Source organism: Pedobacter antarcticus (genome assembly GCF_900112985.1).
GTDB lineage: Bacteria > Bacteroidota > Bacteroidia > Sphingobacteriales > Sphingobacteriaceae > Pedobacter > Pedobacter antarcticus.
Genome location: NZ_FONS01000006.1, coordinates 115,343 through 173,013 on the forward strand (window position 1 = coordinate 115,343; position 57,671 = coordinate 173,013).

Here is a 57,671-nt window from a genome sequence, read left to right on the forward strand (position 1 = left end):
CTAAAATAGCCCACAGCAACTTTTGTACATAACATTTCCTCAAGCGCTGGTATGTCACTTTTAAGGCGGATATCTTTGATTGTCATGGATAAAAATTCGCCTCGGGTATACCCGTAATGACTGATTGCAGCCTCATTCACGTCCAGGAACTGCAAATTATCGAAATCATATACCCATTGCGGCACCGGGCTGAGGTTAAATAAATCACGATATTTCCTCCGTTCATCCTGAAGCGTTTCCAAAGACTTTTTATTCGCTGTGATATCTTTGAAATAAACTGACAGTCCATTTCCTGATGGGAAAGCAGCAACTTCCACCCAAATTCCCCGGGGCGGAAAATACTCCTCAAACCTCACGGAAACATTCTCATCCACTGCTTTATGATATTCGGTAAAGAACTTCAATGGTACAGCGTCAGCATAAACATCCCATAAATTTTTTCCTATGACTTCTGACCGGGGCATGAGCATTAGCCGCTCTGCCTCTTTATTCCAGTAAGTTACTTTCCATTCTCTATCCACTTCGAAAAATGCATCTGTAAAACTTTCTAGAATATTGGAAATTCTCTTTCGATACTGAGACAATTGATACTCAAAATCTACTGTATCTCTGAATAACTCAGGGTTTCTTTGATTTTGATGGTCTGCCATAATAAAAAACGTAAATACAATTAAACTAAAGAATCTACGTTAATAACGCCCCTTACATGGGATAGTTTTTAGAAAAGGAGGATCTTTTTCCTTAATAAGTGATTTCTGCGAATTTTATTAAAGAAACTCAGCGGCTGATCGCACCGCAAATTAGGTTTATTAATCTATTAAAGAACTCTAATGAAATCAGCTTTTAAAGCGATATCACACAAGCGAAATAATACCGCCATACTGCTGATAATTAGTATATTAGATTAAATAAACTAACTCTCTCATGAAAATTACAACAAGTGTTTTTTGCCTATGTACTTTTATAAGTACATATTCTGCGATAGCGCAGGTCTCTGAACCGGTATTTTCTGCCATAATTGGCCTTGGCGCCGGGACAATGATTAATAATACCTACTTAGATCCCAAGATCAGTAAATTAAATAACGTAGTCATTATAGAACGATCTGATAAGATGCGATATAATGCAACCCTTGGCTTTTCATGGACTCCATATAAATACTGGGTAGATAAGATGGATGCAGCTGGAGAAGTAGTTTCGCATGATTTGGTTACTAAAGGGCCAACTTTTGCGGTATTTGTCAATCCGGTAAGTTTGTCAACAATTAGTGAAACTAATAAACCTTTTGATTGGGGAGTGGGAGCAGGTTGGCGGTTCAGAGCCGTCTCATTGCTTGCTACAATTGAATTTCTAAATGTAAGGCAACCTCGGGATTACTTCCTCGCCCAGTTTGAGGGTAAAAACCTACCGCTCATAGTGAATGGAAATATTCAATCGGAAATATCCACGTCCGATGATACCTTATTTAAAAATCGTGGCGTAGCAGCAATAGGACTTAAATTGGTCATTCCTATTGATTTACTAAATTTCGGCAAGAACAGTGGAACAAACGGCAATACAACATCTGGTAAATGACAATAACCAGATGTTGATAGTATTTGATTATTTCCGGTTCATATTACCATCACCGGATTTAATCCATTGAATAGCAACATTAAACGGATCCGGCGATTTCGAGAATGAGGTGTTATGCCCTAATTCTGGAAATAACCGGTATTCATAAGGCTTACCTTTCGCTTTAAGCGCGTCGAGGTGTTCAATGGACAAATTAACCGGAATTTGCACATCTTTGCCTCCAAAAAGCCAAAGCCCCCGAATCGGGAGTGCAGCGAGTGCATCGCGTGGATCTGTGGCAGCAAACTGATAGCGATCTGCATCACTGCGTATATGTTCGCGTACCTCAGCTTCTGTGTGCGTTTCCCAAAAGCCAGGTTTTCCTTCTGTATAAAATTGAAATCGCAGCTGTTCGAGCGTTGTGACAACTGGTCCGCTAAATAATATCATAAAATTCACATTACGATTTTCTTTCGCAGCCAAAGGGATGATCCAGCCGGCCTGGCTAAACCCTATGAAGCCCAACGGCCCATGATTTGCAGGTAAATGCGCAATCAAAGCGTTAGTGGCGGCACTTGCATCTAGTGCCAATAAATTGAGATTTGAAACATCAATGTTATTAGTTCCGGCTTCCGGTCCAACGTATACTCCCCCCGATTTTCCCACTCCGCGTTTGTCATATGTTAATACCGCGATACCATTTTCTGCCAGAAGAGACGCCATTTTCAGCATCCTTGTTTCCTGACCAGAGCCATGGATAAGAATTACCGCCCCATATGGATGTTTAGGTTTAAATATAGTACCAGCCAGAGTGATACCGGCACTATTGAACTCAACATCATCGGTAATGAAGTCCGTCCGGTGACCGGGGTCAGGTATCGTTTGTCCAAATGAACTAAAACTAAGGCAGCAGAGAAGAAGAAGTAAATACGATTTCATTGTTTTAAGTTTAAAGAGGTCTAATACCCCCGGTTATTAGATTATAACATAAAACAATAATAGGCAGCCCGGAATCCTGAATTTAATAAATGTGATAGAACAGTGGGAAAATGTGACGAAAGGCAGTTCTACGGTAGAATAAAATACTTGATGAATGACAGTAGCATTATTTCAATTTGACGACTACTTTTCCTTTTGCTCGCCCGCTCTCCACATATTCCAGAGCCTCAGCAGTCTGCTCAAACGGAAACGCCTTATCTACCACAGGTCGAATCGCACCCTCTTCGATAAGTTTGGAAATTTGCTGTAATTGCTGCCCATCGGCTCTCATGAAAAGGAATGAATAGTCAACACCCAGTTTCCTGGCTTTTCTTCGGATGCCGGAGCTTATCAGTGACAATACAATCTTTACGAACCAAGGGGCGCCGATTGATTTGGCAAAATCTGGCGTAGGCGGCCCGGAGATTGAAATCGCCTTTCCTCCCGGTTTTAAAATCCTTAATGATTTGTCTAAAGTCTTTGCATCCTGGCTATTTAGCACAACATCATAATCTTTCAGTACAAGTTCAAAATCTTCCTTTTTGTAATCAATCAGCACATCAGCTCCAAGGTCTTTTAACATTGGAAAGCTCTTTTCACTTGCAGTTGTGGCAACGGTTGCACCTAAATATTTCGCCAGTTGTATTGCAATAGTTCCTACTCCACCGGAACCGGCCTGAATAAACACTTTCTGCCCTTTTTTGAGACGCGCGTTTTCTACCAGGGCTTGCCATGCAGTAAGGGCAACCAACGGAATAGACGCAGCTTCTTCCATAGAAAGACTCTTTGGCTTTAAGGCTACATCTTTTTCACTAATTGCAATAAACTCTGCAAATGTACCGATATGAAAATCTGAAGGGCGCGCATAAACCTCATCCCCCTGCTTAAACTGTTTTACATTTTTTCCAACCTGGGTAATTACGCCTGCGACATCATGTCCTAAAATAAGTGGCAATTTGTAGGGTAGGATCAATTTGAATTCACCAGACTTGATTTTAGAATCCAGCAGATTGAGGCCAGCAGCATAAACTTCCACCATCACTTCATTTTCCTCTAAGACTGGAAGCGGCATCTCGGCTAACTTAAGCGCCTCCTTTTTACCATATTTTTCTACTATAAATACTTTCATATCTTTATCTGTTACCGGAGGCTGTTGTATATTTTTTTAGGGTTTACCAGGTTAAATGCCATCTTGGGGGAAAATCTGCTTATTAAATATAATAATTTTGTATCTCCGACACGAATGGTGAACTGATCTCTTTTAATCCCTGAGATAAGCGCTTTTACCAAATCATATGTAGTCATCTTCTTATCTTTTCTTTTGGCGGTCATCTCTGTTGATACTAGCGGTGGCAGCAACTCAAATATTTTCAGATCACTCCCGAGTATTTCCAGATCTTTTCTCAACAACTTTGTATAAAAGCCCAAAGCAACTTTAGTTGCAGAATAAGTTGGCTCTTCTAACCCGGGAACGAGACTAAGTAGCGAAGTAGTAATGATAATTGCACTGTCAGCTCTAGATTTCAACATGTGCATAAACAAGTTATTCAATCTTATGACTCCGAAATAGTTTACGTTCATCTCGTACTCTGCATTCTTCAGGATCTGTTCATTTCCTGTGCCCAGATTAAGCGCCGGACTTCCAACGCCTGCATTATGATACAAGATATCTATACCGCCCAATGTACTAATCTGCCTAAAGAGGGAAAGCGCATCGTCTTCCTTTTCAACATCACTCCTGATAACGGTTACCGCAGGTATGTCTTGTTTCACCGCATCTAGCTTGTTTTGATTTCTACCGGTAATGATCACTTTAGCGCCGATTTCCAAAAATTGCTTTGCTGCTTCCAGCCCTATTCCTGATGCTCCACCCGTTATCAGGATTGTTTTACCTTTTACATTCATTGTTCTTTGAAATTATACAGATTTATCAATTATTAACCTGCTCGGTGATGGCATCAACCAAAGCGTGTATTTTTTTTGCATCCCCGACAGGAATTTCAAACTGGTTTTTCTCCAAAGCAGCAAACAGTTCATCGGCTACCTCTGATGGCGCAATACCGTTTACCCCGCCAATCTCTGCTGAAAACTCGGTATTTACCAAAGGCGGATATATTTCATAAACATTCAACTTTTCGTTAGTGGCAAATGTATCTCTCAGACCTTGCGTGTAACTGTGGAGTGCAGCCTTGCTAGCGGAATAAGTAGGCAAATATTTGTTGGACCTAAATACAGCTATTGAAGAAACGTTTACGATTGCCGCCTCTTCCTGTTTCAAAAGTAATGGTAAAGTCAGTGTGGTAAAATCAATCACACTGATATAATTAGTATTTATTTCCTGATAAGCTTTTTCTGCAGCATTATTTTTAATATCGCTTAAATCATTCATAAATGCCGCTCCAGCATTATTAATGATAATATTCACATTTGGATAATTCGCTTTGAGCTCTCCTGCAATGCGAGTTCTATCAGCAGCTATCGATAAATCTCCCTGAATGGCAACTGCATTATCAAGCTCTTTCAATGCGCTTTGAAGACGTTCTTCACTGCGGCCGTTGATGATAATCTTGTTTCCTGCCTCACTTAATTTTTTGGCGATCGCTAGACCTATTCCGGCACTTCCACCACTTATGAATATTGTATTTCCTGTCGTTTTCATTATTCTATATTTAATTTTAAAACCTATTTGCTGGTATCCAGTGTAGGATAATCTGTATATCCTTTTTCACCAGGCGTGTAAAAAGTAGTTTGATCTGGTTGATTAAGAATTGCCTGCGTTCTGAAACGCGCTACTAGATCGGGATTAGCAATAAATGGAACACCAAAGGACACCAGATTAGCATCTCCATCATTTAATACTTGATTAGCGGTTTCCCGGGTAAAAGCCCTGTTAATAATAATGGTGCCTTTGTAAATCTTCCGGAAATGTTTGGCTACTTCCTGGATCGCATCAGGAATTGCAGAAACATCGGTAAACGGCTCAATCAGATGGATGTAAGCAAGGCCATAATCATTCAGCTTGTTTACAACATAATTATATAAAGACTTGGTTTCATCATCTACAAGAATGCCCATTATCCCATTTAAAGAGGGATTTAAACGAACAGCAACTTTTTTAATATCAACTACCTGCTCCAATTCATCTAAAATGTCGAATAAAATTCTTGCACGGTTTTCTACAGAGCCACCATATTCGTCTGTCCGGTGATTGCTGTTTTTGCTAAAGAACTGTTGCAGCAGATAGCCATTTGCCCCATGTAGTTCCACACCATCAAAACCAGCTTCGAATGCATTGATGGCGGCTTGCTTGAAATCATTAACTGTTCTTTTAATATCTTCGGTATTCATTGGTTCTGGTGCTTGAGACGGCTGAAATCCCTTTGCTGTAAATATTTGCTGCTCAGGATTTACAGCCGAGGGGGCCAATGGCTTTCTACCAGCATGCAGATCCGGATGAGAATATGCTCCGGTATGCCAAAGCTGCGCAAATATTTTTCCGCCTTCGCCATGTACTGCATCAGTAGTTAATTTCCAGCCCTGTATCTGTTCTTTGCTATAAATACCAGGTACGTTCACTACGCCAACCGCATCTTCACTGATAAATGTTCCTTCGGTAATGATCAGTCCAGCAGTGGCACGTTGTTTATAATATAGCGCAGTAAGGGTCGTAGCGACATTCCCAGGGTTTGCAGAGCGGCTTCTGGTCATTGGTGCCATCACTATTCGGTTGTTTAAGGCCAGTCCATTTAGGCTATAAGGTTCAAAAATTAATCCTGTTTCCATTGTATCTATAATTTAATTACGTAAATTCGCTTGCGTTTTGCAAGTGCAAATATAGAAACAACTTTTAATTTGCAAGTGATTTTATAAATATTTTATGATGGAAATAAAAAAGAGGTCTGATTGCCCTATTAGCAGCTCCTTGGATATATGGGGAGACAAATGGTCATTACTTATTGTCAGGGATCTTATGTTCAAGAAACAATGCACGTATGGAGACTTCCTGAAATCGGATGAAAAAATAGCAACTAATATCCTCGCTTCCCGGTTACAAATGCTGGAAACAAATGGGGTAATTATCAAACTAGACCATCCGGAAAGCAAAGCCAAAGTTTTATATAAACTAACCCAAAAAGGGGTTGATTTGCTTCCCTTAATGATCGAAATAAACTTATGGGCTGATAAATATTTCACATTGCCAATAGAAATAAAATCAATGTTGAAAGAAGTAAAAAAAGATAAAGATGCTTTTATAAAGCACAAAAAGATTGAGCTGTTATAAGATTCGAGTTCTTTAAATGGATCACCTTCACCAGATTATAATTGGTTTTTGCGACCATCAGTCTATATTATTATGGCCTGATGACGAAACATAATAAATGTCATTTTGTAGTACATTCACGACCTGATTCTTATAGAGGCTCTTTAATATAGATATAAAGAATAAAACTAGAGAATTCCTTTAACTGATTAGTTATTATACCATAAATGTATATGAAAGAATTATTAAAAGACAAAAAATTGACGCTAAACTATGTCCCTGATCATGGGGCATGGACCTATAATATCATTATCCCAGATTCTAAGGATATTAAAGGCAAATGGGGATATATTAAGGTCTCCGGCACAATCGACGGTTACGAATTTAAGAATATGAATTTAGCACCACGCAAGGGGTTGGATATGTATATGTCAGTCAATGCTGGTATCAGGAAAGCAATCAATAAAAAAGGTGGTGATTCAGTTATTGTTAACATGTACAAGGATTCTGATAATAAGCTTACGGATGAAGATGATATCTTGGCGTGTTTTAGGGATGCTGATATCCTTACAGAATTCAGAGCCCTAAATGAAGAGGAAGGAACTATCATCATCAAAGATATCCTCTCACAAGCTGACGAGAACAGTCAGGAAAAAAAGATACTCTTAGAGATAAAAAAACTTAGCAGCAAAACCGGGCGGTAGACATTAATTTGAGATAAATATGCTAAAAAAAATGACCTTCGACTTTCTTAAAGGACTGAAGAAAAATAATAGCAAAGAATGGTTTGATAAAAACCGCGATGATTATAGAGAAGTCTATGAAAATTTCGAGGGGTTCACACAAGATCTTATTGATTCTATCAGCAAGTTTGACCCCTCAATCGCATCTTCTCATTTGCTAGCCAAAGACTGTATCCCACGTTTAAATAGAGACCTCAGGTTTTCTAAAGATAAATCCCCTTATAAAACCTATCTATATGCTTTCATCAGCAGTGGAGGTCGAAAAAGTGGAAATGCAGTATATTACGTTATGTTGGATCCAGATAAATGCTGCTTTGGTGCAGGCAGTTTCCAGCCAGATCCAGATAAACTTAAAAAATTGCGTCAGGAAATAGATTACAATTTTGAGGAATGGATAAAAATAGCAGAGAATTCTACACTTAAGACAGCTTTCCCTGACGGCATCATTGCGCAAGAAAGTTTACAAAAAGTCCCAAACGGTTTTGATGCTTCTAGCCCGGCAGCTGCGTTTCTTAAGATGAAGAGCTTCTTTGTAAGACAATATTATGCCGATTCCTTCTTCCTTAAGGAAGACAATTTTGATGGTATAATCAAGCGGCTTAAAACCTGCGTTGAGCTCAACAAATTTGTGAACAGGGTCTAGTGAGTGGTATTGGCATAGCAAGCCCATTTGAAATTAAAAAACCGGAATTGATTTCTCAATTCCGGTTGTACCCGAGAGCAGATTCGAACTGCCACGCCGTTGCCAGCACCAGCCCCTCAAGCTGGCGCGTCTACCAATTTCGCCACCCGGGTTTGTACTGTGCTGCAAAGATATATTTATTACCAATAGTTTAAAGAGATATTTTAAAAAACTAGACAATAATCTGCAGCCCGTCGTAAGCAAGCTGAACACCAGCGGGTAATTCAGATGAAATATCTGCATGTTTACCCAAATTATGACTTACGTGGGTTAGATAAGTAGTCTCCGCTCCTATTTCGGCAGCAAAATCCAGGGCTTCATCTAACGTAAAATGAGAAATATGAGGCTCCTTTTGGAGGGCGTTGATTACCAATACTTTTGTTCCTTTTACCTTTTCCCTGGTCTCGGCTGAGATAGTTTTGGCATCCGTGATATAACTAAAATCTCCAATACGGTATCCCAGAATCGGCAGTTTATAATGCATCACAGGCAGTGGAATTATTTCCGTTTGTCCGATCAAAAAAGATTCGTCAATTACAGTATGCATATCTATCTGCGGCAGTCCCGGATAGAAATGTTCAGTAAAAATATAAGAGAATTCTCTTTTTAGGGCATCCTGAACACGTGGAGTTGCATAGATATCTATGTTCTTTTGCAGTAGATAATTAAATGGGCGGATATCATCCAGGCCGGCAATATGATCTTTATGTTCATGCGTATAAATGATAGCATCCAGATCTTTCACACCCGCACGAAGCATCTGATACCTGAAATCCGGGCCACTATCAATTACGATGGTCCTGTCTGCCGTTTCTACCAGAACAGAAACACGCAGGCGTTTATCTCTGTCATCCTCAGAGCGGCATACTTCACAATTGCAGCAAATCACAGGAATACCTTGTGAAGTGCCCGTACCCAGAAATGTTATCTTCAATGGCAAAATTTAAATTATATTATCTCAAATCCACTACTTCTACACCAGGATATTTTTTAGCATCAAAACTATAGGTGCTCTCCGGAACTTTTACGTTCGGTGCGAAAGATTTGACTGTATATGTGTATTTATTCCCATTTTTATCAAAGATCAGCACACTGGCAATCTGCTTTGCCACTTTATCAATCCCCAGTGTAATCTTAGCATAAGATTTCTTAGAATCGGCAGGTGTCAAATCAACAAACTGCTGTACTTTGCCGCCCACTTTACGTTCGCCGGTATAAGCATATTTAAATCCCTTTTCATACAAGGTAAAGATTTTGGCGGGGTTAATATCTCCGTCTTCATTGTTTACATTTGCAACCTGTACCTCCTTATCTTTCTTCAGGTAGGTCCAAAGCGTTTTACCATCACTAATCATATCCTGATCGGTCATGACTACCCGGTACCTGTTAGCCTTCGCCTGAACGGTGAGAGTCCCCTGCTGGGTTTCTTTAGCCTTGTTTTGCGGGCTTTCCAGTGTGAAGATAAAATCTGCCTTTACAGCATCGTAAGACTTATATTTTTTGCTGACTCCAGCAAGTATTGTTGTAGCCTGTGCCTGTTGCTGGGCAAAGCCGGTATATCCAGTTCCTGTAAGTAGAAGGAACGCCAAAAAAAGTTGTTTCATCGGTGTGTGTGTTATTTATGGTTTCTTCAGATTGTCCAAGAACTGTTCCAAAGCATATTCATCAGGCAATAAAACCTCTCTGGCTTTACTCCCCTCAAAAGGCCCGACCACACCCGTAGCTTCCAGCTGATCAATAATTCTACCTGCCCGGTTATATCCAAGTTTAAGCTTACGCTGAATTAGTGAAGTTGAACCCTGCTGGTGCATAACAATCAGTCTTGCTGCTTCTTCGAACATAGAATCCCGGTCATCCAGATTAAAATCTGCCTTGGCCGATTCCGCAGCCTCATCCAGATATTCAGGCAACTGATATGCCTCAGGATAACCACGCTGATTACCAATGAATTCAGAAATACGATCAACTTCAGGTGTATCTACAAAAGCACACTGTAAACGAATCAGGTCATTTCCTGTAGATAAAAGCATATCTCCCCGCCCGATCAGCTGATCGGCACCACCACTATCCAGAATAGTTCTCGAGTCAATTTTTGATAATACCCTGAACGCAAGCCTTGCCGGGAAGTTCGCTTTAATCGTACCCGTAATAATATTTACCGATGGACGCTGCGTAGCCAGTACCAGGTGAATACCTACCGCACGCGCCAGCTGTGCAAGACGCGCAATCGGGGTTTCAACCTCTTTACCAGCGGTCATCATCAAATCTGCAAACTCATCCACAATCAGTACAATATATGGAAGAAAACGATGCGAATTCTCAGGATTAAGCTTCCTTTTGATAAACTTATCATTGTATTCTTTCAAATTTCTGACCTGTGCGTCCTTTAACAAATCATAACGCTGATCCATTTCGATACATAGTGAATTCAGTGTATGAATTACCTTTTTTGTATCCGTAATAATTGCGTCTGCTTCACCAGGAAGCTTAGCCAGGAAATGCCGTTCAATTTTATTGAATAGAGTCAGCTCGACCTTTTTAGGATCGACCAATACGAACTTCAATTGAGATGGATGCTTTTTATAGAGCAGCGATACCAGAAGAGCATTAATACCAACAGATTTACCCTGCCCTGTCGCACCTGCAACCAGTAAATGGGGCATTTTCGCCAGATCAGCAATATAAACTTCGTTGGAAATCGTCTTACCCAAAGCAATAGGGAGCTCCATATCCGTTTTCTGGAACTTTTCAGTAGCCAGTATACTCCGCATAGAAACCATCTCCGGATGCATATTAGGTACCTCAATACCAATAGTTCCTTTACCGGGCATTGGCGCAATAATACGGATTCCCAGAGCAGCAAGACTTAAAGCGATGTCGTCTTCCAGATTCTTGATTTTGGAAATCCGGATACCTGGGGCAGGTATAATTTCATAAAGCGTAACCGTCGGACCGATGGTTGCTTTAATCTTATCAATTTCGATATTATAGTGATTCAGCGTTTCTACAATCTTATTCTTGTTGGCTTCGAGCTCATCAGCATTTACTGAAATTTTATTCGAACCATAATCTTCCAATAGATCCAGATGTGGATATTGATAGCTGGACAGATCCAATTTAGGATCATAATTTCCAAACTGCTCAACAAGCTGTTCAGATTTCTTTTCTTCCTCAGATTTTGCTACAGTCAGAACTGGCTCCGCCTTAACTGATATTGGTTCAGATTGAGGAACGATCACTTCTTCCAATGGAATAGAGGCAACCCGAACCGGGGCTGGCGGCGCAACTGCAGGACTGAGAATAATAGCTTCATTCATCACATTAACTGCAGGCCTTGAAGGCGTTACAACCTCCTCTTCTATCGGCTCCTGCACTTCAAATCTGCTGGACGGAACAATAGCACCCTGACTTTGCTTACGCTGACCTCCCAAACGTTCATTGAGTGTAAACTCAACCTCTCCCGATTTTTTATCGTTTTCCTGTACTGGTCTCGCGGCAGATTTTTCCGTTAGAGCGCTACTTTCTGCGGTTTTTGGTGTAAAGGCATTTCCGTTACTATATTCTGGCTCCAGGTCTGTATCCTCTTCGACAAGCACCTTTTTACGTTCAGGAAGCTTAAAATCAATATTGTAAGCGATTACTAAAATCGTCAGTGCTAAAAATGCAAGTAATACTCCTACACCAGTTACACCGATCTGGGCGACCAGTACTTTATTGGACCAGTAGCCAATTTCACCTTCGAGATAATGCGGCGCATCCAGAAAAAAGGAATGGAAAAACCCAAAGGTCAGACTCAGAAAAAGTAAAAAGAACAAACTGTAGCCCAGCGTTTTTTCCATAGAAAATATCTTCACTTTAAACAGCAGACGATAGCCGATTACAAAGAAGACAAATACGAAAAGAAAAGAGGCGACACCAAACCACTCGTAAATAAACTGGTGGGAAAGTAAAGCACCGAATTTGCCCAGCCAGTTCTGGACCATTATTGGAATATTATTTTGCTGCAGTTCCTCAACCGTTTTGAAAAGGTTGCTCCAGCCACCGTTGGCGTCTATAACATAGCTGTAATCCTCCTGCCATGTAAACACGTAGGAAGTAAATGCAACCAGAAAATATATAGAAAGAATCAAAAAGAAAAGCCCGGCTATTTTCAGTATTCTTTCATCCTGAAAATTCAGTGAGGGCATCCGCTCAAATGTCGACCGGGTATCCCTGGAACTGGTCCTGGAACCCTGTTTGTCCCTGCTATCGTTTTTGAATGAATTAGATTTAAATTGGTTTCCCCTTACCGACATGTTGCGTTTACTGAATTTAATAAGCAGCAAATATAAAATATTTATATCTGACCACCCTATGATATTATAGTCTACCGATCCCAGATCCGCATTCTGATCCGTTTAACATAATGGCGTACATCTAGTACAACAACAGCCATCATATAAAAGATAATAGGAAAGCCTACAGCCAGAAAAGAAGAATAAATGAAGAAAAGCCTGATCTTGCTGATGGACATATTCAGCTTATCTGCCAGATAAGTGCAGACACCAAAACTTTGTTTTTCAAAATAAGTAACGATACTCTGGAACATAATGCTGATTAAAATGTAAATCCGTATCTATTTCCCAACCGGGAGACTAAATTTAACGAATAATTACGGAATGCAAAAATCATTCCCCATTAAAAAACGAAATACAAGCTTACATATTTTACAGCAGTCCGGCTTCTGTTAGAATTGATTCCATTTCCTGCTGTAACTTTAGAGCTTCGGCCCGTGCTTTCTCTGCAAAATCCGTTCCTTTACCAGCGTAGATTATTCCTCGAGAAGAGTTCACAAGGAGTCCACAATGGTCATTCAAGCCAAATTCACACACATCTTTAAGACTTCCGCCTTGCGCACCGACTCCAGGGACCAAAAGAAAATGATCAGGAGCAAGCCTTCTGATATTGGCAAATTCCGAGCCCCTGGTTGCACCAACAACATACATCAGCTGTTCGCTATCAGCCCAACCAGATGAACTACGGATTACTTCTTCATACAATTTACCATTTTCAGATTCGGTCAGCTGAAAATCACTGTGTCCAGCATTAGAGGTCAGGGCAAGCAGAATTACCCATTTATCTGCATAATTCAGAAAAGGACTGACAGAATCTTTACCCATATAAGGTGCAACTGTTACCGCATCAAAACCTAATCCGCTTTGCTCCTCCTTAAAAAATGCATCAGCGTACATAGCAGAAGTATTGCCGATATCTCCTCTTTTCGCATCTGCGATCGTAAAAATATCTTTAGGAATATAAGCCCAGGTTTGCTCAAGACTTTTCCAGCCTTTTAAACCTCTTGATTCATAAAAAGCAGTATTTGGTTTATAGGCAACACAAAGATCCTGTGTTGCATCAATAAGTTGTTTGTTAAATTCAAATACCGGATCTTCCAGATCCAGCAAGTGTTCAGGGAGGTTTTCCAGTACCGGATCCAGACCTACACACAAAAATGATTTTTTAACTCTGATTTGTTCAAATAACTGCTTCTTATTCATTTGGGCTTAGATTATGCGCAAATATGCCATTTTTTTTCAAAGGATACCAACCCCCGAATGTTCATTAGCAGGTAAATTATTACCATTAATTTTAAAAAATACTTGGAGATTAGGTTTCAAATACATACAATTGCAACATAATTCTCAAGTTCTATCTGATCATTCCAGAAAATCTCATTAAAATTTGTTGTCAATCCAAATCGTTATTGCATTTTTTTGCTGTGATCTACAGATAAATACGTTTATAAAATTTTCTCCACACCCACATAATGTTTAGTAAAACAGAATTAAATGAAAAACTCACTGCAGAACTGCGGGAGTTAGCAAAATCACAGGGTATTCTAAATGCTGATGAACTGCGCAAACCAGAATTGATAGAAGTTATTCATCAATTGAGCGAACAGACCAATCAGTCCGGGCAACCAGCTGAAATTGCTGCTGAAGCCGGAGTAACTGCACCCGCAGAAGAAAAACAGCTGAAGGAAAAACCAGCAAAAAATAAAATAGTTAAAGCTGCTCCGGCAGAAAAAACTGTCAGAAAAAGAACAAGGATACCAAAAGAGGAGGCTGAAGCGCCACAACCGTCTAACGGTACTTTTAACAGGGCTGCGTTATTTGATGCACCTGCGGTAGAAGAACAAGTTGTAAATGTTCAGGAAACTATACCCGCACCAGTGCAGCCGGTAGCAGAAGAGACAAACACTCCAGTACAACAGGCTCCTGTACAAAGAAAACAAGAGACGCAGCCTTCAACTCAAAATAACGGTAATCAGGCGGACAATAAAAAAGTTAAAACTCCAAGAGAAGATAACAACCGTCAGAAAAACAACAATAATCAAAAACAAAACGAGAACAGCTACTCGAATCTGGATTTCGATAATACAATTACTAATGAAGGTGTATTGGAAATTATGCCGGACGGTTATGGTTTCCTAAGATCAGCAGATTACAATTACCTGTCCTCGCCCGATGATATTTACGTTTCCCAGTCACAGATTAAATTATTCGGCCTGAAGACCGGTGACACTGTAAAAGGAAGCATCAGACCACCAAAAGAAGGAGAGAAATATTTTCCGCTGGTTCGTGTGGAAACCATTAACGGAAGACTTCCGGCAGATGTCAGAGATCGCGTTCCATTCGACTACCTGACCCCTTTGTTCCCGACAGAAAGATTAAATCTGTTTACAGAAACGAATAATTATTCAACCCGTATCATTGACCTTTTTACCCCAATTGGTAAAGGACAGCGTGGTTTGATCGTAGCACAACCTAAAACAGGTAAAACTAATTTACTAAAAGAAGTTGCGAATGCGATTGCTAAAAATCACCCTGAAGTATATCTGATTATCCTGTTGATCGACGAGCGTCCGGAAGAGGTGACAGATATGGCCAGAAGTGTAAGAGCAGAAGTAATTGCCTCCACATTTGATGAGCCTGCAGAACGTCATGTAAAGATTGCCAATATTGTATTAGAGAAAGCGAAAAGACTGGTAGAATGCGGTCACGATGTAGTGATCCTGCTGGATTCTATTACGCGTCTTGCGCGTGCTTACAACACCACAGCACCAGCTTCCGGTAAAATACTTTCCGGTGGTGTAGACGCAAATGCTTTACATAAACCTAAACGTTTCTTCGGTGCGGCCCGTAATATTGAAAAAGGTGGTTCATTAACTATTTTGGCTACTGCCCTTACTGATACAGGCTCTAAAATGGACGAAGTTATCTTTGAAGAATTTAAAGGTACCGGTAATATGGAACTGCAACTGGATCGTAAACTGTCCAACAAACGTATCTTCCCTGCTATCGATATCACTGCATCAAGCACAAGAAGAGACGATCTGTTACATGACAGAGACACCTTACAACGCGTATGGATCTTACGTAATCACCTTGCAGATATGAATGCACAGGAAGCCATGGAGTTTGTACAGGCTCAGATCAGAAACACTAAAACTAATGAGGAGTTCTTAATCTCCATGAACAGCTAGAAACTGATGATAAAAAAACATATTCCAAATGCGTTAACCTGTGCCAATCTCCTCTCCGGATGTATTGGTGTGGTTTACGCATTTCAGGGAGATCTCAAAGCCTGCGCATGGGCAGTTTTAATATCTGGTATTTTTGATTTTTTCGATGGAATGGCCGCGCGTGCACTCCATGTTAAATCTGATATCGGTAAAGAACTCGACTCACTGGCAGATATGGTCAGCTTTGGCTTTCTTCCAGGTGTGGTGCTCTTCCAGTTACTGGGTATTGCAGCTCCGGATGTTAAATATCTGCCTTACCTGGGTTTTATGGTCACTATATTTTCGGCATTGAGATTAGCTAAGTTTAATATCGATACCCGCCAGACGGAAGATTTCATCGGGCTAAATACACCAATGAATACACTTTTCATCGTGTCACTACCTTTCATTGCTGACCAGTTTCCAAACTTGGTTTACTCCGTACCTTTGTTAATCATCTTAACTATTGTAATGAGTTTACTACTGGTGAGCGAGATCCGTATTTTCTCGCTTAAGTTCAGTTCACTGGCATGGGGACCAAATAAAATAAAATTTATCTTTCTGCTCATTTCAGCAGTATTGCTTGCATTTTTACAATTCGCAGCTATTCCACTGATCCTGGTTTTATACATCGGCTTATCGCCATTACATTTCAAACAGATCAGTGTGATCACCAAATAACTAAAGAAATATATTTAAAAAGCCGCTGCATATGATATGCAGCGGCTTTTTTTATGTAATAATATCCGTTTACCCACGTGCTTCAAGATCAGCCCTGGCTTCGTCCAGCTGACGATATAAAACCTGAATAAAAGCAAGCAACTCTTTCATCGCTTCAGGGATCTGACCTGTATTACTCCCGTTCCTTAGATTATTCTCCATTTCCTGCAGATGTTCACGCGCATCTTCCCTACCCACATAAGAGAAAGTAGGTTTAATTTTATGGGCAAATCCCGCTGCCTTTTCCCAATCTGAAGCATTCACTGCCTGCTCAAGATCTGCGACATATAAAGGCGTCTGCAGTTTAAACATATCGATCATCTCAATCATAAATTCGGCGCTGTCACCCGACATATCTTTCAGATACGACAAATCTAAGGGAACTGTATTTTTCTGTTGATCTATCATTATAAGACAATTATAATAAAATTAAATAATTTTAGATACATCTGAATTATCCTGTAACAAGGATAATAGAGTTGAAATGTCCTTTCCGGCGACGGGATGGATCAGATCCCCTGCAATTTCAGCCAGCGGCTCCATCACGAATTTCCTCTCCAGCATGAGCGGATGCGGGACCTGCAGCCTTGCCCCGTCACTGATCACATCATTACCGTAAAGAATAATGTCTATATCAATTACCCTTGCACCCCATTTTTCTGCTCTCACCCGCCCCAGAATTTCTTCAATACCCAGCACAGTATCCAAAACTTCATGCGCAGTAAGGCCTGTCTTCACGGCTATTGCCAGGTTTAAAAAATCCGGCTGTTCCTGAAGTCCCCAGGCGGCAGTTTCATACCAGGCCGAACTGGCAATTACCGGCCCTAATTTTGCTGTAATCAATTCGGTCGCCTGTTCCAGTTTAGCTTGTCTGTCCCCCAGATTGCTACCCAGTAACAAATAAACTATTTTGTGCTCTAACTGCATACGTAAGCCTGATCATTTAATATATTTACAAATTAAATATTAAACATTCACATGAGAGAATTTTTCAAATATGTTTTTGCTACAGTTGTCGGAATTATCATTTCAACATTCCTGATTTTCCTGTTTTTTATCGTTATTGTTTTCTCAGTGATCTCCTCACTTGACACGTCGTCCAGTACAACAGTTGCTGCGAACAGTGTCTTGTATCTAAATCTGGACCAGACCATCAAAGAAAGAACACCAAACAAAACATTTGATAACTTACCCGTTATAGGTTCCGGTTCGGGTAAAAGTATAGGATTTAATGACCTGATCATGGCTCTTAAAAAAGCGAAGACAGATGATAACATCAAATGTATTTTTCTCAATGTCAGCTCTCCCAATGCAGGAAAAGCAACATTGAAAGAAGTGAGGGATGCGATCATTGATTTCAGAAAAAGTAAAAAACAAGTTATAGCCTATAGTGAAGTTTATACACAAGATGCCTATTACCTAGCTTCTGCAGCAGACAAAGTCTATTTGAACCCACAGGGAGTCTTAGAATTTAAAGGCTTTAGCTCTCAGTTGACCTTTTTTAAAGGTGCAATGGAGAAGATTGGTGTCGAAGCGCAGATCATCCGCGTAGGAAATTACAAAAGTGCAGTTGAGCCATTTATAAATGATAAAATGAGTGATTATAACCGTACCCAGGTTAGCGCTTATCTGGGAGGCTTATATGATACATTTCTGAATGGAATCGCAGAAACCCGTAAAATACCAGCAGATAGTCTTTACGTTATCGCAGATACTTACAGGATCAAACAACCGCAGGATGCCTTAAATGCCAAAATGATAGACGGCTTAAAATATAAAGACGAAGTTCTTGCTGAATTAAAGAAATTGAGTGGTCTGAGCCCGCGTCAGAAGATCGTCAGCCTAACTATCAATGAATATGCGGCAAACCTGGAGCCGGAGAACAGTAGCAGTAGAGACAGAGTTGCTGTGATCTATGCAAATGGAGATATCACCAGCGGAGAAGGCAACGATGATTCGATTGGATCAGAACGGATCTCCCGTGCCATTCGTAAAGCCAGAGAAGATGATAAAGTAAAAGCTATCGTACTGCGTGTCAACTCCGGCGGAGGTAGCGCACTGGCGTCAGACGTAATTTGGAGAGAAATTGTACTTAGTAAAAAAGTTAAACCAGTCATTGCTTCTTTCGGTGACGTGGCAGCCTCAGGTGGATATTATATTGCCTGTGCAGCCGATTCAATTTTTGTGCAGCCTAATACTATAACCGGCTCAATAGGCGTATTTGGTATCATTCCTAACTTTCAAAACCTGTTAAACAATAAGCTTGGTATTACATTCGACGGGGTTAAAACGGGCCAGTATGCAGATATCATGAGCGTGAACAGACCGTTAACTGCAGGAGAAAGATTAATTATCCAGAACGACGTAAATCATGTATACGCTACTTTTACGAGTCGTGTGGCAGAAGGCCGGAAGAAATCCCAGTCGTATATTGATTCCATAGGTGGCGGCCATGTATGGGTAGGTACAGACGCTGTAAAAATAGGACTGGCAGACCGTTTAGGAAATTTCCAGGATGCCATTACTGCTGCAGCTAAAAAAGCAAAGCTTAAAGAATATAAGCTGGTAGAATATCCACAGAAAACAGACCCTATTAAATCGTTTCTGGAAGACGGTACGGAGAACATTCGTATCTATTACGCCAAGAAAGAATTCGGCGATAATTTCCTGTTATTTCAGCAATTGAAAAAGGCGGTAGTCAACTCTGGAATACAAGCCAGAATGCCCTTCGAAATTAAAGTAAATTAAAATTAGAGTGAACATCACCCTGAATAGATCAGGGTGATGTTTTCCAACCAGGACGGGCTGGTAAATAAATCTGATTCACACTTTTACCAGCAGGGTATATCGTGATCGCCGTACATATTCCGTTAACTATATCAAAAGCGATTCCATCTCCCGGATGATCGTAGATCAGCAGTTCACCGTTACCTTTTTCCTTCTTAAACCGCTGAACAAGCTTCAGATCCGGATAAATTTCCACCAACTGATCCAGTTTCATACCCGTGTGCACACCGCCCTCAGTTTGATTGAACATGGAAGTAACTGAAACCTGCTTTACTTCCCTTACAGACATGGTACTGTCCCTATAGGAAGAAAACACTGTGACGGTATCAATATTACCAGTAGCCTTTGGATTATACCAGACCCCCATTGCACTGCCCATAGCGGCATCGCCATCGGCCGGTTTCCCCAATATTTCAAATATCTTTTGCATATCCTGCCCCAGATGAACCTTGCCGGCCTGTTTTCCGGGTATCAGTAACAGCGTATCAGCAACGTTATCCGGCGCTTTAATTGCGATATTTTGCAAATCAAGTGTATCTTTTTTTAGTCCCTGGTCTTTTTGCTTGTCGCCAGGGCCGCATGCGGAAAGAACTACCAGTCCTGTTCCGATCATGAATAGTAATTTCTTCATACCCTTGTTAAGCCAATAAAATGCCATAAATCAAATAAGCCGGATAAACGTATCTTTTTATTTAATTTAGCGGCAATGGAAAACAAGACCATCGCCCGTAGTTTAAGGCTCCTTTCCCAGTTGATGGAGCTGCATAACGAAAATAGTTTTAAGATTAAAACAATCGCCAATGCTGCCTTTAAGGTAGATAAATTACCTTATGCCATTAGCAGTAAAACGCAGGACGAAATTGCTCAGATTGATGGTCTGGGTAAAAGCACCGCCGCTAAAATCTGGGAATTATTACAAACAGGGATAATAACTGAAATGCAGGATATCCTGGCTGCCACACCAGAAGGCATTGTGGAAATGCTCAGTATCAAAGGTATCGGCCCTAAAAAGATCATGATTATCTGGAAGGATCTGGGGATAGAAAATATAGGTGAACTTTATTATGCCTGTAATGAAAACCGGTTAATCGAAGCCAAAGGGTTTGGACTGAAAACCCAGGATGAAATCCGGAAGGTTATTGAGTTCAAGATGGCCGCTGCCGGTAAATTCCTGTTTGCGCAGGCCGAGAACCTGGTTCATACACTGCAAGCTGAATTGATTATCTGGTTTCAGACCATCAGCAATACTGCAAAACTCGAAGTTGCCGGAGAATTCAGAAGATATTGCGAAATTATTGAAGAAATTGACTTCGTTGCCGGTATCGATAATCCTGAGGATCTGGAAAATCAGATTGGTACTTTTAGCGCACTGGAATTTGAATTAAAACCAGAAGGCTATTTTGAAGCGCAGAGCCCATTCGGACTAAAAATAAGACTACATTATACAACACCTGACCAGTACGCAATTACATTGTTCCGTCTGACAGGTAATGAAACACATGTGACAACTGTTTTGGAAAAAGCAGGTGAAGGCCCCTTCCCTACTGAGCAAGCAATTTATGCTGCTGCGGGAATGGATTATATAGAACCCGAATTACGTGAAGGAGGAAAAGAGATCGCGCTTGCAGCGCAACATCAGCTGCCCGTTCTAATTACACATAACGATCTTAAAGGTAGCTTGCATAATCACTCCACCTGGAGCGACGGGGTACACACGCTTGAACAGATGGCTGTATTCTGCAAAGATCAGCTGGGTCTGGAATATTTCGGTATCTGCGATCACTCAAAGTCTGCCTTTTATGCAAACGGCTTAAATGAGCAGCGCGTATATGCACAGCATCAGGAAATTGAAGCATTAAATGTAAAACTTGCCCCTTTTAAAATTTTCAAAGGCATAGAAAGCGATATTCTGAATGATGGCTCACTGGACTATGCCGATGACATACTGAAACAGTTTGATTTTGTAGTTGCCTCTGTTCACAGTAACCTTAGAATGGATGAAGAAAAAGCTACTGCCCGTCTAATCAAAGCCATAGAGAATCCATATACAACCATTCTAGGGCATCCAACCGGCCGACTGTTGTTAAGTCGTAAAGGATATCCAATTGACTATACCCGTGTCATAGACGCCTGCGCCGCCAATGGGGTGGTTATTGAAATTAATGCAAATCCACTCCGTTTAGATCTGGACTGGCGCTGGCATAATTATGCGCTGGAAAAAGGTGTATTACTTTCGATCAATCCTGATGCACACCGCATGGAAGGATTCAGTGACATGCATTACGGCGTTTATGTTGGAAGAAAAGGCGGATTGGAAGCCAAATCGTGCCTGAATAGCTTCACACTGGCAGAAATTTCAGCGTATTTTAAGAGCCGTAAATAATATACCTTACCTTTGAAGCTATGATGAGCACACTTTGCAACCGCATATTTGAAGAGGTAATCAGAGATTACCATATCCACGATCATATCGACCAGCCCATTGCCAATCCTTATGCTAAAGAAAGTATAGAACATTTACTGTACCTGAAATGCTGGATCGACACTGTGCAGTGGCATATGGAAGATGTCATCCGTAATCCTTCCATCGATCCTGTAAAAGGATTAAGCTGGAAGAGAAGAATTGATGCGTCTAATCAGGAAAGAACAGATGTAGTTGAATTTATTGACAGCTATTTCCTGAACAAATTCGCAGAGGTGCAGGCAGTTGAAAATGCAAAAATAAATTCGGAAAGCCCGGCATGGGTTATTGACAGGTTATCGATTCTGGCATTGAAAGTTTATCATATGCAGGAAGAAACCAAACGCAGTACTGCCGATCCCTTACATATTGCCAGCTGTGAAGCGAAATTAAATATCCTGCTGGATCAGCGTACTGATCTTTCGGGTAGCCTGGATGATTTGCTGGAAGATATTGCTGCTGGAAGGAAATACATGAAAGTCTATAAACAGATGAAAATGTATAACGACCCTGCATTAAATCCTGTACTCTACCAGAAATCATAATGAAACCAGTAAGATCAGGTATCCTGGTATTCCGTTTTTCTGCCATGGGCGATGTGGCGATGACAGCTCCCGTGCTTGCAGCATTTCGTGAGCAGTACCCGGATCTCCCTTTAGGGGTGGTTAGCAGAAATGCGTTTACCCCCTTTTTTGCAGACATACCACGACTCAGTTTCCATTCATTAGAACCAAAAGGCAGACATAAAGGACTGACAGGCATATTTAAATTATTCCTGGAACTTAATGCAACCCGCCCAAAAGCCATCGCCGACCTGCACAATAATCTGCGGAGCCGGATTCTTGGTTTGTTTTTCTTTTTTTGCGGCGTACCGGTAATCCGGGTTGAAAAAGCACGTGAAGAAAAAAAACAACTTACACGTAAAAACAATAAGGTATTACGTCCGCTGCTGGCGATGACAGAAAGGTATGCCAGTGTCTTTCATAAACTAGGTTTTCCAGTCAAACTAAGTCATCAGCTTCCGCCAAAAAATCCGCAGGTCATCCCAGATTCATTAGCGGAAATCTGTGGCGATAAAATGAATACCAAATGGATTGGTGTAAGTCCCTTTGCACAACATCCGCAGAAAGTTTATCCGGCCGAAAAGATGCAGCAGGTAATTCTGCAGCTGGCCGAAAGAGGATACCAGATTTTTATTTTTGGCGGTGGTCCTGCAGAACAAATCATAGGCGCAGAATGGGCAGCCGGACAGCCGCGAATTAAATCAATAATTGGAAAAGCTAATCTGGAGCAGGAACTCGCGTTGATTTCCAACCTGGATCTGATGATTAGTATGGATTCATCAGGTATGCACCTGGCCTCATTGAAAGGTATTCCAGTGGTGTCCATCTGGGGAGCTACACACCCTTTCACAGGTTTTCTGGGTTACGGCCAGTCTTTGCAGGATGTAGTACAGCTTGATCTGTATTGCCGGCCCTGCTCGGTTTACGGAAATAAACCTTGTTACAGAGGCGATTTTGCCTGTATGAACAATTTACCCGAATCCGTTGTTATTCAAACCGTAATCAATAAACTGAACAATGAGTAAACAATTAATACTGGTACGTCACGGCAAATCTGACTGGGCAGTAAATGGTATGGCAGACTTTGATCGCCCTTTAAATCACAGAGGCCATAAAAATGCTCCTGAAATGGCTGAAAGACTTCTTAAGCGGAGACTTCTACCCCAACAGCTCATCAGCAGCCCTGCAAAAAGGGCGCTGAGTACAGCACAGCATTTCGCAGAAAGCTGGGGTCAGAAAAAATCTGAAATTCAAAAACAGGAAAGTATTTATGAAGCCAATCCAGCTGCACTGCTGCGGATTATTAATCAGATGAACAATGATTATCACCGGATTGCCCTATTCGGACACAATCCGGGATTAACAGATCTGGTTAACTACCTCTCAGATGCTCATATTTATAATATTCCCACTGCAGGCGTTGTTGTAATTGACTTTCAACTGGATGACTGGGCAATGGTTAGCCAGCATACAGGAGATTTGTTCCTATTTGATTTCCCAAAAAGTGGGGATAAGATCTAAAAGTGAAGATGCTTTACAGTTAAACCATTATTAATCAATTGTTTCAGCGAGTCAATTCCAATGCGTAAATGCGTTTCCACATAATTGTTGGTTACATTGCTATCGCTTTCTGCAGTTTTGACACCTTCAGGTATCATCGGCTGATCAGATACCAGCAATAAAGCACCTGTAGGAATTTTATTCGCAAATCCGGTGGTAAAAATAGTTGCTGTTTCCATGTCTACAGCCATTGCTCTCAACGTTTTCAGGTATTTTTTAAATTCTTTATCATGTTCCCAAACCCTTCTGTTGGTCGTATAACAGGTACCTGTCCAGTAATCACGGGAATGGTCGCGAATTGTGGTAGAAATAGCTTTCTGTAAGGCGAAGGCAGGTAATGCCGGAACTTCTGCAGGTAAATAATCATTGGAAGTCCCCTCTCCCCTTATCGCTGCGATCGGAAGGATGAGATCACCTAACTGATTTTTCTTCTTTAAACCGCCGCATTTACCTAAAAACAAGACAGCTTTAGGACTTATTGCTGTCAACAGATCCATCATAGTTGCTGCCAGTGGACTTCCCATACCGAAGTTGATAATCGTAATACCATTAGCTGTCACACTTTGCATCGGTTTATCCAGTCCCATAATTGGCGCGTTGTCGTTCCATTCTGAGAACATCTGGACATATCTGCTGAAGTTGGTTAACAGAATATATTGTCCGAATTCTTCCAGCGGTCTGCCGGTATATCTCGGCAACCAGTTTCTAACAATATCCTCTTTAGATTTCAAACCCGATTTAACCGGCGTTTCTACCTCTTTTACTTTTTTTGCTTTTTTGAGAGCATCTCCTTTTTTCACATCTTTCTCTTCGTTCATAACGCTTCTGATTATATATAAATATTCTATTTCACTACTTTTAAATACATAGCGGAAAAACAAGATAAAAAAAAATCCCCGTTAAAAAACGGGGATTTCTGATTAGGCAGCTTTCAATTTCTTAAAGTCTGCTTTCTCGAATTTCTCTTTCGCATATTCCAGCGAAATCACCAGTTTTTTAATGCTTGGGTCAGATGGGATGTCATACATGGCATCCAGCATGATCGCTTCACAAATGGACCTGAGTCCCCTTGCACCAAGTTTATATTCCATGGCCTTATCTACAATAAAGTCAAGCACATCATCTTCAAACACGAGCTCCACGCCTTCGAAGTCAAATAGTTTGACGTACTGACGGAACAACGAGTTCTTAGGTTCAGTTAATATATTTCTGAGTGCAGCTTTATCCAGTGGGTTCAAGTGCGTCAAAACAGGTACGCGTCCAATCAGTTCAGGAATCAGACCGAAAGATTTTAAATCCTGCGGAGTGATATACTTGTACAGATTGTCCAGGTCCAGTTCTTCATCATCATCTTTTTTCACTTTATAACCAACAGCCTGCGTACGCAGTCTGTTTGCAATTTTACGCTCAATTCCATCAAAAGCGCCACCGCAGATGAACAGGATATTGTTCGTGTTTACCGGGATCATTTTCTGATCAGGGTGCTTACGACCACCCTGAGGCGGAACGTTTACAACTGTACCTTCCAGAATTTTAAGCAATGCCTGCTGAACACCTTCACCGGAAACATCCCGGGTAATCGAAGGATTATCACTTTTGCGGGCTACCTTATCCACCTCATCGATATAGACAATACCTCTTTCTGCAGAAGCTACGTCATAATCAGCAGCCTGCAGCAGACGTGTAAGAATACTCTCCACATCTTCGCCAACATAACCCGCTTCTGTCAGTACCGTAGCATCACAGATACAAAAAGGCACATGCAATATCTTAGCAATAGTTTTTGCAAGCAGGGTCTTTCCGGTACCTGTTTCGCCAACCAGCATGATGTTGGATTTTTCAATCTCTACTTCATCTTCCTGATTAATTTTCTGCCCCAGTCGTTTATAGTGGTTATACACTGCAACCGAAAGAACTTTCTTTGCATCATCCTGACCAATTACATATTGGTCAATATGAGCCTTAATTTCCGCGGGTTTAAGCAGGGTTGCAGACGCATCCAGTGATTTAGCTGCCTTGTTACCCAATTCCTGTTGAACCAGCAGCTGTGCCTGGCCGACGCATTTATCACAGATATAAGCATCCAGACCCTCGATAAGCATTAATGTATCCTGCTTACCGGAACCGCAAAACGAGCAACGGGAATCTTTATTTTGTTTAGCCATTATTTATTTTTTATTCGCACCTAATACCTCATCTATCATTCCGAAACTCTTAGCCTCATCAGCTTTCATCCAGTAATCACGGTCAGATGCTTTCTCTACCCATTCGTAGCTCTGGCCGGAATGTACGGAGATGATATCGTATAATTCTTTTTTCAATTTCAGCATTTCTCTCAGATTGATCTCCATGTCTGAAGCAACACCCTGCGCACCGCCTGAAGGTTGGTGAATCATCACCCTGCTGTGTGTTAGTGCTGCACGTTTACCTTTTGCACCGGCAACAAGTAAAACAGCACCCATAGACGCGGCCATGCCTGTACAGATTGTAGCTACATCAGGTGTGATATACTGCATTGTATCATAAATACCCAGACCTGCATAAACAGAGCCGCCTGGTGAGTTGATATAAATCTGAATATCTCTGTTATTATCTGTAGACTGCAGGAAAAGCAATTGTGCCTGGATGATATTGGCATTCCCATCATGTATGGCATCGCCCAGGAAAATAATCCTGTCCATCATCAGTCTGGAAAAGACATCCATTTGTGCCACATTCAGTTGACGCTCCTCAATAATATAAGGTGTCATATTCTCTACTGTTGCACTCGTACGGCCGATATAGCGGTCAACGTTTAATCCGTTAATACGGTGATGCTTAACTGCGTATTTTCTAAATTCGTCTTTATCTATATTCATGAGTATATGTATATTAAATTTTAAATCTCTTGTTTATGTTGCTTAATGTAAGCAAACTAATTTGACAAATTATTTGGTAATTGTAAAATTAAGACCAGCCACACGGACAAAAACAACGCCGGATACAAATAAAGCGGCCTTAAACAAGCCGCCTTATAATCGATTAAAGAAATCACTGTCTGCAGAACAGACTAGTTCATCTCTGCGAATTTTGTATAAGCTATTTCTTCCGGTTTTAAAGTAGCTACCGATTGAATGTAGTCAAAAACTTTGAGCGCTTTAACTTCTTCAAAAATACGGTTACCATTGTCTTTTTCCTGCAGGAAGGTAGTTGTGTATTGTGCTAACTGATCTTCTGGCATTGGAGCCGGACTGTACATTCTGAACTGCGCTTCCAAACGTTGCTTTGCCGTCTTGAACACATCTTCATATTTAATCTCAATGCTGTTATCTTTAATGATTTTGTTTTCAATTAAAGTCCATTTCAGGTTTTTTGCAAAATCTGCATAACCTTCTTCCAATTCAGCATCAGATAGTTTTTCATTGGTTGCTTTTAACCATTTACGTAAGAATGTATCCGGAAGATCCATTGTTACTTTTTCAGTTAATTGCGTGTACATATCATTCTGAAGTTTACGATCAGCATCCTGTTTAAACATGCTTTCAATTTCTTCAGTGATTTTAGCTGTAAAACCAGCTTCGTCAGTAACAACACCTTCACCAAATATTTTGTCAAAGAACTCCTGGTTCAAATCTGCTTCTTCCAGTCTGTTTACGTTTTTAACAGTTACCTGGAATTTGCCTGTTAAAGCAGTTGCCTGCTCTTCCTCGATGCCTAACAATTTAGCGATTACAGCAGCATCTGAACCAAATGCTTTCTGAATATCAATTGTTAATACGTCATCTTTCTTTACGCCTGTTAAAGATTTAAGAATTGCTTTATCTTTAACTGAATCCAGACGGATCGAACCAGTATGCTTTACACCTTCTTCAAAAACTGAACCATCGGCATTTAACTGTGCTAATTCGGCATAAAGTACGTCATCACCTGCCGAAACTTCAGGATTTGTCATTTTGCCATAGCTGCGACGGATATTTTTAATGCGGGATGCCAGTGTTTCTTCGTCAGCTTTAACTATATACTGGGTGAATTTATCTTTAGCTGAAATCTCAAATTTAACTTCAGGAGCAAGTCCTAATTCATAATCAAATTCAAATTCGTCTGTACCGTCCCATTTGAAGTCTTTAGTATCGTCCATTACTGGTAATGGCTGACCCAGAACTTCAACTTTATTGTCGGTCAGGTATTTATTCAGGTTTTCGCTAAGCAGACCATTGATTGTTTCAATCAGAATGCTTTTACCATACATTTTCTTGATATGTGCTGGTGGCACCATTCCTTTACGGAAACCAGGAAGATTAGATTTTTTAGCTTGTTCTTTTATAGTTTTGTCGACCTTTTCAGTGTAATCTTCAGGCGAAATTTTAATTTTTACAACTGCGTTTAAGTCGTCAATTTTTTCCTGTGTAATATTCATCTTTCTGAATCAATGTTTTAAAATGTCTTTATAAAAAAACCCCTCCATATTCCGGAAGATCTTTTTATCCGGTGGAAAGGTTCATCCTTTGCCTCCCGTTCCTCAATAGAGGTGCCAAAAGTATTAATTTTCTTGAAATAGACCTAGTTAAATATCAAATTAGGGCTCATCAGGCGGCCGGACTGACAATATTTCAGTCTGCCGCCTTTTTACAGCCATTTTAATCATTTTAGCCGGGCAAAATTTCAGTCTTAAACTCAGGCACCTGCAGCAGCAATTTTTGATACCTTTTTACGGTATACCCAATAGAATACGATTGGAAATATAAACAGATTAAATACCGTATCGGTAATTAATCCACCGATAACCACTGTAGCTAAAGGTTTCGAAGTTTCGGAGCCAATTCCCGTAGACATCGCTGCAGGTAATAAACCTATCGCGGCCATCATAGCAGTCATGATCACCGGCCTGACCCGGCTTTCTACGCCAATCCTCAGGGCATCAACCAGTGTCCATTCCGGATGCGTCGTTCGCATCTCGCTGATATTAGATTTGAATTTAGTAATCAATATCACACCATTCTGCACACAGATACCGAACAGGGCAATAAAGCCGATACCAGAAGAGATACTAAAATTAATTCCGGTAAGCAGCAGGGCAAAAATACCGCCTATAATAGCAAATGGCACGTTATTCAAGACTAACAAAGAGTCTTTAAGTGTTCCGAACAGCACAAAGAGAATAAAAAAGATAATCAGAATACTAACCGGCACAACTTCCGTCAACCGCTTAATTGCCCTTTCCTGATTTTCGAAATCTCCTGCCCATTGGATAGAATAGCCTTTCGGTAATTTCAAGCTCGCATTTACTTTTTGTTGTGCCTCTTTAATCGTACTGCCCATATCGCGTCCGCGAACAGAGAATTTGATTGCGCCGTATCTTTTATGCTGATCGCGGTAGATCAGACTTGGACCGATAATTTTACGAATACCGGCAATCTCCCTGATCGGAACTTTATTTCCTGAAAGCGTCGGTACGCGCAGATCGCCGATTGCATCGGCATTATTCCTGAAATTTTCGGGGTACCTGATTCTCAGTTCAAATTTCCGTTCGCCTTCATAAATTTCTGTAGCAGCCTTACCACCAATTGCCGTTTCAATAATTGCATTGGCATCTGCGGCAGTTACGCCATAAAAAGCCATTTTCTCTTGATCCAGGTTAATCTGCAGTTCAGGTTGACCGAGGTTCCGTAAGATCCCCAGATCTTCAATTCCCTCAATATCTTTCATCACGGCAAAGATTTTCTCTTCCTGCTGCTCGATGAATTTAAAGTCATCCCCGAAAAGTTTAAGGACAATTGAACCTTTGACACCGGATACCGCTTCTTCGACATTGTCCGAAATAGGCTGTGAAAAATTCAGATCTATACCCGGAAAATAACTCAGCTTTTCCTGCATTCTGCTAATCAGTTCTGCTTTACTTTGCTTACGCTTCCATTCTTTCTGAGGCAGCAGATCTACATGAAACTCAATATTATAAAAACCCGTGGCATCCGTACCATCATCCGGCCGGCCGGTCTGGGAAATTACCTGTTTCACTTCTTCGAAATTAAGGAAGACCTTACGCATGTCGTTGGCCAGTTTAACCGACCCTTCCAATGACGTACTCAAAGGCCCCGTAGCCCGTACATAGATAGACCCCTCGTTCAATTGCGGAAGAAATTCAGTCCCCAGAAATTTAAAGCTGAACAGGCCGCCGATTAAAATAATAATGGTGATCGTAAACGCAATTCTGCGCTGTTTAAAGCAGATATTAAAGATTCTTACACAGTTTCTGGTTAACCAGATAACAAAGAAATTATGCTTTTCCCGGACATTCTTTTTCAGTAAAACGCTGGCTAGAACAGGCACCAGGGTGAAAGTCAGAATCAATGCACCCAACAAAGCAAAACCTAAAGTCCAGGCTAAAGGCGAGAACATCTTTCCTTCTACCTTTTCGAAGCTAAAGATTGGAAGCAAACCCGCAATAATAATCAGTTTGGCAAAAAAGATTCCCTTCCCATTTACCAGACATGCCTGTTTGATCATACCTAGCTTGCTCATCTTGTTAAAGCGGTCCATTCCAACCTTTTTGGCCTTCTGATCAAGCACGACAAAAATTCCTTCCATCATAACTACTGCCCCATCGATGATAATACCGAAGTCAATCGCCCCCATCGAAAGTAGATTGGCGGACATTCCTTTCATCTTCAGACAAATAAATGCAAATAGCAAAGCCAGCGGAATAACCACAGCAACGATAACTGTAGTACGCCAGTCTGCCATGAAAAGGAAAACTATCACCGTTACAAATACGATCCCTTCCGCCATATTGTTCATGACCGTATGGGTTGCGAAATCTATGAGTGTTTCCCGGTCGTAGAACGCGTCTATTTTAACATCATCAGGCAGTATCGTACTATTCAGTTCGTGAATCTTTATTTTAAGATTTTCTATCACCTCACTGGTGTTCTCACCTTTACGCATGACCACAATACCTTCCACCACATCGGGATCCAGATCACGGCCCACCTGACCCAGTGCAGGCAGATGTGATTCGGTAACTTCTGCGATATCTTTAACGAAAATGGGAGTTCCTTTAATGTTATCTACGATAATGTTTTTGATCTCCGGAATATCATTCAGCAAACCAATTCCGCGCACAACGTATGCCTGGCCACCTTGTTCAATGACATCGCCGCCAACATTGATATTACTTTTAGAAACTGCCTCATAAACCTCCAGCGGCGTAACACCATACTGCACAGCTTTTTGCGGATCTATCGTAATCTGGTAAGCCTTAGTCTGACCACCGAAACTATTCACATCTGCTACACCTGGCACCGATCTGATCTCCCTTTCCACTACCCACTCTTCGAGGGTTTTTAATTCCCGGACAGATTTGGTATTACTGGTAAGCGTATACCGGAATATTTCTCCTGTAGGTCCGTAAGGCGGCTGAATCTCCGGCTTCACACCGTCAGGGAGCTCAGCATCCCCGACGTGGTTATTTATCTGCATTCTTGCGAAAGCATTATCGACCTCGTCATCAAAGGAAACTTTAACAACAGAGAGTCCGAATAAGGAAGAAGAACGGATAGAGGTTTTCTTTTCCGTAGGATTCATTGCGATTTCCAGCGGACGGGTAACGAACTTCTCTACTTCTTCTGCACTTCTGCCAGGCCATTGCGTAATCATGGTTACCGAAGTATTCGTTACATCGGGGAAAGCATCTATACTTATTTTTCTGAAACTGATATACCCGGCCAGCAACAGTAAGAATGTCATGAAGAATATAAAAAACTTGTTCCTCAATGAAAAATCAAGGACATTTTTAATGACTTTATTCATTTGAATAAATTAATGGGAGTAAATACGATTGAATTATTTTTTCAGGGATTCATACAGAAATAGCTGACGGGAACTGATCACAACATCTCCGGCTCTCAGGCCCTCACTGACGTAGGCGGTATCTTCTACCCTTTTTGCAATCTTAACCGGCTGAATATGAACTTTAGACACCCCATCTTTGACCAGAACGAATGAACCATCATGATCAAAAATAATGGAGGCAGCCGGTACCGAAGGCATAGTATCCCCTGACAGATCTGCTACAGAAACTTTGGCAAACATCTGCGGTTTGAGCAGATCTCCCGGATTGTCAATTTTAACCCTGGCACGCATCACCTTATTTTCCGGATCTATCAGGCTGTAGACTTTATCGATCTTCCCTTTAAAGACCTTATCCGGATAAGACAAAGTCGTAATTTTAACCTCACTCCCGTTTTTAACTTTCGAGATATCGGATTCATAAATATTAATGAGTATATACACCGTTGAGAGGTCTGCCACTGTAAAAAGATGTTCGGCGTTATCCTCTCTGATCTGCATATGATCAGTCAGATTTTTTTCGATAATATACCCGCTGATCGGTGAAGTAATCTCATAACCCCGGCTGCCGGTTCTGTTAATTGCCATTACGGCACCGGCACGTTTGTACTCAGCTGCTGCTTTCTCCTGGTCGGACTGCGCCTGCTCCAGATCTTTCTCAGAAGCCAAACCACTTTGATACAAGTCTTTCGCAGACTGTAAGGCCCGTTTAGCACTTCTCAGATCTGCCTCCGCAGAGACCATATCTTTGGTATATCCCGCAACTTCAGTACTCCGGATCACTGCAAGCGTCTGTCCCTTTTTAACCAGATCTCCAAGCTGAACATTTACATCCTGAGAAATACCACTAACCAGGGGAAATATCCTGGCCATTTTGTTTTCATCTGGTGCAACCATACCGGTAAGCGATAACCTTGATACTGCATTACCTGCCAATACCGTATCGACCTTAAGTTCCTGCAATAATTTTTCACTGACCTGAAACTGCGGGTCTTTTACAGCATCGGTCTTTTCTTTTTGGGTACAGGCCTGCAGACAAAATACAGCAACAGCTAAAGTAAACCCTGCAACCGGGAGTTTTAATTTATGATACATATCAGGAAATATTATTTGTTGAAAAATTGGGTACCTGTCACAAAATTTAATTGCTCCAGTGAGTTCATACGATTCATTTGCAGCTCATTATACTGCACGACATTCGTTTTATAAGAATCATAGAAATCTAGAAATTCAAGCAGACTGAGATTTCTTTTCTGATAATTTTTAGTAACCTCCTCAATGAGATGATTAAAATCGTTCTTAAAACCAGGATCAAAACTTTCTTCGAGTTTCTCCAGTCTGAAAGCAGCTTGAAATGACTGATCAATTTCACTTTCCATCTCGTCCTGCTGCCTTTCCAGATTATTTTTGCTGCTTTGAATGGCAATCTTGGCTTGTTTAATAGCTCCTTGATTTCTGTTAAAAAGCGGCAACGGAATATTGATCCCTAATCCTGTATAATCCCGAACTGTACTTCCGTATTTATCGTAAGTCAGTGAAACTGTAATATCCGGTACCGCCATTGCCTGCTGCAGCCGCAGATTAAGGTCGCTGTAAGCGACATTACCTTTGGCAAGTTTCAAATCGTAACGATTGTTATAAGCAGAATCCAGCAACAATTTATAAGGCACCTGAGCAAGTTTCTCTTTAACAGGCTGCAAGACTCCAACCATTGGCAAAATCCTTATTTTAGGATCCACCCTGATCAACAATTTGAACTCATACTGTGCTGCATCGATATCTTCCTGCAATTCGTTCTTTTCAGTTTGAAGCGCATAGAGCTGTGACTGAATCCGCAATAGCTCGTGCTGCGCGATATTACCGGCCGCGTATTGTTTTTTAAAAGCAGCAAGCGTGGTAGATAAAGAACTGATTTCCTGATCGTATACGTCCAAAGAAGCCTGTTGAAAGTAAATTTTATTGAAATTGGTTCGGAGCGTATACTTCAGCGTTCTCAGCAGATCGAAAAACTCATACCCTGCCTGTCTGGCCCCTATTTTAGCCAGCTGAATATTTTTATTTCTTTTACCTGCCGTCTGGAAGAGCTGAGAGATCAGGCCGGTATACTGCCCGCCGTCATAACTCATGTCAAAAAATTTACGGGTATCAGGATTGTAAAGAATATTCTCAAAGCCTATTTCCGGATTGTTAAATAAACTTGCAGTGATAATTTCTGCCATTTCATGATCAATCTGATACTGAGCAGCGAGCAGGGAAAGATTGTTTTTTAAAAACCGGCCTTCGGCCTCTTTAATGGTGATTCTTAAGGTATCTCCTGCAATATTTTGTGCAAATGCTTTGTTCTCCTTTCCCAGACCTGCTGTAAAAATGAGCAGCAAAAGGACATGGACAATTTTTAGACTCATAGCTTTAATTATTTTAAAAGCAAAGCTATAGGTGGACTATTAAAACCCCCTTAATACACTATTGGTATTGCATTAGAAGATGATTAGAAAGTCTTAATGTCAGGCCGTAGGAAAAAACACGACGATTGTAGTACCCTGTTCTAAAACTGAATTTATGGAGATAGTTCCATTATGTAACTTTACGATATTATCTGTCAGTGACAGTCCTATACCGTAGCCCTGAAAATTCATCGCATTGGAAGCACGGAAAAATGGTTGAAAGATTTTAATCAGATCGTCTTTCGCGATGCCTATCCCCTGATCCCGGATGGTAATTTGAATTCCCTTATCTATATAGCGCACTTCACAGTCTACAGTTTTCCCTTCTGAAAACTTAACTGCATTTTTCAGAATATTACTAATCGCAATGAACAGTAGCCGCCGGTTTCCGGAAATGACACTTTTGGTAATATCTTCCGGCAGATGATAACCCATCCTGACCTGATCTCCATTTGATTTGCCGGCGAGCTCATCTGCAATTTCCCACATCAGCTCATCTACCTTCACGTTTTGAAAATCGCGGTTGTCAAGATTAGTTTGCATCAGCTCCATCAGACTGTTAATAATCAGATTGAGCCTTTCTACACTGGATACGATTTCTTTCAGTGCAGATTTATAAGTCTCCGGATCTCTTTCTTTCATTAAGGTGATTTCTGCCTCACCCAAAATAGAAGTAATAGGTGTCCGCAATTCATGGGAGGCGTTAGCTACAAATGATTTCTGACTATCGAAAGACTGTTCCAGATGTTCCAGCATCTGATTTATAGTGAGTGAAAGCATATCTATTTCATCTGTTTTTGCCGTATTAATAGATAGACGCCGGTGAAGATTCGAAGAGCGGATCCGTTTAAGATTAGCCGTAATTTTAACAATCGGCCGCAAAGAAATATTTGCAAATATCCGCCCGATAAAAAAAGTAATAAAAAGTGAAGCGACATAAAAGGCAGACATAATGATCCGCAACTGATCCATATCCTCAAATCCACGTTCATCAATCGCTGAGACTACAACAACAAAGTTTCCGGAGTTATCCTCATAATATAATCCGGAGACCTGCCTGTCCCCGGATTTATAATGCAAATTCTTCTTTTTCAGAATCTCCTGAAGAAAGCTCCTTTTCCAATGAATGGAATCTTCGGGCATAAATTTAAACTGCAGCTGATCATTATAAATGCTGATAGACTCCTGAGAAAGTGATTGCGGAAACTTTTCAGAAACTTTCCTGAACAGCTTAATTGGCAGATTATCTTCTGCAAAATAGAATTGACCAGCTATCATTGCCCGCTCATCCAGCTTATTAAAAAAGGACTTAGACCGGTTATGCTCTACGATCACGTAAATACCACTCAGTACAATGAAGAGTAAAAAAGCGAACATAAAAGTAAACTGCAGGGACAATGCATTTTTAAACTTCATGCCTGGGATTTAAGATTCTTTAATTACATAACCCATCCCAATTACAGTATGGATTAACGGTGCAGAAAAGCCTTTGTCGATTTTAGCGCGCAGATAATTGATATAAACATCGATCAGATTAGTTCCCCTGTTAAAAGAAATTCCCCATACTGCTTCTGCTATATATATTCTCGACAATACTCTGTTCTTATTAGCTAGCAATACTTCCAGTAAAATAAACTCTTTAGCCGATAACAGAATCAACTTACCATTTCTGGTTACTGTTTTCTTATAACAGTCCATCTCCAGATCTGCTATCTTATAAAGCGTACCAGGCAACACCATGTCTTTTCGTCTGCTTAAGGCTTTAATTCTGGCAAGCAGTTCAGCAAAATGAAAAGGTTTAGTGAGATAATCATCTGCCCCGTTTTCAAGTCCCTGCACCTTATCATTTACCGTATCAAGCGCTGAAAGCATTAAGACAGGCACTTCTTTTTTAACCTGCCTGATCATCTTGCATATTTCCATCCCATTGATATAAGGCAATACCACATCCAGAATAATCAGGTCATATTCGTGTTCAAGAGCCATTTTAGAGCCCATGTTTCCATCGTAAGCTACCGAAACATTATGTAACTGCTCTTCAAGTCCTTTTTTAATAAATCCTGAAACTTTAGGTTCGTCCTCAATCAATAAAATATTCATGCTTTATTTTTTCACAAAGATAAAAGGCTGAAAAGTTAAATCATTGCACATTAGAACATTCTAATCTCATTATTGCGTTAATGAAACACTAAAATGAGTCGGATCATCCTGTTATCTGGTTTTGAAACCAACCGTTCCGCAACCTTATTTTCCTTTGTTGTTCTTCGGGGTTGCGATACCGTTGCTATACCGTTGCTATACCCTTGGTATACCCTTTGGGTAAAGGAAGGGTATCGCAACGGTATAGCAACGGTATACCAAGGGTATATCAACCCGCCTCAAATACAAAGTAAATGCGGGCGCAAGGAAAAGCTAATTACAACTAGCTTTCTAACAGATTAGAAACTTTTTTGTGCCGTCGGGCGTACCACCAGTTCATTGACATCTACATCGGAAGGCTGTTCTACAGCATACGCAACTGCCCTTGCAATAGCATTAGCAGATAATAGATTGACTCTGAATTTTTCTATCGCTAGTTTTTTCAATTCAGGATCGGAGATCGTTTCTGCCAGCTCAGATTCTGTCGCCCCCGGAGCGACTAGCGTCACCCGGATATTAGCACTCACTTCCTGGCGTAAACCTTCAGATATGGCCCGTACCGCAAACTTAGTCGCACTATATACCGTAGATGTGGGGCCTACCCAACGATCGCCGACAGAAGTAATATTTACAAATTGCCCATTATCTTTAGCCTCAAAAACAGGTAAGGCAGCCGCAATACCATGGAGTACCCCTTTGATATTAACATCTATCATCTGATGCCATTCTGAAACTTTGTAACTGTTTATCATAGAAAGCGGCATCAGACCAGCGTTATTAACGAAAACATCCAGGGTCCCAAAATTTTCTACAGCATAGCTAACAAAATCTTTTACCTGGCCAGGTTGCGTAACATCTACAGAAAAGTAAACGGCTTCACCCCCATTTTCAATTATAGAAGAAACAATTTTCACTAAGTTGGATGTTCTTCTCGCTCCCAGTACCACTCTGGCTCCTTTACTCGCTAAATGTACCGCGATTGCTTCACCAATACCACTGCTTGCCCCTGTAATCGCGACAACTTTACCCTTAATTCCCGAATTCATATTTTCCATTTTCAATTAATTTGATCGACGTCATTTATTTGACAGACCAAAATTAATTCAATGAAGAGCGTGGCAATTGCGATAATCAAACCAACAAATACAAAAATCAAACATCCCGGTTTTGACGGAAACGCTTAGGCGTGAGCTGAACATTTTTCTTGAAAAAATTGACAAAATGAGGAGCCTCATCGAAGCCCAGACACCAGGCAATTTCGGATACATTCCAATCTGTATGTCTCAACAAAGTACGCGCTTCCTGAATTACCCGCTCTGCAATTAAAGCTGATGTTGTCTTTCCCGTTACTTCCTTCAGGGATCTGTTCAAATGATTTACATGCACAGAAAGCTGTCCGGCAAATTCGACAGGAGAACGCATTTTCAAACGTTGACCGGGAGATTCTACTGGAAACTGTCTTTCCAGCAGTTCGGTAAACATAGAAGAAACCCGTAAATTACCATTTGATTCATTATACTGGCTACCTTTTGCAGGCTGCATCTTAAGCGCAAGATGAATCAGCTCCAGAACCAGTGTACGCAAGACGTCATATTTATACGTAAAATCAGATTCAATCTCCTGAAGCATTTTTAGAAAAATCTGACTAATTTTATCTACTGCTGAAGGAGAAAGATGAAATAAAGGATTATCACCTGGTTTAAAAACCGGATATTCTTTGATATGGCCGAACTGATTAAAAAATGCTTCTGTAAAAATGCAGAAATAACCTGTCTGCTGCTCTGCGTCAGATTCCCAGGAGTAGGGAATCTGAGGATTAGCGAATAATAAGGCACTGGTATCAAACTCTATTGTCTTATCGGCATAAAACAAACGGGTATGGCCATTAATCAGACTGATCTTATAATAATTCTTCCGGCTGTATGGCAAAATTTTAGCTTTCGGCCCTGAAAATTCATCCAGGCGAAACACATTAAAATGTCCCATTTCCTTTTGTAAATTATCTGGCATCCAGTTTAATTTGGATTTATAAAACTCTTCCAGCGTCTGTGTTTTTTCCATCTCTTTAAAATTAAGCAGAAATCTCCTGCTTTTGTATGACAATTGTAAGATAAACCGCCGCGTAAATATTATATTTAATATTTGATATTTGCAAAATGAAAAAAGCAGAGCAGCTGGAAGATTTCTATAAAAAAACCTCACACTGGATGCCTGACAATCTGAAAAAAGAGTTGGGTCACTTTAATGTTTTCCGACTGGAAGAGCACCTTGTCCCCAACACAGATTGCCTACCTTACAGCAGACGTGATTTCTATAAAGTAAGCCTGATTACAGGACCTACAAAGTTTTATTACGCTGATAAGTCAGTCGAATTCGAAAAAAGCGCGTTAATATTTGCTAATCCCCAGATTCCCTACTCCTGGGAATCTAAAGCGGAAAAAGCTACAGGCTTCTTTTGCATCTTTTCAGAATCCTTTTTAGACAATCTGGCCCATATTAAGGAGTATCCTGTTTTTAAACCTGGTGATCCTCCTGTATTTATACTTTCAGATCAGCAGCTGGAAGACATCAGCAAAATATACCAGAAAATGCTGGTGGAGATAAATTCTGAGTTCACCTACAAATATGATCTTTTACGAAATCTACTGATGGAATTGATTTACAGTGCCCTGAAAATGACGCCTGCTACCAGCTCGCGTTATAACGGTTCTACAGCATCGGTAAGAGTAGCATCTGTCTTTACGGAATTACTGGAAAGACAGTTCCCGATTGAATCTCCTAATCAGAAAATGAAATTCAGATCGCCGGTAGAATTTGCAAAACAGCTTTCTATCCATGTGAATCATTTAAACCGCTCGCTAAAAGAGATAACCGGAAAAACTACTTCCCAGCTGATCGAAGAAAGACTAATTCAGGAGGCCAGAGCTTTATTAATGCATTCGGACTGGACAATAACACAGATCGCCTGGTGCCTGGGATTCGAAGAACTCCCCCATTTTATTAATTACTTTAAAAAGAATGCAAACTTGACACCAAGAGCTTTCCGAAAGCTTCAAAATGTTTGAATTTTACAGTAAACAGTTTGAATCTTGCAGCTTTTTTGAAGGAGAACCAAAGTACTTTTGTGGAGAAATTTAAAACTTAATTTTAGATATTATGATTGCAACAAAAGGATATGCAGCGCAAAGCGCGGAAACAGATTTAGCCCCATGGAATTTTGAACGTCGCGAGGTAGGTCCTCATGATGTGCAATTTGACATCTTATTCTGTGGTGTCTGCCACTCAGATCTTCACCAGATTAAAAATGACTGGTTTCCCGGGATTTTCCCAATGGTTCCTGGCCACGAGATTGTCGGACGCGTAATTAAAGTAGGCGATCACGTTACTAAATTTAAAGTAGGTGATCTGGCAGGTACTGGTTGTATGGTAGATTCATGCCAGGTATGTGAAAACTGTAAAAAAGATCTGGAGCAGTATTGTCTGGAAGGAAATACGCAAACTTATAACTCGTATGAGAGAGATGGAAAATCACCTACTTACGGTGGTTATTCAAACACTATTGTCGTAAGAGAGGAATTTGTCTTACATGTCTCAGATAAACTGAACCTGGCAGCAGTTGCGCCATTATTATGCGCAGGTATTACCACTTATTCTCCACTAAGACACTGGAAAGTAGGAAAAGGTCATAAACTAGCCGTTTTAGGTTTAGGCGGCCTTGGACACATGGCTGTTAAATTCGGTGTAGCTTTCGGCGCAGAAGTGACTGTACTAAGTACCTCAGCTAGTAAAGAGGCTGATGCGAGAAAATTAGGTGCACAGCATTTTGTAGTTACTACAGACGAGGCGCAGGTTAAAGCAGCACAAAATTCATTTGATTTTATTCTGGATACAGTATCTGCGGAACACGACTTCAATATGTACCTGTCCCTGCTTAAAACTGACGGTACATTGATTTGTGTGGGCGTACCATCAAAACCAGCTGAGATCGCCGCATTCAGCCTTCTGGGTGGCAGAAAAAGCATAGCTGGCTCTGGCATCGGAGGAATTGCCGAAACTCAGGAAATGCTTGATTTCTGTGCAGAACACGATATTGTGTCAGAAATTGAAATGATTGACATCAAAGATATCCAGTCTGCATACGATCGTATGCTCAAAGGAGATGTCCGTTACCGTTTTGTGATTGATATGGCGACTTTGTAATATCGATTGTCAAAGCCCCGCGTGTTGAAACGTTATAATGAAATAACCCGGAATGCAAATGCATTCCGGGTTATTTCATTTTAGCCACGCCGCTTTCGCCCTATTTTAACACACGATGAATCTTTGCGAAAATTGTAAAGATTTAGTATATTTGATTATGTACATTGTTCATAGGTCCAGTAATGAAAAGTATCTGGTTCTCCTACAAAACTTGGAAGATCAAGACTGGAAAAAGATAACAGTGAAGCAATTCGCATTTAACTGGAAAAAACTCAAGGGTGTTTATCAAATTTTCAAGCTGAGTTTAGACGGTGAAATTTTAGGACTGATCGCTCTCAGCAACATTCAGGCAGAAGAAAGAATCGAAATAAATCTATTAGCGGTTTCAGCAGAGAACGTCGGGAAAGAAAAGAAATTTGACCGGATAGCAGGCACGCTAATTGCCTTTGCTTGTAAAGAAGCTATCAAAAACTATAACTGGGAATTCCCATGCGTGTCCTTAACGCCCAAAACAGAAATTAAGGAATATTACATTAAAAAATACGGAATGCTGGACGGCGGAAGGCAGTTGTACTTAGAGGACATCCCTTTACATAAAATTATAAAAGAATATTTATCATGAGCAAAAACAAAATTTTAACAGAACTAAGCCCTGAAGAGATCGCTAATGCTTATGTATTACCTACATCTTTGACTAATGATGAACAAAAATCGGCTAATCAGGAACTTGCTTCAGCACGTTCAAAACGCAGAAATGAAATGTCTGATGGCAAAAGGCTTTACAACAGCCTCATGTTATTAAAGGCACGTCTGGAAGATTATGTCAACAGTTCAATATATAAGGCTGATTTTACATTCGGCTATTTTCTTCAGGAATATCTTCAATTGCAAAATAAAAAGCAAAAGGAATTTGCAAAAGAAATTAATGTAAACGCTTCTGTACTCAACCAATATATTCATGAACACAGAGTTCCAAATGAAAACATTTTCATCAGGTTTGAAATTCATTCAGGCGAACATATTAAAGCTGTTGATTTACTCCGGCTAGTAGATAAAGAAAAAGAATACCAGATTAGTCATGATTTAGATTTACGAAAAAGAGAAGCCCAAAATGTTTCGAAAAAACTTGAATTCGCATTTTAAACAATCCCAATTATAGGAACAATATGACTCTGGTCAATTCCGTTTACTGTCGACAGTAAAAAATTTAAATTGGAAAACCGCGTAAAACAAAAAAAGCAGTCTGTGAAGACTGCTTTTAAACTAATGTGCGGATGAAGGGACTCGAACCCCCACGCCGTGAAGCGCCAGATCCTAAGTCTGGTGCGGCTACCAATTACGCCACATCCGCATTAGGGACTGCAAATATAGACATTGATTTTATATATCAAAAAGAATATTTGAATTGTCTGCAACAAAGGAGTTAAACAGCTGATAATAAGATTATTTATTTTAAAGATTTTTGATAGTCGAACAAATAACCCACCGTTTTAACCAGTCTGCTGCCGTACCAGGAGATCATTTCTCCGTCAATCAACCTGACATCTGCTCCAGGAATAGCCGATTTTAATTCAGAAATATGTTTATCGCGGAATGGATAGGGCTCGGAAGACAGTAAAATCAATTCCGGAGATAGGAGCTGAAGTTCTTCTAGTGTAGTTTCCGGATATCGGGTTCCCTTAGCGATATTCACTAACCCTGCCTTCATCAGAATATCTCCTATAAAGGTGTCTGCCGCTGCCATCATATAAGGATCTTTCCACATCAGGTATATAGTTCTGGGCTCTAATCTGTACTGCAGTGCCAATGTCTGCAGATCAGTAAACCCTGCGTTGATCAGATGGTTCAGATAAGCTCCTTCAGGCTCTCTGTCTACCAATTCTGCGATCTCAGTGATAGTCTTCATTGCATCTTCCAATGTGGAAACGTCGGAAATCCATACAGGAAATTCTTTACGCAAAAGCTCGATGTCTTCTTTTGTATTCTCTTCCTTATTTCCGATTATCAGATCCGGCTGCATTGCCCTGATCTGTTCAATATTAAGAGTCTTGGTCCCCCCGATTTTCACTTTGGTTTTGCACTTCTCCAATGGATGGATACAGAACTTAGTTATGCCTATAATCTCTTTATCCAGCCCCAGATCGAATAATAACTCGGTCTGCGACGGGACAAGAGAGATGATTTTTTTTGGTGGAGATGGAAGGTTAATCGTATAACCAAGCTGATCCGTAAACTTTAGTCTCATACGGTAAATATACGAATATGTCCTTAGGAGGCAGGTTAGCTATTATTGGTAACCACGCCATCCACGAGGTTTAAAATCCTATTTCCATAGGCAGCATTAGCTTCAGAATGGGTTACCTGTACAATAGTTATACCTTCGTCTTTATTCAGCTGTCGAAACAAATCCATAATCTGCAATGCTTGTGCAGACTGCAAATTACCTGTAGGTTCATCTGCAAGGATGAGTAAAGGTTGCGGTGCCAGCGCACGGGCGATACCCACCAACTGCTGCTGACCACCGGAAAGCTGATGCGGAAATAAATCTTTTTTGGCTACCATCTGAAAACGGTCAAGCAAGTCCGCTACCCGGCTTTTCCTCTCTGAGCTACTGATATTTTTGTAATGAAGCGGAACTTCTATATTCTCTTCAACTGTCATCTCATCAATCAGATGATACGCCTGAAAAACAAATCCAATATGATTTCTGTAGATCTCAATCCGCTTTCTTTCGGATAATGAAGATAGTTCCTGATCCATGAATTTATAACTGCCGTAAGTAGGTTCGTCAAGCATTCCGATAATATTCAATAAAGTAGATTTACCAGCTCCTGAAGGCCCCATAATAGAAACAAATTCACCTTTTTGAATATCGGCATCAATATGTCTGAGTACGTAGCTCTTCGCCCCTTTCAAGGTATAATATTTTTCTATCTGTTTTAATGTGATCATGTCTTTGTTTTTAAGTATTATTCGTTTTTAAGGGCATTAACCGGATTGGCCATGGCTGCCTGATAAGTTCTTAAACTGACTGTCAGCACCGTAATCAGTAACGAAATAATCATGGCAACCATAAACGGCCAGATATTTAAATCTATCCGGTAAGCGTAACCAGAAAGCCACCGGGACACCAGCATATAAGTTATTGGCCAGGCAACCAGATTTGCAAGCAAAATGAGTTTAATAAATGAGCTATTGAGCATACTAACCAGCTCTACTGTAGTGGCACCCAACACTTTCCGGATAGCCAGTTCTTTTGTTTTCTGGGTTGCAACAAAAGAGATCAATCCAAATAAACCCATAAATGCGATAAAAATTATAACTCCTGCAAATATCTTCAGTAAAGTTCCCATAATTACTTCACTTTCATAATATGCGCGAATATGGTCATCCAGAAAAGACGATGAATATACATAGTTCGGGTAATAGCTGTTCCAGATTGCTTCTATTTGAAGCATAAGCGTCGAAATCTGCCTGGTGTCCATTTTCACCGCAAGTTCAGACATGCTGTTCTTTGCGTTATACAGCACAATCGGCGAGATGCCCTCTTTCAGACTTTTATTAATGAAATCTTTGACCACTCCAACAATTGGCACCTTTTTCCCCATTAATGTGATATGTTGCCCGATAGCGTCTTCCGGTTTAACAATATTTAGCTTGCGCATGAGTGTCTCATTGATGACGAGTTCTTTCAAGGTGTCACTCTTTGACAATGACCGGCCCGCCAGAACGGATAAGCCAAATGTTTTGAAGTAGTCTTCATCGCCAGCCTTGGTATTGACCATAAAGTCCATATCCCTGGAACTGTTATAAGAAAAATTGGATGTTTTGTTATCTGAAGACGAGGGCCCGAAACTACATAGGCTCACAGCCGATACTCCGGGAAGAGCTGCAACCCTTGCTTTAATGATCTCAAACTTGCTGACACTGAGACTGTCATTCGGGAGATAAGCCATAGCTATTGCCGAAGAATTGAACCCCAGGGGTTTCTCCCGCATATATTTCATTTGCTGCAGAATAATCAGCGTGCCAGCTATCAACACTACCGTAATCGCAAACTGCACAACCACTAATACCTTACGCAGACTGCCACCGCCGGAATTTCCGACATTCACCTTGTTCTTCAACGCCAGCACCGGGTTAAACCCTGAAAGTACCACAGCTGGATAAACTCCTGCCAGAAGCCCCACAAACAGCACGAGCAGTAACATAAAACCAATCAGAGCTGGCTGGTTTACCGGGCTAAAGCTTAACTGATCTTCAAACAGTCCTGATAAAGCAGGCAGGGCAGCTTCGGTAATGACGCAGGCCAGCAACAGGGCAAAAAAACTAAGCGTAATGGTTTCCGTAAAAAACTGAGTCAGTAGTTCTCTCCTGTTCCCACCGATTACTTTTCTTATACCCACTTCCTTTGAGCGTCCGATCGCCTGCGCGGTAGCCAGGTTTATAAAATTAATACAGGCCGTGAGCAGCAGCAGTAAACCAATAGCCGCTAACCCGTAAATATCGCGCATACTGGTATTCTTCCCTGCAAAATTCCCATATCTTTCATCTACATGAATATCAGAAAGCGACTGAAAAAAATGGCTCTCTTTGACATCACTATCTGCTGAATAATATTTTTTTATAAATGCCTGCATCGTTCCTGACAGATCTGCGGGCTTCACACCGTCTTTCAGCAAAACGTAACACTCCGAACCAGAAGATACTGATCCCCATTCCTTAAGCTGACGATGTTTATACCCTGAATAAGCGAGTACTATCTGAACCGGGTTACTGGATGTTTCCGGCTGATCCTCAAATACACCACTAACCTTTAGCTGATTAACTTGTTTGAAGACAATGGTTTTACCGATAGCCTGCTGCCAGTTTCCGAAATATCTAATTGCTGTTTTCCGGGAAATAGCTACCGTATTAGGCTCAGTCACAGATTGCTCAGGTGTGCCGGCAAGCCATTTATAATTAAATATTTTAAAAAAGGAAAGGTCCGTATAGAATACCGTTTCATCCGTCTTCATCTTAACACGCCCGGCTTCATCCATTACCTGTATCACACCGCCGCCACGCTGTAAAGGAGCAACTTCCTCCAATTGTGAAAAATCATTCCGCATGGCATAAGCTAGAGGCTTAGGCACACCATTCTGAAATTCTTCACCATCGGAATATTTCCAATAACTAACAACCCGGTAAATCCGGTCTTTGTTAGTATACTGCTGGTCAAAACTCAGTTGATAACTGATAAAAATATAGATCAGAATACATCCAGCCATCCCTACCGACAAGCCTGCAATATTGATAAAAGTATATCCTTTGTTTTTCCAAAGATTCCGCAGGGCTATTTTAAGATTCAATCTGAACATATCTTAGGTTTTAAGGTTTTTCTATTCGTATTTAAGTGCGTCGACGGTATTAGCGCGGACAGCTTTAATAGACTGCATACTAATTGTTAGCAGCGCAATGCATACAGATAGCACCAAAGCAATAAAAAAGGGAATTAAAGTTAATTCAATCCGGTAACTGTAACCTTCAAGCCAATGCTGGATAATCAGATAGGCTAGCGGAAAGGCAATGAGATTGGCGATTCCAACCAAGCGCATAAAATCTTTATTGAGCAGTGTTAATATCTGTATGGGATTTGCACCCAGCACCTTGCGGATACCGACTTCCTTTTTTCTATGTTCTGCCATATATAATGCCAGTCCGAATAAACCAAGGCAAGAAATGAAAATGGAAAAACCGCCAAACCAGTTAGCAATGGTGCCAAGTACTTTCTCATTCTGAAATTTCGCTTCAAAATTATCATCGGCAAATTTCACAACCGGTGGAAAACCAGGTTCGATGCTTTCCATCACCGCATTAATCTTTTGCAGGGCAGCATTTACTGGTATTTTCGAATCCAGACGAACAAGAATATAATTGACTTCCTCCAGATTATAATATATAATCATGGGGTCTACTTTCTTATAGGGTGACTGTATAACAATGTCTTTAACCAAACCTATAATTTCAAGGTTAGTCCCACCCCAGTTGATAATAGATCCTACCGGTTTTTTAAGGCCCATCGCCTTTGCTGCTGCACTGTTAATGATGATGTTGGTAGAATCCGCGTGCTTTGGAGAAAATTCTCTTCCATCTATCATTTCAGCTCCAAGGGTAGCCACCAGGTCATAGCCTGTACTTCTGAAGTCAAAAAGAGTTCTATCATTCGCACTTTTACCCGGCCATCTGACATCGAATGTGTTATTTCCACCATCAGTAATACTCATGGAGAAAAAACTCACTTGTTTTGCCGCACCGGACTGCAACAGCTTATCTTTAGTAAGCATTAATCGTCCGGCATTTTTAAGCATATTTCCCTGAACCTGTATTTCTACCAGCTGGTCTTTCTGATAACCAACCGGTTTATTCTTTATAAAGTTCAACTGCTGATAAATCACAATACTGCAGATCATCAGGCACACCGCAAACACAAACTGCGAGACAACTAGAATCTGCCGGACAGAGATAGCAGATTTACTACTTTTGCCAATTCCTTTCAATACAATCACCGGTTCAAAAGAAGACAGATAAAATGCCGGGTAACTGCCCGAAACAATACCGGTGAATAGAGTTAAGCCAATAAGCAAAACCCAATACCGCAAGTCATTGTAATTAACCTCCAGTCCGGTACCCAGCAACCGGTTAAAATAAGGCAGTGATAATTCTATGCACACAATTGCCAACAGCATTCCGCAAACAGACATCAATAATGATTCGAGCAAAAACTGACTGATCAGGGCTTTTTTTGATGCCCCGATTGTCTTCCTGATCCCGACTTCTTTTCCTCGTTTCTCAGACCTGGCTGTTGAGAGGTTCATAAAGTTGACACAAGCGATCAGTAAAATGCAAAATGCAAGCAAAAGAAATATCTTAACCTGAGTAATCTTTCCACCGACTTGTTTCCCGTTTTCAAAATTATTGTACAGGTGCCATTTTGCGATTGGATACAGGGTAAATTCTGAAACTTTATCGGACTCATGTTTATTGTAAAGCTGCCTTACCTGTGCATCTGCTTTTGTAAATAAATCTGTACTTTCCAACTGCACGAGTGTCATGCAAAAATTGTTATTCCAGCTTTGGTTCTTAAAGAAAGGATCTTGTTTTTCCAGCAAGCTCCATGGTAAAAGATAATCGAATGTGATTGACGTATTTTTCTGAAGATCCTCTATTACTCCAGTGACCATTAAAGCATCTTTCTTATCCAGTGTAACTGTTTTTCCAATCGGATCTTCTTCAGCAAAAATACTTTTCGCTAAAGACCGGGTTAATATAACTGCATTAACCTGAGCCAATGCTGAAGAAGCACTACCAGAAATAAAATGATAACCTTGAATTTTCAGGAAGTCAGGATCCACGTAAACCCCGGTCTTTCTAAAACTACTCTGCCCTTCTGTAATTAGCCCATCCTTTGGATAACCGAATCTTGCAGCCCGGTACACTCCAGGTATATTCTGCTTTACTTCTGCTGCAAATGCGCCTGGTGTAGTCGGGTGGCTGAATATTCCTGCACTGGTCTGCTGATGATTATAAACCAGATAGGTCTTCTCAAAATCCGGCGCTTGTTTATCATAACCCCACTCATAGGACACATATAAAAGCAGGATAATACAACTTGCCAGCCCAAGTCCAAGTCCTCCAATGTTGATAAATGTATATCCTTTGTTTTTCCAAAGATTCCGCAGGGATATTTTGAGATTTAATCTGAACATGTCATTTAAATAAGCTGTTCGTTCTGTGCTTTATTGATTTTTTCGGAGATCACATGCCCATCTTTCAGATTAATGATCCTGTTAGAGAAACTGGCGTCATGTGAAGAGTGCGTAACCATTACGATCGTTGTCCCCTGATCATTTAATTCGCATAAAAGTTCCATCACTTCATTTCCATGCGTACTATCAAGATTACCTGTTGGCTCATCGGCAAGAACTAATTTTGGTTTAGTAATCAGAGCCCGGCCCACAGCTACCCTTTGCTGCTGCCCACCACTCAGTTGCTGCGGAAAATGTCCGCCCCGATTTACAATGTTCATGCGCTGCAGCATTTCATCCACCAGTTTTTTTCTCGTACCGGCAGGGACTTTATTGTAAATTAGTGGTAACTCTATATTCTCTGCGACAGTCAGCTCGTCAATCAGATTAAAGTTCTGGAAGACAAACCCCATATGCTGCTTGCGAAATACGGATCTCGCTTTTTCATTCAAAGTCAGTAATTCAGTCTCCATGAATAAATAACTACCACTCTCTGGTTTATCCAGCAGCCCCATGACATTCAGCAAGGTAGATTTACCGCAGCCTGACGGCCCCATGATAGACACAAACTCGCCCGTGCTGACATGCAGGTTAATTCCGTTTAATGCCGTCGTTTCTACTTCTTCAGTCTGATACACTTTCTGCAGATTAGTTAATTTGATCATATCTGTATGCTATTTTTTATTTCTTGATTTCTACTACTTCGTAATCTTTAAACTGTTCATAGGTTGAAGTAATTACTTCTTCTCCTTTTTGCAATCCTTCCAGAACTTCATAGTACTGGTAATTTTTGCGTCCTGTTTTGATATTTCTTTTTTGCGCCTTTCCATCAATAATCACAAATACCCAGCTGCCGCCTGTACTTTGGAAAAACTGTCCTTGCGGTACCAACAAGGATTTGCTATTCGCAGATAAAGTTAGTTTTACTTGTAAAGATAACCCTCTGCGCAATTCTTCCGGCGACTTTCCTTCAAATACCAGTTCGACCTGAAATTGTCCGGCAGTGACTTCAGGAATAACCTTACTCACCTTTAAACGGTAGTTTTTTCCATTAAATTCACAATTTGCGCTTTGGCCTTCTTTGACCCTGTTAATATAATACTCGTCTACGCCGGCTTGTAATTTATAGCCTTGAAGTACATCTATTTTACCGAGCATTTCATTGACGCTATAAGACTTACCAATAACGGGATCATAAGAGGACAGCATACCAGAAACCGGTGCTTTAATGGTCATATTTTCTATATTCTGACGAATGGTTTCTAAACTCTCATTCATTCGCTTAACCGATATATCTATTTGCTGGAGCTGCATCACACGACTTTGATTCTCCTGTTTGACAGCCACTTCCATGATCTTTCTGCGGCCTAAATTATAATCATAATCTTGTTTGGAATCATTAAACTCTTCTTTGGTAATAACCTTTTTGGCCAGTAATGTACTGTCTATTCTATATTTCCGGGAAGCAGTACGAAGGTTGTTTTCAATAACCATCATTTCCTGTGTCATCACGCGTTGATTCTGTTCTAAATCCAGCCGTACTTTTCTAAGCTGATTAATCTGCTCGGTTATACTAGTCTCGCTTGAAGTGTATCCGGACAATGCGTTCGGATTAGCAATCCGCAGCAATGGTGTGCCTTTAATAACTGAGGCACCATTTTCCGTGAAAATCTCTGCTACCGTCCCTCCTTCTGGTGAACTGACAATTACAGAGGTTAAAGGAACTACACTTGCATTGAGTAAAACAATATCTTCGAAATTGCCGAACTGGACCTTACTGATAATCAGCTTGTCTGCATCTGCAGCATAGACTTTGGTAAGCGACATCCGGTATACGTAAATTAGTAATACACCAAACAGTACGGCACCGGCAAGCATTCCTATCGTTTTCTTGGTCCATCTTTTTTTAGCAACAATTCTATCCATGAGTTCTTATTCTATACAAGGCAAGCTTTGATTGGTGTGCGCTTACGCTTGCTGCAAAGCACAGGATATGCCAAAGCGAAATCAACAAAATAAACAGCTGTATTTCAGCATCTTATCAAAAGATAGCATTTTTTAATGTTCGTTATCGGACAGTCTTTGTACAGCAGCGGACAATTCTGCTAATTTTGATCAAAAAACGAATCCATATGATCCCGGCACATATTCTGGTCATTGATGATGATGACGACATTCTATTAAGCGCAAGGCTTTTATTAAAGCAGCATTTCAGCCAGGTTACGACCTGCAAAACTCCAAAAGAAATCAATGTGCTGCTGAGCCATCATGACATTGATATGGTTCTGCTCGATATGAACTATCAAAAAGGTGCCAGCGACGGCAGGGAGGGTTTATATTGGCTGGAGCACATTTTATCTATCGATAAAGACTATGTAGTTATTCTGATGACTGCTTATGGGCATGTAGAGCTTGCCGTCCAGGCTATCAAAAAAGGTGCAACCGACTTTATTCTGAAACCCTGGGAAAATGAAAAACTTTATGCAACGCTTTCTGCGGCCTTCAAGCTAAGACAATCTTCCAGAAAGGTTAAAAAGCTGGAAAAAATAAACGGTTCGCTGCAAAAGGATCAGGCAAGAAAGTTCGAACATATCCTGGGTAATTCTCCCGCAATCCGCCAGTTGCAAAACACACTCATTAAAGTGGCACCTACTGATGCCAATGTATTGATTCTCGGAGAAAATGGTACGGGAAAACAGGTTTTCGCCTATGAACTGCACCAGCAATCTTTACGCAAAAACCAGATATTTATGCATGTAGATCTGGGCTCTCTCCATGGGAATCTCTTCGAAAGCGAGTTATTTGGTTATGCCAAGGGCGCCTTTACTGACGCGCGGGAAGACCGGCCGGGACGCTTTGAACTTGCCGAGAACGGCACTTTATTCCTCGATGAAATCGGTAATCTGAGTTTACCGCTGCAGGCTAAATTACTCTCGGTTCTTCAAAACAGAACAGTAACCAGATTAGGTGAAAGTAAACCCCGGAATGTAAATATACGCCTGATTACAGCGACAAATATGCCGCTGGATGATATGGTAGCTAAAGGTACTTTCCGGCAGGATTTACTTTTCAGAATTAACACTGTCGAATTGATGTTACCGCCGCTAAATCAGCGTTCAGACGATATTATCTTACTGGCCACACATTTTCTGGCTTCTTTTTCTACAAAATATCACAAGCAGATTACCCAGATCAGCGATACGGCTGCAAAAGCATTACTGGCCTACCACTGGCCGGGTAATGTCCGTGAGCTACAGCATGTACTGGAAAGAGCAGTAATCATGACCGACGGCGATCAGATTACTGAAGAAGATCTGCAATTAAACCCGCAGCGCTTTGGAAGTTCGGTACCGGCAGGAAAAGGTATGGATCTGGAAGACATGGAAAAAGCAATGGTCAGCAAAGCTATTGAGCACCACAAAGGAAATATCTCGCGGGCTGCTGCTGAGCTGGGGCTAACCCGGGCTGCATTATACCGGAGGATTGAGAAATTCGGACTATAATTATGTTTTATCAAAGATTTACTTTTCGAGTCATCGCCGGCCTGCTGCTCATAAACCTTTGTGTGATCCTTCTGATCTATCTGGTTATTACAACCCGGTTCTGGTTTACGATAACCGGTCTTGCGATATTTACTACGCTGATGGTTTATACGCTGTATGGATACATGAACCAGCTCAATCAGGATATTAAAAGGTTCCGCACTGCCGTGAATACCAGGGATCATACTTTGGCATTTAGTAAAAAAGCGGCAAGAAGCAGTTTCCCGGAATTGTATGTTACGTTTGAGGAAATCCTTCGATCCCAGAAGAACATCCAGCTGGAGCAGGACGCTTTCTTCCAGTTGACCCAGACAATCCTGCAGCAGATTCCTGCAGGTATTATTGTATTAAAGGAAAATCAGCAAGATGAAAAACCTGTTGAAATCAGTTTACTCAATACCGCAGCTGCCGATCTATTGCAGACTCCGTCTTATACCTATTGGCACCGGCTGGCGGAAAGAAATCCTGAGTTTGCAGCAGAAGTAGAGGCAGTCCGGCAAGGTGGAAAAAGGTTTGTTGCTTTAACTGTAGCTGATAAAAAGGTACAGCTCTCTCTGGAAGTTGTTCCGCTGCAGCTTTATCAGCATAATTACAGCATTATTTATTTTCAGAATATCAAAGATGAAATTGAGAGTAAGGAATCTGAGGCATGGAACCGCCTGGTAGGTGTAATCTCACACGAAATTTTGAACTCAATAACACCAATCTCATCTCTTTCTGACACTGTCAACTCTCTAATCGCTGACAAACAAAGTCTGAACGCAGAAGATCTTGAAGATATCAGGCCTGCTATTCAAACGATTAGGAGACGTTCGGAAGGCCTGCTTGATTTTGTTAAAGACTACCGTTTAATCGCAGAACTTCCTGCTCCTGATCTAAAACCACTTGCTGTGGGTGAAACACTGCAGCATATTAAAGTATTAATGCATCCATTCGCGGCCGGAAAACAAATTCGTTTACAGATTGAACAAACTTCTGCCAAGATTACATTCTCAGCAGACCTGAAATTGGTAGAACAGGCTTTAATTAACCTGGTCACCAATAGTATTCATGCACTGGAAGGGATTAAGGACCCTCATATTCTGATCGATTATAAGCTGGAAGGCAGGAAAGTATATATCACGGTGACTGATAACGGAAAAGGGATCACTGCAGAACATATGGATAAAATTTTCGTTCCATTTTTCAGTACCCGTAACCAGGGTTCCGGGATTGGCTTAACGATCACGAGAAATATCATGAAAATGCACTCTGGAACACTGGAGGTCAGTTCAATTCCGTTTCAACAAACTAGCTTTACACTGGTTTTTAATGCGATTGAATGGAAATCCGTAAATTAGCGGAATGAATACTGTGCCCTTAACTATCACCAGAATTGAAAAACGTCCGGGAGACAATATCTTTATCCAATTTGACTATCCTCAGGCCCGTCGTCTGTTATATTTGCCGGGGCAGTTTCTCACCGTTATTTTCAGGATTAATGAAAAGGAGATCAGAAGGTCTTACAGTATCTGCAGTTCACCGGCGCTGGACGAGCCTTTAAGCATCGCTGTCAAGCTGGTTGAGAATGGAGAAATATCCAAATTCCTGCATCACCGGACCGCTGTTGGTGACGTCTTAAACGTGCTTCCCCCTAATGGTATTTTTACTTATGAGACAGACGCTGAAGCAGACCGGACAGTTTTTCTATTTGCAGCTGGTGTAGGGATCACACCTGTTTTTTCTATTATTAAAACGGCACTTACTGTAGAAAACCGGTCCAGAATTGTGCTGATCTACAGTAGCCGGGATGCTGACTCTACTTTGTTTTATGATGAACTTAATGAGTGGCAACGATTGTATCCGGAAAGATTCAGGTTAATTTACCGCTTCAGCAGTACCAAAGATCTCCGGTATGCAAGATTAAATACTTTCGCATTTGAAGAGCTTATCCGCGACAATCTTAAATATGAGCTGACCGATGCTTTATGTTATACCTGTGGTCCTATTGATTATATGGTGTTATGCCGGATTTCTTTACTGGCACTTGGCTTCCGCCTGGAGCAGATTAGAAAGGAGACATATTTCATTCCGGATGACGAAGTGGATGAGGACGACAGCTCAGAAAAGGTTGTCAAAGACAAAAATACTTACACCGTTATACTTGATTTTAATAACCAGACTTACCAGCTCAAAGTTCCATTTGATAAAAGGATCCTGCAAGTCGCGCTGGAACAAGATATACAAGTTCCATACAGTTGCCGTGCCGGTATATGCAGCTCCTGTGTTGCAACCTGTACCGCAGGCGGGGTAAGAATGGAATACAACGAGATCTTAACTGATGATGAAATTGCAAAAGGCCGTGTATTAATCTGTACCGGACATCCTACTGCAGAAGGTACACATATCGTAATTTAACGCAGAGAGATAATAAAAGAGGCCCTTGTTTAAGGGCCGCTTTTATGTTTTAAAGTGTGTTATTATATTATCCGATGATAGTGCCGTCGGGCACTACCGAATCCTTCTTAATGACCACAATTCCGTCTTTAACTGCATAAAGTTCAAAGTCTCCGTCAGCAAGATGATCTCCACCATTGATTTCAACGTCACTGCCGATTCTGCAATTTTTATCTATAATTGCATTCTTGATTTTACAGCGGTCGCCAATTCCAAGCCATGCCCTTCCCGCTTCTTTATCTGCAGCTATTTCCAGCAGCGTCTGATAACGGTCGCAGCCCATGATGTAGGTGTTTTCGATAATCGTTCCATTACCGATCCTTGAACGGATGCCAATAACCGAGTGCTTGATACAGTCGGCATTTAAGATACAACCTTCCGCAATAACTGCCTTTTCCAGGTTACTGCCAAGTATTTTAGAAGGAGGCAGCATACGTGGCCTGGTAAATATGCTCTGTGCACTGTCAAACAAATTGAATTTCGGGATATCATCCGTCAGCCCGAGATTAGCCTCAAAAAATGAAGAAATATTACCGATGTCGGTCCAGTAACCTTCATATTGAAAACTGAGTACTTTCTGCTCTTTTAATACTCTTGGGATAATTTCTTTTCCAAAATCTTTATCGTCAGGATTCTCCGCGAATATACGGACCAGCAAATCCCGGTTAAAAATATAAATACCCATTGAGGCCAGGTAATTCCTGCCTTCGGCCTGCATTTCCGGACCCGTATCTGAAGCCCAGTCTTTTAAAAGATCTGCTGAAGGTTTCTCGATAAACGAAGTAATAATGTTTTCTTCATTTGCTTTTAGAATCCCAAAGCTTGTTGCATCCTTTGCTGTACTTGGAATTGTGGCCAGAGTAACTTCTGCCCCACTGTTCTCATGCGCCTGCAGCATATCATTGAAATCCATCTGATAAAGCTGATCGCCCGACAAAATAAGTACATACTCAAACTGGTGCTGCAAAAGATGGTGCATAGTTTGTCTTACGGCATCTGCAGTTCCTTGAAACCAGGTTGGGTTATCAGGCGTCTGTTCTGCAGCCAGGATATCTACAAAAGCACTGCTGAAATGACTGAAATGATAGGTATTCTTAATATGTTTATTCAGTGAAGCAGAATTAAACTGCGTTAGCACAAACATCCGGTGTATACCAGAGTTCAGGCAATTGGAAATCGGAATATCCACCAGGCGGTATTTTCCTCCTATCGGGACTGCCGGTTTAGATCGGGTTTGTGTTAGCGGCGATAATCTGGAGCCCTGGCCACCGCCAAGGATTACTCCTAAAACTTTTTCAGTCATATGGTATTAAATTACATTTGGTACAGATCTATATAGCGTTGGGCTGCCCGATCCCAGGAATGGTCCAACTGCATACTATAATGAATTATAGCTTTCTTTTGTTTTTTATTCTGATAAAGTTCATAGGCCCGGCCTATGGCATGTCCGACATCGGCAATACTGGTTTGATCATGACAGATTCCAAAACCTCCGTCGCCAATATCAGTTACGGTATCTTTCAAGCCTCCAATTCTTCTTACTACAGGGATAGTTCCGTAGCGTAATGCATATAACTGGTTCAATCCGCAGGGCTCTACCCGCGATGGCATCAGCAAGAAATCTGCTCCAGCATAAATCTGATGCGATAACTGCTCGTTATACCCTACATAAACATTATAAGAACCTGGAAACCAATTCTTAAGTTCTGAGAGTCTTGATTCAACCACAGGATCTCCCGAGCCCAGCACCAATATGTTAACGTTTCCCTGACTGTGCGCCAGCGTATTGTGAAAAATATCGGGTAAAAGGTCTGCACCTTTTTCGGCGACAAGCCTTCCAATAAACGTAAACAGGGGTTTATCCGGATTCAGGTTGAAAACAGCGCATAATGCTTCTTTGTTTGCCTTCTTGCCTTTTTCTGCAGTTTTTAACTGGAAATTTTTATTTAGCATCGGATCAGTATTAGGATCCCACACCACCGTATCAATTCCATTAAGGATACCCGAAGACTTCCAACGCTCTGCAGCAAGCAGGCTCTGCAATCCATTAGCTTCCTGGCTCAATTCTTCCAGATAACTTTCTGAAACTGTGGTCACCTTCCAGGCACATTTAATAGCTGCTGCCAGCGGATTAATATCTTTATCCCATTCCAATAAACCTGATTTTCTGAGATCAAATGCCGGAATCTTAAATAATTTGTCCCAACCGAACTGGCCTTGATACTGAGCATTGTGAATCGTCAGAATGGAAGGAATGTCTTTTAGCCTGGTATATGCATGACAGTTACCCATCATAAACGGAACAAGTCCGGTATGATGGTCATGACAATGGATTACGTCGGGCCGATGCTCCCATTGGGAGATCCAGTCCAGCACAGCAATCTGAAATGCGAGAAAACGTTCTGTATCATCGGCATAACCATAAACCTTTTCGCGGTCGGTTAAACCAGCAATATGGACCAGAAATAGATCGAAGCCCATTTTATTGGTCTTTTCGCGAAAGATCCGGACGGGGAAATTATCATTTCCTAATCTTCCCCAGGAATCATAGACAACTTCAAACTCATTTTGCTGTAAAAAAGGAACTGCATAGGCAGGCATCACTACTTTTGCAAAATGCCCGAGCTTATTCTGGTACTTGGGTAAAGCGCCGACTACATCTCCCAGACCCCCGACTTTTGCTACTGGATAGCATTCTGCACTTAAATGAATAATTTCCATTTGTTTGTTAAATATTTAATAGAAAGGGTCAATAAAATTTGTATTAAAATACCATTTAAATAATTATCCTTTCAAATTGTTTTTGTAATTATTTCGGTAGAAAGAAGTTTTATTCGTTTGTGACGTACGCCCGACGCAAAGATCGGTTAACTAACTGTCAACTAACAGAATTACATTCACAGGTATTAATTCACCTTTTAACTGAAAATATGACCAGCCTGACAAAAAATTTAATTTCTATCGCACTAACTCTACTTCTGCCGCTTATTTCCTGCTCAAAAAAAACAGAATTAGCAGAAATAAACAGAGAAATACCCGGCAAGGGGAATCCAGATCCTGAAGATCAGATCAGAAGTTTAATACCGCTGCTTATTTCCGAAAAAAATTACACGATGAAACTTTACTATACAACCGCCCGTCATCTCCGCGCTGTAAGTTACGCTGGGGATAGCACCGCAATTAGTTATAATTCGAAACTACTCGCAAAGGAAATTTCTCATTTCAGGGATGGCGTACTTAAAGAACAGGCAATATTTGTACTCAATACAACTGGATCCCCTCAAACTATGGAACATTATACTGTTCAGAAAAATGCAAGAATATTTAAGGCAAATACCCAGTTAGACTATGATTCGCAACAGCGTTTAACAGAGGTGACGCAAGTCGACGCTGCAAAAAAACTCTTGTCCAGGATGACTTTTAAATACGCGGAGGACGGCAGTTTTC

The 57,671-nt window shown here is 40.9% G+C and carries 52 protein-coding genes and 2 tRNA genes (2 of these 54 running past the window's edge); 19 read left to right on the forward strand and 35 right to left on the reverse strand.

Going from position 1 to position 57,671, the window contains the following annotated elements:
* Positions 1–650, reverse strand: partial view of a PAS domain S-box protein gene (locus tag BM192_RS13560; protein ID WP_037439347.1) — the beginning only. 739 nt of this gene lie to the left of the window's left edge; only the first 650 of its 1,389 coding nucleotides appear in the window; it begins with the start codon at positions 648–650; the stop codon falls past the left edge of the window.
* A gap of 274 nt (positions 651–924) precedes the next feature.
* On the opposite strand from BM192_RS13560, the gene BM192_RS13565 reads away from it, so the two are divergent.
* Positions 925–1,575, forward strand: coding sequence for a hypothetical protein (locus tag BM192_RS13565; RefSeq protein WP_037439349.1), 651 nt, complete (start codon positions 925–927; stop codon positions 1,573–1,575).
* A 27-nt stretch (positions 1,576–1,602) separates the two neighbouring features.
* Here BM192_RS13565 and BM192_RS13570 read toward each other — a convergent pair whose 3' ends face one another.
* The 5 genes from BM192_RS13570 to BM192_RS13590 all read right to left on the reverse strand — a co-directional run bounded on the left by BM192_RS13570 (position 1,603) and on the right by BM192_RS13590 (position 6,315).
* Complete coding sequence (locus BM192_RS13570; protein WP_051759744.1) at positions 1,603–2,493, reverse strand: alpha/beta hydrolase family protein; 891 nt, start codon at positions 2,491–2,493, stop codon at positions 1,603–1,605.
* A 166-nt stretch (positions 2,494–2,659) separates the two neighbouring features.
* Positions 2,660–3,661, reverse strand: coding sequence for an NADP-dependent oxidoreductase (locus BM192_RS13575; RefSeq protein ID WP_037439351.1), 1,002 nt, complete (start codon positions 3,659–3,661; stop codon positions 2,660–2,662).
* An 11-nt stretch (positions 3,662–3,672) separates the two neighbouring features.
* A complete protein-coding gene (locus BM192_RS13580; protein WP_037439353.1) occupies positions 3,673–4,437 on the reverse strand; it encodes an SDR family oxidoreductase in 765 nt (254 codons plus the stop codon).
* Positions 4,438–4,462: 25 nt separating this feature from the next.
* Positions 4,463–5,191 carry an SDR family NAD(P)-dependent oxidoreductase gene (locus tag BM192_RS13585; RefSeq protein ID WP_037439355.1) on the reverse strand — a complete coding sequence of 243 codons (729 nt, stop codon included), beginning with the start codon at positions 5,189–5,191 and terminating at the stop codon, positions 4,463–4,465.
* 23 nt (positions 5,192–5,214) lie between these two features.
* The gene (locus BM192_RS13590) at positions 5,215–6,315 is read right to left on the reverse strand and encodes an alkene reductase (protein ID WP_037439358.1); all 1,101 of its coding nucleotides are present in this window, start codon (positions 6,313–6,315) and stop codon (positions 5,215–5,217) included.
* A 94-nt stretch (positions 6,316–6,409) separates the two neighbouring features.
* Here BM192_RS13590 and BM192_RS13595 point away from each other — a divergent pair, with 94 nt between their 5' ends.
* The 3 genes from BM192_RS13595 (at position 6,410) to BM192_RS13605 (ending at position 8,179) form a co-directional block, all read left to right on the forward strand.
* Positions 6,410–6,814: a winged helix-turn-helix transcriptional regulator gene (locus BM192_RS13595; RefSeq protein WP_037439360.1), complete on the forward strand. Its 405-nt coding sequence runs from the start codon at positions 6,410–6,412 to the stop codon at positions 6,812–6,814.
* Between the two features lie 212 nt (positions 6,815–7,026).
* Positions 7,027–7,497, forward strand: coding sequence for a DUF1905 domain-containing protein (locus BM192_RS13600; protein WP_037439474.1), 471 nt, complete (start codon positions 7,027–7,029; stop codon positions 7,495–7,497).
* Positions 7,498–7,516: 19 nt separating this feature from the next.
* Positions 7,517–8,179: a DUF2461 domain-containing protein gene (locus BM192_RS13605; RefSeq protein ID WP_037439362.1), complete on the forward strand. Its 663-nt coding sequence runs from the start codon at positions 7,517–7,519 to the stop codon at positions 8,177–8,179.
* Between the two features lie 68 nt (positions 8,180–8,247).
* Here BM192_RS13605 and BM192_RS13610 read toward each other — a convergent pair.
* The 6 genes from BM192_RS13610 to pyrF all read right to left on the reverse strand — a co-directional run bounded on the left by BM192_RS13610 (position 8,248) and on the right by pyrF (position 13,755).
* Positions 8,248–8,331: transfer RNA gene (locus tag BM192_RS13610), tRNA-Leu, on the reverse strand.
* Between the two features lie 59 nt (positions 8,332–8,390).
* Complete coding sequence (locus tag BM192_RS13615) at positions 8,391–9,152, reverse strand: MBL fold metallo-hydrolase (protein WP_037439364.1); 762 nt, start codon at positions 9,150–9,152, stop codon at positions 8,391–8,393.
* 19 nt (positions 9,153–9,171) lie between these two features.
* The gene (locus tag BM192_RS13620) at positions 9,172–9,822 is read right to left on the reverse strand and encodes an outer membrane lipoprotein periplasmic chaperone LolA1 (protein WP_037439366.1); all 651 of its coding nucleotides are present in this window, start codon (positions 9,820–9,822) and stop codon (positions 9,172–9,174) included.
* A 15-nt stretch (positions 9,823–9,837) separates the two neighbouring features.
* Complete coding sequence (locus BM192_RS13625) at positions 9,838–12,513, reverse strand: FtsK/SpoIIIE family DNA translocase (RefSeq protein ID WP_037439368.1); 2,676 nt, start codon at positions 12,511–12,513, stop codon at positions 9,838–9,840.
* A 71-nt stretch (positions 12,514–12,584) separates the two neighbouring features.
* On the reverse strand, positions 12,585–12,806 hold the full coding sequence (locus BM192_RS13630; RefSeq protein WP_037439370.1) for a PspC domain-containing protein: 222 nt from the start codon (positions 12,804–12,806) through the stop codon (positions 12,585–12,587).
* A gap of 118 nt (positions 12,807–12,924) precedes the next feature.
* A complete protein-coding gene (gene pyrF / locus BM192_RS13635; protein ID WP_037439372.1) occupies positions 12,925–13,755 on the reverse strand; it encodes an orotidine-5'-phosphate decarboxylase in 831 nt (276 codons plus the stop codon).
* 269 nt (positions 13,756–14,024) lie between these two features.
* Between pyrF and rho the strand changes: the two genes are divergently transcribed.
* Positions 14,025–15,743, forward strand: a complete 1,719-nt coding sequence (rho, locus tag BM192_RS13640) for a transcription termination factor Rho (RefSeq protein ID WP_037439374.1) — start codon at positions 14,025–14,027, stop codon at positions 15,741–15,743.
* Positions 15,744–15,749: 6 nt separating this feature from the next.
* On the forward strand, positions 15,750–16,442 hold the full coding sequence (gene pssA / locus BM192_RS13645) for a CDP-diacylglycerol--serine O-phosphatidyltransferase (protein WP_037439376.1): 693 nt from the start codon (positions 15,750–15,752) through the stop codon (positions 16,440–16,442).
* A 69-nt stretch (positions 16,443–16,511) separates the two neighbouring features.
* On the opposite strand, the gene BM192_RS13650 is transcribed toward pssA, so the two are convergent.
* Entirely contained in the window at positions 16,512–16,889 is a 378-nt protein-coding gene (locus BM192_RS13650) for an Hpt domain-containing protein (RefSeq protein ID WP_037439379.1), read from the reverse strand.
* A gap of 21 nt (positions 16,890–16,910) precedes the next feature.
* On the reverse strand, positions 16,911–17,408 hold the full coding sequence (gene folK, locus BM192_RS13655; protein WP_037439381.1) for a 2-amino-4-hydroxy-6-hydroxymethyldihydropteridine diphosphokinase: 498 nt from the start codon (positions 17,406–17,408) through the stop codon (positions 16,911–16,913).
* 51 nt (positions 17,409–17,459) lie between these two features.
* Here folK and sppA point away from each other — a divergent pair, with 51 nt between their 5' ends.
* Entirely contained in the window at positions 17,460–19,229 is a 1,770-nt protein-coding gene (sppA, locus tag BM192_RS13660) for a signal peptide peptidase SppA (protein WP_037439383.1), read from the forward strand.
* A gap of 28 nt (positions 19,230–19,257) precedes the next feature.
* Here sppA and BM192_RS13665 read toward each other — a convergent pair whose 3' ends face one another.
* Positions 19,258–19,899, reverse strand: coding sequence for a hypothetical protein (locus BM192_RS13665; RefSeq protein ID WP_139218447.1), 642 nt, complete (start codon positions 19,897–19,899; stop codon positions 19,258–19,260).
* A gap of 75 nt (positions 19,900–19,974) precedes the next feature.
* On the opposite strand from BM192_RS13665, the gene BM192_RS13670 reads away from it, so the two are divergent.
* Genes BM192_RS13670 through BM192_RS13685 form a run of 4 tightly spaced genes read left to right on the forward strand, consistent with a single transcriptional unit; the run spans position 19,975 to position 23,813 of the window.
* Positions 19,975–21,651, forward strand: coding sequence for a DNA polymerase/3'-5' exonuclease PolX (locus BM192_RS13670; protein ID WP_037439388.1), 1,677 nt, complete (start codon positions 19,975–19,977; stop codon positions 21,649–21,651).
* A gap of 20 nt (positions 21,652–21,671) precedes the next feature.
* The gene (locus BM192_RS13675) at positions 21,672–22,274 is read left to right on the forward strand and encodes a DUF4254 domain-containing protein (protein ID WP_037439389.1); all 603 of its coding nucleotides are present in this window, start codon (positions 21,672–21,674) and stop codon (positions 22,272–22,274) included.
* A complete protein-coding gene (locus BM192_RS13680) occupies positions 22,274–23,317 on the forward strand; it encodes a glycosyltransferase family 9 protein (RefSeq protein WP_074964028.1) in 1,044 nt (347 codons plus the stop codon). The genes BM192_RS13675 and BM192_RS13680 overlap by 1 nt, the downstream gene beginning before the upstream one ends.
* Complete coding sequence (locus tag BM192_RS13685; RefSeq protein WP_037439391.1) at positions 23,310–23,813, forward strand: SixA phosphatase family protein; 504 nt, start codon at positions 23,310–23,312, stop codon at positions 23,811–23,813. Before BM192_RS13680 ends, BM192_RS13685 begins: the two co-directional genes overlap by 8 nt.
* On the opposite strand, the gene BM192_RS13690 is transcribed toward BM192_RS13685, so the two are convergent.
* From BM192_RS13690 to BM192_RS13740, 11 genes are all read right to left on the reverse strand, one after another.
* A complete protein-coding gene (locus tag BM192_RS13690) occupies positions 23,810–24,670 on the reverse strand; it encodes an AMP nucleosidase (RefSeq protein WP_051759745.1) in 861 nt (286 codons plus the stop codon). The genes BM192_RS13685 and BM192_RS13690 overlap by 4 nt on opposite strands.
* A gap of 102 nt (positions 24,671–24,772) precedes the next feature.
* Entirely contained in the window at positions 24,773–26,017 is a 1,245-nt protein-coding gene (clpX, locus tag BM192_RS13695; RefSeq protein ID WP_037439393.1) for an ATP-dependent Clp protease ATP-binding subunit ClpX, read from the reverse strand.
* A gap of 3 nt (positions 26,018–26,020) precedes the next feature.
* Entirely contained in the window at positions 26,021–26,710 is a 690-nt protein-coding gene (clpP, locus tag BM192_RS13700; RefSeq protein WP_074590047.1) for an ATP-dependent Clp endopeptidase proteolytic subunit ClpP, read from the reverse strand.
* Positions 26,711–26,901: 191 nt separating this feature from the next.
* Positions 26,902–28,248: a trigger factor gene (gene tig / locus BM192_RS13705; protein ID WP_037439395.1), complete on the reverse strand. Its 1,347-nt coding sequence runs from the start codon at positions 28,246–28,248 to the stop codon at positions 26,902–26,904.
* A 257-nt stretch (positions 28,249–28,505) separates the two neighbouring features.
* Positions 28,506–31,637: an efflux RND transporter permease subunit gene (locus BM192_RS13710; RefSeq protein ID WP_037439397.1), complete on the reverse strand. Its 3,132-nt coding sequence runs from the start codon at positions 31,635–31,637 to the stop codon at positions 28,506–28,508.
* Positions 31,638–31,670: 33 nt separating this feature from the next.
* Positions 31,671–32,771: an efflux RND transporter periplasmic adaptor subunit gene (locus BM192_RS13715; protein WP_037439399.1), complete on the reverse strand. Its 1,101-nt coding sequence runs from the start codon at positions 32,769–32,771 to the stop codon at positions 31,671–31,673.
* Positions 32,772–32,782: 11 nt separating this feature from the next.
* A complete protein-coding gene (locus BM192_RS13720; RefSeq protein ID WP_037439401.1) occupies positions 32,783–34,081 on the reverse strand; it encodes a TolC family protein in 1,299 nt (432 codons plus the stop codon).
* 99 nt (positions 34,082–34,180) lie between these two features.
* The gene (locus tag BM192_RS13725; protein WP_074964029.1) at positions 34,181–35,536 is read right to left on the reverse strand and encodes a sensor histidine kinase; all 1,356 of its coding nucleotides are present in this window, start codon (positions 35,534–35,536) and stop codon (positions 34,181–34,183) included.
* A gap of 9 nt (positions 35,537–35,545) precedes the next feature.
* A complete protein-coding gene (locus tag BM192_RS13730) occupies positions 35,546–36,220 on the reverse strand; it encodes a response regulator (protein WP_037439406.1) in 675 nt (224 codons plus the stop codon).
* Between the two features lie 338 nt (positions 36,221–36,558).
* Complete coding sequence (locus BM192_RS13735) at positions 36,559–37,314, reverse strand: SDR family oxidoreductase (protein WP_037439408.1); 756 nt, start codon at positions 37,312–37,314, stop codon at positions 36,559–36,561.
* Between the two features lie 97 nt (positions 37,315–37,411).
* Entirely contained in the window at positions 37,412–38,320 is a 909-nt protein-coding gene (locus BM192_RS13740; RefSeq protein WP_037439410.1) for a helix-turn-helix domain-containing protein, read from the reverse strand.
* 95 nt (positions 38,321–38,415) lie between these two features.
* On the opposite strand from BM192_RS13740, the gene BM192_RS13745 reads away from it, so the two are divergent.
* The 4 genes from BM192_RS13745 (at position 38,416) to BM192_RS13760 (ending at position 41,602) form a co-directional block, all read left to right on the forward strand.
* On the forward strand, positions 38,416–39,324 hold the full coding sequence (locus BM192_RS13745; RefSeq protein ID WP_037439412.1) for a helix-turn-helix domain-containing protein: 909 nt from the start codon (positions 38,416–38,418) through the stop codon (positions 39,322–39,324).
* A gap of 91 nt (positions 39,325–39,415) precedes the next feature.
* Positions 39,416–40,459: an NAD(P)-dependent alcohol dehydrogenase gene (locus BM192_RS13750; protein WP_037439414.1), complete on the forward strand. Its 1,044-nt coding sequence runs from the start codon at positions 39,416–39,418 to the stop codon at positions 40,457–40,459.
* A gap of 115 nt (positions 40,460–40,574) precedes the next feature.
* The gene (locus BM192_RS13755; protein ID WP_083401138.1) at positions 40,575–41,081 is read left to right on the forward strand and encodes a hypothetical protein; all 507 of its coding nucleotides are present in this window, start codon (positions 40,575–40,577) and stop codon (positions 41,079–41,081) included.
* Entirely contained in the window at positions 41,078–41,602 is a 525-nt protein-coding gene (locus tag BM192_RS13760; protein WP_037439418.1) for a transcriptional regulator, read from the forward strand. Before BM192_RS13755 ends, BM192_RS13760 begins: the two co-directional genes overlap by 4 nt.
* Positions 41,603–41,728: 126 nt before the next feature.
* Here the strand turns inward: BM192_RS13760 and BM192_RS13765 are convergent.
* The 7 genes from BM192_RS13765 to BM192_RS13795 form a co-directional block, all read right to left on the reverse strand.
* Positions 41,729–41,810: transfer RNA gene (locus tag BM192_RS13765), tRNA-Leu, on the reverse strand.
* A gap of 96 nt (positions 41,811–41,906) precedes the next feature.
* Entirely contained in the window at positions 41,907–42,704 is a 798-nt protein-coding gene (locus tag BM192_RS13770) for an ABC transporter substrate-binding protein (protein ID WP_037439420.1), read from the reverse strand.
* A 35-nt stretch (positions 42,705–42,739) separates the two neighbouring features.
* Positions 42,740–43,411: an ABC transporter ATP-binding protein gene (locus tag BM192_RS13775; RefSeq protein ID WP_037439422.1), complete on the reverse strand. Its 672-nt coding sequence runs from the start codon at positions 43,409–43,411 to the stop codon at positions 42,740–42,742.
* Between the two features lie 17 nt (positions 43,412–43,428).
* The gene (locus BM192_RS13780) at positions 43,429–45,819 is read right to left on the reverse strand and encodes an ABC transporter permease (RefSeq protein WP_037439424.1); all 2,391 of its coding nucleotides are present in this window, start codon (positions 45,817–45,819) and stop codon (positions 43,429–43,431) included.
* 21 nt (positions 45,820–45,840) lie between these two features.
* Entirely contained in the window at positions 45,841–48,207 is a 2,367-nt protein-coding gene (locus tag BM192_RS13785; protein WP_037439427.1) for an ABC transporter permease, read from the reverse strand.
* A 5-nt stretch (positions 48,208–48,212) separates the two neighbouring features.
* Positions 48,213–48,911: an ABC transporter ATP-binding protein gene (locus BM192_RS13790; RefSeq protein WP_037439429.1), complete on the reverse strand. Its 699-nt coding sequence runs from the start codon at positions 48,909–48,911 to the stop codon at positions 48,213–48,215.
* A 16-nt stretch (positions 48,912–48,927) separates the two neighbouring features.
* Complete coding sequence (locus BM192_RS13795; RefSeq protein WP_037439430.1) at positions 48,928–50,172, reverse strand: efflux RND transporter periplasmic adaptor subunit; 1,245 nt, start codon at positions 50,170–50,172, stop codon at positions 48,928–48,930.
* 206 nt (positions 50,173–50,378) lie between these two features.
* Between BM192_RS13795 and BM192_RS13800 the strand changes: the two genes are divergently transcribed.
* From BM192_RS13800 to BM192_RS13810, 3 genes are read left to right on the forward strand one after another with little or no spacing between them, the layout of a single operon-like run.
* Entirely contained in the window at positions 50,379–51,749 is a 1,371-nt protein-coding gene (locus BM192_RS13800; protein ID WP_074590019.1) for a sigma-54-dependent transcriptional regulator, read from the forward strand.
* Positions 51,750–51,751: 2 nt separating this feature from the next.
* Positions 51,752–53,128 (forward strand): sensor histidine kinase, encoded by a 1,377-nt coding sequence (locus BM192_RS13805; protein WP_037439432.1) that lies wholly within the window; start codon positions 51,752–51,754, stop codon positions 53,126–53,128.
* Between the two features lie 4 nt (positions 53,129–53,132).
* A complete protein-coding gene (locus tag BM192_RS13810) occupies positions 53,133–54,185 on the forward strand; it encodes a ferredoxin--NADP reductase (RefSeq protein WP_037439434.1) in 1,053 nt (350 codons plus the stop codon).
* Positions 54,186–54,252: 67 nt separating this feature from the next.
* On the opposite strand, the gene BM192_RS13815 is transcribed toward BM192_RS13810, so the two are convergent.
* Positions 54,253–55,527: a glucose-1-phosphate adenylyltransferase gene (locus BM192_RS13815; protein ID WP_037439436.1), complete on the reverse strand. Its 1,275-nt coding sequence runs from the start codon at positions 55,525–55,527 to the stop codon at positions 54,253–54,255.
* Between the two features lie 11 nt (positions 55,528–55,538).
* Positions 55,539–56,945, reverse strand: a complete 1,407-nt coding sequence (locus tag BM192_RS13820) for a glycogen synthase (protein ID WP_037439438.1) — start codon at positions 56,943–56,945, stop codon at positions 55,539–55,541.
* 209 nt (positions 56,946–57,154) lie between these two features.
* Here BM192_RS13820 and BM192_RS13825 point away from each other — a divergent pair, with 209 nt between their 5' ends.
* Positions 57,155–57,671 carry the 5' portion of a hypothetical protein gene (locus BM192_RS13825; RefSeq protein ID WP_037439440.1) on the forward strand. The gene runs 278 nt beyond the window's last position, so the window shows 517 of its 795 coding nt (coding positions 1–517); it begins with the start codon at positions 57,155–57,157; its stop codon lies off the right edge, out of view.

Excerpts from the sequence above, each read along its gene's own strand:
- BM192_RS13665 (WP_139218447.1), bottom strand. The coding sequence starts at position 19,899 with ATGAAGAAATTACTATTCATGATCGGAACAGGACTGGTAGTTCTTTCC.
- BM192_RS13650 (WP_037439379.1), bottom strand. The coding sequence starts at position 16,889 with ATGATAGATCAACAGAAAAATACAGTTCCCTTAGATTTGTCGTATCTG.
- tig (WP_037439395.1), bottom strand. The coding sequence starts at position 28,248 with ATGAATATTACACAGGAAAAAATTGACGACTTAAACGCAGTTGTAAAA.
- BM192_RS13580 (WP_037439353.1), bottom strand. The coding sequence starts at position 4,437 with ATGAATGTAAAAGGTAAAACAATCCTGATAACGGGTGGAGCATCAGGA.
- BM192_RS13805 (WP_037439432.1), top strand. The coding sequence starts at position 51,752 with ATGTTTTATCAAAGATTTACTTTTCGAGTCATCGCCGGCCTGCTGCTC.
- BM192_RS13670 (WP_037439388.1), top strand. The coding sequence starts at position 19,975 with ATGGAAAACAAGACCATCGCCCGTAGTTTAAGGCTCCTTTCCCAGTTG.
- BM192_RS13810 (WP_037439434.1), top strand. The coding sequence starts at position 53,133 with ATGAATACTGTGCCCTTAACTATCACCAGAATTGAAAAACGTCCGGGA.
- BM192_RS13775 (WP_037439422.1), bottom strand. The coding sequence starts at position 43,411 with ATGATCACATTAAAACAGATAGAAAAATATTATACCTTGAAAGGGGCG.
- BM192_RS13590 (WP_037439358.1), bottom strand. The coding sequence starts at position 6,315 with ATGGAAACAGGATTAATTTTTGAACCTTATAGCCTAAATGGACTGGCC.
- clpP (WP_074590047.1), bottom strand. The coding sequence starts at position 26,710 with ATGAATATAGATAAAGACGAATTTAGAAAATACGCAGTTAAGCATCAC.
- BM192_RS13820 (WP_037439438.1), bottom strand. The coding sequence starts at position 56,945 with ATGGAAATTATTCATTTAAGTGCAGAATGCTATCCAGTAGCAAAAGTC.
- BM192_RS13675 (WP_037439389.1), top strand. The coding sequence starts at position 21,672 with ATGATGAGCACACTTTGCAACCGCATATTTGAAGAGGTAATCAGAGAT.
- BM192_RS13575 (WP_037439351.1), bottom strand. The coding sequence starts at position 3,661 with ATGAAAGTATTTATAGTAGAAAAATATGGTAAAAAGGAGGCGCTTAAG.
- sppA (WP_037439383.1), top strand. The coding sequence starts at position 17,460 with ATGAGAGAATTTTTCAAATATGTTTTTGCTACAGTTGTCGGAATTATC.
- BM192_RS13565 (WP_037439349.1), top strand. The coding sequence starts at position 925 with ATGAAAATTACAACAAGTGTTTTTTGCCTATGTACTTTTATAAGTACA.
- BM192_RS13585 (WP_037439355.1), bottom strand. The coding sequence starts at position 5,191 with ATGAAAACGACAGGAAATACAATATTCATAAGTGGTGGAAGTGCCGGA.
- BM192_RS13790 (WP_037439429.1), bottom strand. The coding sequence starts at position 48,911 with ATGATCAAATTAACTAATCTGCAGAAAGTGTATCAGACTGAAGAAGTA.
- BM192_RS13630 (WP_037439370.1), bottom strand. The coding sequence starts at position 12,806 with ATGTTCCAGAGTATCGTTACTTATTTTGAAAAACAAAGTTTTGGTGTC.
- BM192_RS13800 (WP_074590019.1), top strand. The coding sequence starts at position 50,379 with ATGATCCCGGCACATATTCTGGTCATTGATGATGATGACGACATTCTA.
- BM192_RS13570 (WP_051759744.1), bottom strand. The coding sequence starts at position 2,493 with ATGAAATCGTATTTACTTCTTCTTCTCTGCTGCCTTAGTTTTAGTTCA.
- BM192_RS13690 (WP_051759745.1), bottom strand. The coding sequence starts at position 24,670 with ATGAACGAAGAGAAAGATGTGAAAAAAGGAGATGCTCTCAAAAAAGCA.
- folK (WP_037439381.1), bottom strand. The coding sequence starts at position 17,408 with ATGCAGTTAGAGCACAAAATAGTTTATTTGTTACTGGGTAGCAATCTG.
- BM192_RS13745 (WP_037439412.1), top strand. The coding sequence starts at position 38,416 with ATGAAAAAAGCAGAGCAGCTGGAAGATTTCTATAAAAAAACCTCACAC.
- BM192_RS13755 (WP_083401138.1), top strand. The coding sequence starts at position 40,575 with ATGAATCTTTGCGAAAATTGTAAAGATTTAGTATATTTGATTATGTAC.
- BM192_RS13780 (WP_037439424.1), bottom strand. The coding sequence starts at position 45,819 with ATGTTCAGATTGAATCTTAAAATAGCCCTGCGGAATCTTTGGAAAAAC.
- BM192_RS13740 (WP_037439410.1), bottom strand. The coding sequence starts at position 38,320 with ATGGAAAAAACACAGACGCTGGAAGAGTTTTATAAATCCAAATTAAAC.
- pyrF (WP_037439372.1), bottom strand. The coding sequence starts at position 13,755 with ATGAATAAGAAGCAGTTATTTGAACAAATCAGAGTTAAAAAATCATTT.
- BM192_RS13680 (WP_074964028.1), top strand. The coding sequence starts at position 22,274 with ATGAAACCAGTAAGATCAGGTATCCTGGTATTCCGTTTTTCTGCCATG.
- BM192_RS13725 (WP_074964029.1), bottom strand. The coding sequence starts at position 35,536 with ATGAAGTTTAAAAATGCATTGTCCCTGCAGTTTACTTTTATGTTCGCT.
- BM192_RS13710 (WP_037439397.1), bottom strand. The coding sequence starts at position 31,637 with ATGAATAAAGTCATTAAAAATGTCCTTGATTTTTCATTGAGGAACAAG.
- BM192_RS13760 (WP_037439418.1), top strand. The coding sequence starts at position 41,078 with ATGAGCAAAAACAAAATTTTAACAGAACTAAGCCCTGAAGAGATCGCT.
- BM192_RS13595 (WP_037439360.1), top strand. The coding sequence starts at position 6,410 with ATGATGGAAATAAAAAAGAGGTCTGATTGCCCTATTAGCAGCTCCTTG.
- BM192_RS13785 (WP_037439427.1), bottom strand. The coding sequence starts at position 48,207 with ATGTTCAGATTAAATCTCAAAATATCCCTGCGGAATCTTTGGAAAAAC.
- BM192_RS13600 (WP_037439474.1), top strand. The coding sequence starts at position 7,027 with ATGAAAGAATTATTAAAAGACAAAAAATTGACGCTAAACTATGTCCCT.
- BM192_RS13795 (WP_037439430.1), bottom strand. The coding sequence starts at position 50,172 with ATGGATAGAATTGTTGCTAAAAAAAGATGGACCAAGAAAACGATAGGA.
- BM192_RS13750 (WP_037439414.1), top strand. The coding sequence starts at position 39,416 with ATGATTGCAACAAAAGGATATGCAGCGCAAAGCGCGGAAACAGATTTA.
- BM192_RS13720 (WP_037439401.1), bottom strand. The coding sequence starts at position 34,081 with ATGAGTCTAAAAATTGTCCATGTCCTTTTGCTGCTCATTTTTACAGCA.
- BM192_RS13605 (WP_037439362.1), top strand. The coding sequence starts at position 7,517 with ATGCTAAAAAAAATGACCTTCGACTTTCTTAAAGGACTGAAGAAAAAT.
- BM192_RS13815 (WP_037439436.1), bottom strand. The coding sequence starts at position 55,527 with ATGACTGAAAAAGTTTTAGGAGTAATCCTTGGCGGTGGCCAGGGCTCC.
- rho (WP_037439374.1), top strand. The coding sequence starts at position 14,025 with ATGTTTAGTAAAACAGAATTAAATGAAAAACTCACTGCAGAACTGCGG.
- BM192_RS13730 (WP_037439406.1), bottom strand. The coding sequence starts at position 36,220 with ATGAATATTTTATTGATTGAGGACGAACCTAAAGTTTCAGGATTTATT.
- BM192_RS13620 (WP_037439366.1), bottom strand. The coding sequence starts at position 9,822 with ATGAAACAACTTTTTTTGGCGTTCCTTCTACTTACAGGAACTGGATAT.
- BM192_RS13715 (WP_037439399.1), bottom strand. The coding sequence starts at position 32,771 with ATGTATCATAAATTAAAACTCCCGGTTGCAGGGTTTACTTTAGCTGTT.
- pssA (WP_037439376.1), top strand. The coding sequence starts at position 15,750 with ATGATAAAAAAACATATTCCAAATGCGTTAACCTGTGCCAATCTCCTC.
- BM192_RS13685 (WP_037439391.1), top strand. The coding sequence starts at position 23,310 with ATGAGTAAACAATTAATACTGGTACGTCACGGCAAATCTGACTGGGCA.
- clpX (WP_037439393.1), bottom strand. The coding sequence starts at position 26,017 with ATGGCTAAACAAAATAAAGATTCCCGTTGCTCGTTTTGCGGTTCCGGT.
- BM192_RS13625 (WP_037439368.1), bottom strand. The coding sequence starts at position 12,513 with ATGTCGGTAAGGGGAAACCAATTTAAATCTAATTCATTCAAAAACGAT.
- BM192_RS13770 (WP_037439420.1), bottom strand. The coding sequence starts at position 42,704 with ATGAGACTAAAGTTTACGGATCAGCTTGGTTATACGATTAACCTTCCA.
- BM192_RS13735 (WP_037439408.1), bottom strand. The coding sequence starts at position 37,314 with ATGGAAAATATGAATTCGGGAATTAAGGGTAAAGTTGTCGCGATTACA.